We start from the raw sequence: 57,671 nt of genomic DNA, 5'->3' as shown, positions 1-57,671 counted from the left end.
AGCCAGTAATGCTTATTCCGTGTGGGACGTCATGTCGTCTTATACTGCCGGCGCAGGAGCGAATATACTTACGAACTGGTATTCAGGGACAAATCCGTCTTCTATGACCGAACAGGCCAGCGGGCAAAGCGATCCTCAAGGCATAACGACGACCTGCGGACAGGAAACTGTATGGATTCAATCGGCTGTTCAGGATTATATAAACGGTCCATTAATGAACTCCATGGCCGGTGCCCTCCAATTTGCTACCGTAAGCGAACTATCCAATGCAATAGGATCGATAAACCCCTATATTTACAATATGCAGCAGAGTTCTATGAATATGCTTTATCAGTCAATAGGCGCAAATATGTATTCCCCTGCTATTTTAAAGATGGCGCAGATATCCGGAGCTAATGCCGATTCATTGGCTGTGGCTACCGGAACGGCCGTTCAGAGCACGACGTCGGGGCTTATCGAAAGCGGTATACTTGCCGGTAAATACATGCCTATAGTATTCGGCCTTTTCGAGGCTCTTATGCTTGGCGTTTGCGTTATACTTCTTATTTTAGGTATAACGCATCTAGGCCACGGTTATATAAAGATGATGTTTCAGTTTTTAATAATGATAATGATATGGCCTTCTTTAGTGGTAATTTTTAATTATATATCCCAACTTATTATTCAGGCGCAATTTTCGGGATATTCCGGTTTGGGCTATTCTATAGGTTCTTCGGGAGCAATTTCGTCTTATCTGTCGGAATCTCTTGCGTGGATGGGTTATTTTTCATGGTCGGTTCCGATGGTAGCCTACGCGATAGCCTCGAATTCTTCTTACGCTATGGTGTCCATGGTTGGAGGTATGGAAAGTTCTATTACGAGGAATGCTTCTATTCCAGGAGCAAATGCTTTGTCTAAAGGAGATTTTGAAGCAGGTGTCGTAAAAGATAATATGATGACCGCTAACTCTTTTAATGCTACGCATCAGGCAAGCGTTGGAGTAGGAGCGACGGGAATTCAGAGCGCCCCGTATGTAACCGAAACAACCCAAAAAGGTATTAATGGAACTATAAGCGAACAGCGTGTCGATGGCCACGGCGTGTTTGCTACTATAACTCAGGGACAAAATACTGTAAGTTTGCAGCGGCAATCCGATGGGGATTGGGAGGTTACTAAATATAACGGTTCCTTGTCAGCGGTGGATAAAAAAGAATGGATAGAGGGTGTAAAAAAAGACCTATCGTCTGCGGATAAGCAGGAACTTTCGTTACATAAGACCGCCAGCAATTCCATTGAGACCCTCCAAAGTGCAATAAACCAATATAATGCGACGAGTAATGGCAGCGTTACAAGGGGCAAAAATAGAAACGCGATAGTTAGTAGCGGAGGAAATCAGACAAACAATCAAACTGTCGATGCAAAAAGTACCGCTGACGGCTCCGGCGGTATTGGATTAAATTTGTTTGGGCTTAAGCTGGGCGTGGGTTTTACCAACAGTAATTCTTTAATGAATTCGACCGGAAATGCCTACGGTTCGGGCGTGCAACATAAGATAGATAACCTTAAAAACGAACTTCATACATTAACTAATTCTCACAACTCATTAGTTGCTGAAGCTGCGAGCAAAGCCTTGACTGCCGTGGATAAATGGAGCGATTCCATATCTAAAATCAAAACCTATCGTCAGGACTTAAGCGAAGCGAAAACGGGGTCTTTTGCTGTGTCCGGTAGCGTAATGCCCAACGCCATAAATAATATGGTAACGAATAAAGGTAGTTTAAATAGTTTTGCATCGGCATTTGAAGTTGTTAATAATGAAGCTGCTTCAGTAAGCGGCATAGAGGGTTTTATCTCGCAACAGGGATCTTACGACGCGAAACTATCCGACTTTGGGAATATTAATACGAAAATCAGTAACGGAGCGGCAAGTTTAAGTAAACAAACGAACATACTTACGCCGACTAATTTTAGTAATGCGTATGCGGGCGCAACAAATCAAGGAAACGGTGAATTTTCTAATTTGAATTACGAATACAGCAAAAATTACAATCTTAATGCTTTATCTATATCCAGTCCTATAGCCGGACCAGGCTTCATATCTGCTCAAACGGCAAGCAGCGTTCCGCATGGCAACCCTCTCATTAATAATGCGTTAAGGGGATATTCGTTTGTGGCTAATACTGCGGATGGAATGGTTAATGGTGTTCTTTTTGGCGGCATTGGCGGCATTGGTAGCATTAATGGTAATGAAAATAATTATTTTGGATTGCACGGCGGCGACTTAGGATATGCTATTGGTAGTGGCGACTTAGGAAATTATTTAGGAACGCATAAATTTACAGGGTTAAGCGGAGGATTTCAACCTACTTCCGGACATTAAAATATAAAATTTGCTATATAATAAACAAGAATAAAATAACTAATTTGACAATTTAGATGTTTATTATATAATTAATTAAAAATACGAAAATGTTTGAATTTAAATGAGGAGGTAATTTCAATGGCTGTTATTTTGATTATAATAGTTGCTATTTTCATTCCTATAGTTTTATTGTTTATGCTCATAAATAAAATGGCTAAAGATAACGACCCCGCCGTTAAGCTTTTAAAACCTATAGAACCGGAAGAAGAGAAAGGTTCGTTTTTTTGGACTTGGATGTCTATAGAATCTCCGCTTCTGCTTTTATTCCCTTCAGTTAGAAAGTCGGTAAAAAATTATATTAATAAAGATTGAAACTGAAAATTATAAAAGAGCGATAGCATAAAAAAATAATATTATTTTTTTGCGGTTTTAGGTTTATTGTCTATCTCTCCTCGCATATCTTACGTTGCCGGCAATTCGACGTCTGATACTTTATGGACAGCTTTTATTTATGAATTGTTAAAATACTTTAGGCAAAAAATATATTATTAGCGTTTTATTTTTCGTTTCATTATTTTATAAGATAAAATAATAGGTTTGTGTATATTTTTAAGTTTTTATTAAAAATTTCCGATTGACTTTATAAAGAAACAATAATACAATTTAAAATATAAACAAATGTTTTATTTAATAAATTAGGGGGGGGCGGTTAAAATGACTACAGCTTCCGATGTTGCAAAATATTTTATTTTTAAGGCAAATCAAGTAGGTTCATTTCTAAGTAATCTTAAGCTTCAAAAGCTCGTTTATTATGCTCAGGCGTGGTATTTGGCTAATAATGATAAGCCTCTTTTTACGGAAAAATTTGAGGCTTGGGTTCATGGTCCTGTTCAGCCTGAATTATATAGAAAATTTAAGGATTTTAGATGGTCACCTATAAACATCGAAGTAAAAAAAGTTCCTGCCTCTATAACTAAAGATATAGCGGACTTTTTAGACGAGGTAGCCGAAGCATATTTTAAATACGATGGACTTGAACTTGAGATAATGACTCACAATGAGTTGCCATGGCAGGAAGCAAGAAAAGGAATTTCTCCATATGAGCCTTCTAATGAGATAATATCTGAAAAAACAATGCAAATCTTTTATTCTCGCCTTTTAAATATGTAAATCATGGTTTTAGTATTGAATGTCAATTAAGCCCTCCTCTATTCCCAAACAAAATGAACGTGTTAAAACGGCATCTCAAGAAGCCTTTTTAAAAGATAAAGAAATAATTTTCTCTTTTCGCTATTTGAATTTAAACCATAAGAAATTTAATTGTAATGGTAAAGGATTCTCTTATTTTAATTGTCTTATAGAAAGATTACGAGATGTTTCGCAAATAAGAGTTAATGATATCGGCGCTAAAGGGAAAACGTTAAGATGTCACCGTATAGATTGGAAAGAGACCACCGAAACTTGTTTCGGCATTCCAAATGAAGATAAAATTGTTAACGGTGGCGAATTTCAATTTGCTCTTTCCTCTAATGAGCATGGCAGAGTTCATGGATTCTTTATAGGAAATATTTTTTGCGTGGTATGGTTGGATCCCGACCACAAATTATATAAAAATAAAAAACGTTCTTCAGTGTAACTAAATAATCAATTTTATTCTTTGGCTTTTTAAAAAGTTCTTAATATCATATATATTAAGAACTTTTTAAATATCCTCCCGCCGGTTTTCAATCATATTCCCTGAAATAATTTGCTATATATGTGAAGGTATTTTGGCCGAGAAAAGCATTTTATACGGCTTTGCATTATTAATAAATTATGTATTGACACTTAGTTCCTTTTTTGTTGTAATAAGAACAAATAGGAAAACCTTTATGGAAAATGAGGCGTTAAAATCTATCATCGAAGTTTTTGGTCCGGATAACATTGAGGAAATCAAGGAGAATGAATTAATGAAAGCCGTTATAATAGATACGGAAACAACCGGTTTCGCCGAACCTCGTCCGGTCGAAATCGCGTGGCTCGGACTGAATGATGTCGAATCTTTGGGTATAGTCCATGAATTCGAGCATAGGTATAATCCTGGTAAGCCTATCGAATTCGGAGCCATGGCCGTGCATCATATTCTGGACGAAGACGTGGCCGACGAGCCTTCTTATAAAACTTTCGAACTTCCGCAGGAAACGGAATATATAATCGGACATAAAATAGACTACGATTGGGAAGCCATAGGCTGTCCGGAAGTAAAACGCATAGATACCCTTGCCCTTTCGAGGCGGATTTGGAAGGATGCCGGTTCTTATTCTCAGGCGGCGCTTATATATATGCTATCTCAGGACAAAAGAAAAGTCAGGGAAAGGTTGAAGTCAGCGCACTCCGCTTTGACCGACGTAAAAATCTGCCGGTTTATATTAAGTAAAATCGTGAATGTGCTCGGCGTGAAATCATGGAATGAGCTCTGGAAAATTTCGGAGGAATACAGGATTCCTGAAACCATGCCGTTTGGCAAACACAAAGGAACGCCCATAGGCGAGCTGCCGCCGGATTATATAGAATGGGCGCTGTTAAATTTAAAAGATATTGACCCTTATTTAAAAAAAGCTTTATTATTAGCGGTATAGCAATATGTCTTCCGAAGCTTCGGTTAAAATTAAAGGCGAAAAACATTCGGCGTGGTATTACAGGGAACTTTATCTCGATGAGGATATAATTTACGACGAGTTTTTCTGTCCTTATTGCGATGTTAGGCTTATTGCCAAGAACATTTATAGGGATAGAAACGAAGAACTTATAAAGCAGCCTTATTTTGCTTCATTTCCAGGGAAAGGACACGCTTTGGGTTGCGAATTCGAAGCGCTGGAAAAAGTCGACCAGGAAGAAACAGGGGGAGTTTTAACTGGTTCGCGCACAAATAAACCCTCCGCTGACGATCCTGAAATTTTTGCGGTCAGGACCGAGTCTTATTGGCAGAATAGGGCTGAAAGCGATTCGCGGCGCAAAATGCAACAGGCAGTTTCTAATGAAGCTCTACGGAGTGTCGTTCACAAGGGCAAATCGTCCGACTGCTATATTGACGGAGCAAGAAATTCGGCATCAAGGGTGTATTCTATGAGATCGTTTGCCGAATGCTATGCGTTATTTTACAAAAAAGCCTTTAAACTTCGCGACGAAAATAAGTGGAGTAAGGAGCAGTTTAACGAATACGTCAAAAAAGAGTTGTCCGCTAAAAATCTTGTGTTTTCAAAGGATAACGCTACAAACTATTATTACGGTTTTAAAAGTCTGTATAAAGAAGAATTTTTAGATTTTAAAAGAGAAAGGATATATCACGGAAAGGGTTATATAGAAAAACGCGGAAGTCTATATCAGGTAAACTCCAATAAGCGTATACTTCTTAAGAACGGGAGCACCGTTCCTTTTTACGTGCTTATAGAAATTGTAAATGTTGAGCATATGCCAAGGTCCCACAGGGATATCGTAGATTTTATGGAATCCGCGGCAAAAGACAGGAAGAATTATTACGATATAAAATGGTTCGCTCGGGGGATTCCGGCGGTAAAAGGCAGTTCTATAGTTTTATATTTAAAGAATTTGGATTTTCTGTTTTTAAAAAAATAAAAAAGGAGGGTTTTAAAAATGGAGTTTTTTGAAGAATTAAATAAGACTGTGTTCGTTCCGGCATTTTCATTAAGTAAAGATTCTAATTATCAAATAAATACTAATCAGTTTGGGGAGGATATAAATAAAGCTATAAATATTTTAAATATGGAAAAATATAGAATAGTGGGAATACAGTCCGTTATCTCCGGAAAAGGTATTAATAATGCCGGATTAGGGTATAGTTATACCGAAGGCGTATTGATTCTCGCTGAAAAATTTATAAAATAATATGCCTATTAAAACAAAAAGAATTTTTATATTGCCTGTTGCGGCAACTGTTTTAAGCATTTTAATTTTATACAGGTTTTTGCTTTTAGCATGCGGTAAAATTATAAATGCTCTATATAATGCAATCTTCGACCGTCATTTAGATTTTACCGGGGTAATTTTATATGATGCCAAATATCTGGGGTTGTTTGCGCTTTTAATACTTATGTCGTTGACCGACAGCTTGTTTGAAAAAATAAAAGTGCCTAATGCTATCTTTCTCATAGTTTTGGGTTTTATATTCGCTGCGGCCGGAGGCGAACGTCTTTTATCCGTCGTTGAATGGGCGCTTATAGGTTCCGGAATATTCGTGGTTGTCAATATAACCAGGCTGGGTTCCTATGCGATGGGCGACGTTTTATGCGCCGGGGCTATAGGTATTTTTGTCGGGGTATGGAATATGCTCGCAATTGCATTGTTTTCTATAATAATGGGCATAATAGCTATGCGTTTCGGTATTTACGGTGCAAGCATATTTAGAAAGACGGAAAAGTTGCAATTGCATATGGCATTCGTTCCCTTTTTACTGCTTTCGACTGCCGTATTGTTCTATTTTGGGAGGATGAAATTTTGAACGACCGCAAAAATATTATTATTGCAGTAATTATGTTAATGTTTGTATTCTTTTTATTTCCCGCGACTCTGCGGGCGGATGCAAATCAAAACACGGCGGATAAGGCAATAAAAAACGGCAGGGCTATATTTATTAAATCCGGATGCCTAAGGTGCCATTCTCTTATTAAAGACAAAAACATTCGCGGGATAGATTCGCTTTACGATTTCGGCAACAGGCATTTGACCATAAAAGAAACAATGAAAGTTATACGTTCTTGTAAGATGGATACGGTTTGTTCGGAGATTTTGACGAACGCTCAGGTAAAAGACGTGGCATATTATCTTAATTCGTTAGTGGAAGGAAAGTGAAAATGAACGACGTTATTATATACGAAGAGGTCAAAAAAGACGGCAAAATAACCCTAAGTAAGACTAATTTTAAAAAGCCGGACGAAACTATTAAGTTTCTATATGCTGATGAATTGGATAAGCTGCTATCTGGAATCGACAACGAATTTTATCAGCTGCTTTTTTTGTTTATTTATGAAACCGGCTCCAGGGTTTCGGAAACGCTTTCGGTTAAGTATGCCGACGTGGACGTAAAAGGTTCGAGGGTGAGGCTTCCTATTCTTAAACAAAGAAGAAAACTTTATAAAATGCTCCCTGTTTCATCGAAATTGCTTTCCATGATACTTGCCAGGCATATTGAATATAGTGGAGAATATATTTTTGCGAAAAAGGATATGCCCATAACTGCACGGGCGGCGGATAAAGCCTTTAAGAAATTTGTGATAAGAATATTAGGCGCCGGATACAAAGATAGGGCGCATATACATGTTTTGAGGCATACCAGGGCAATACATTTAGCGGATGACAACGTAAATTTCATGCATATCAAGAACTTTCTGGGACACGCCAACATAAACAGTACTTTGGTTTATTTGAAATTCAGCAATAAAGATATGGAAGAAGCTATCGGAAAGGTTAATTCGAAAAACAATCTAAGTATATATAAATAAATTTGCTCTATATTTAAAATGAATAACCCTAAAAGAAAACACCATTATATACCAATATTTTATTTAAAAGGTTTTACGGATACGTCAGGTAAGCTATGTGTTTATTCAAAGGATAAAACAGAAAGTTATAGTGAAGTTTTGACAGGAGTTTCGCCTGCTGCTATAGGATATGAAAAACACGGATATACCGTAAAATTGCCAGATGGTACTACAGATTCCGAAACAATAGAAAACATATTTGCGGAAAAAGAAAGTAATGCCGCCCTATTGTTGGAGAAAATTATTGGCGGACAAAAATTAGCCGATAACGAATTTTCAACTTTTGTTTCCGATTTTCTTGTAACGATGGCCATTAGGACACCAACAACAAGAAATATGATTAAGCCTATTGCAAATACAATTATTAAAGAAATTGCCTTAAAAGCAAAAGATAAAGAAATTTTTCGCGAGTATATAAATAATCGTCGCAAGAATGGTTATAATATAAGGTTTAGCGATGAAGAAATAGAAACGGAAAGGCAAAAATATATTAACATAGATGGGCGCTATGAGGTAGATAAACAGGAGTCTCTTATGTGGTTAATCTTAATGCAAGATAATTTTAATCAAGATTTTCAGAGAGCTTATTGGCGGGTTATTGGTCCTGTAGGAGAATATAAATTTTTAACGAGCGATTATCCGTTTATATATATTTACGAAAAAAGTAAGAATAAGAAAACTTACATAATGCCATTATCTAAAGATTACTGTATCTGGGGTTCTTCTAATTCCGATTTCATGAAAATGAATTTTAAAAAAAGAACAAATCAAATAGCTAAAAAATTCAATTATTATATTGTTAAATTTGCTGGTCGGCATATTTATTGCCATTTTAAGGCGCAAAGTATTTATGACCTTGTTAAAAAATATAAAGATTTTCGTCCTGAAATTAATGAATTAAAAGTAGAAGAATTGCTTAAGAAAAATCATGGTTAATATATTTGTTGTATATTTAGGAATTAAATGAAATTTAGATTCTTATAAGAATCTTATTAGAATCTAATAAGAGGTTAAAAATGAAAAATCTCGTTTCCATACATAAAAATAATTATTTCAACAAAAGGAAACCGTAGCCATGTATACGCTTAAACCTTTTATTTTGTTTAATCTGTTTTTAAGGCAGGCTCTATTTCTGGATAGTAAAGGGATTCTATTTAAATCAGGAAACACGACCCGCAGTATAAGTCTTACCCATATAACAAGGGTAGAACTGAAACATTTCTCGTTTTTCGATTCAGTGATTATTAGCACCCCTAACATATATATAACTCTTCGTTTTCTGAATAAAAAATCGGTTAACGGTTTTATTTTGGCTCTTGCCAAGGTTATAAAGAACTATTATGTGAAAAATCTGCAAAAATACGGTATGGACGATATAGAGCAAGATTTTAATGGATTGCTTTCTTCGGACAAATATGTTGCAAGATATGATATCAGGCAACTCGGGCTAAAATATGCAAAATTAAATGAGTATTGCGCTTCCCTTGCATCCGACGCCTGTTTTAATGTATTTAAAGACAAAGATTTGATACGCAGGATAAATCGCATTATGGATATTGCCGGTTGCGCAGATAATGTCCTAAAAGCCGTCAGCGAGAGAAACGAGCGCTTCATAGAAGAGGAAATTGTGCATTATGCGGATTTTTTCAGAACTTTCGGCGGGTATCCTTATTCCAAAGAACAACAGAGGGCTATAATTATCAATGAAGACAGAAATCTTCTTATAGCGGCCGCAGGCTCGGGAAAAACTTCCACTCTCGTCGGTAAGATAGGCTATATAATCCTTAAGGGCATCTGCGAACCTACCGATATTTTACCCCTTGTATTTAATAGTAGCGTCAGGGAAGAAATAAAGAATAAAATATCAGGAATAAATGCTATTAAAGGCGTATCCAGAAATGTCCATACGTTTCATTCATACGGCAAAAAAATGCTTGGTTCCGGAGTTAAAGTGGAAAGTAAAACCGACTACGTTATAGCCAAGATAATTGATGACCTTAAATCCAGAGATACCGGTTTTTTGAGAGATTATATCAATTTTGTAACAGTCTATGCCAAAGACGTTATAGATAAGTATTCCTATGAAGATTATAAAAAATATGCCGCGGAAGTAAAGCGCGACAGGAAGCTTTTTAGGGACAAGACGCATTTTAAGACTATCAAGGGCGAATGCGTCAGGTCGTATGAAGAGCTCTCGATAGCTAATTTTCTGTTTATAAACGGCATAAATTATGTTTACGAAAGACCGTACCCGTTCGACGTAATAAGCGAGGAAGGGGAATCCGTGTCTTATGTTCCGGACTTCTACTATCCGGATATAAATATCTATCATGAACATTTTGCCGTGGACGGTAACGGCAGGTCGGTATTCGGCGAAAAATATCTTAAAGATATGAATATTAAAAGAGACGTCCATAAACGCAATGGGACCGAACTTTTTGAAACCACGAGCGCCATGTTTAAAGCTGGAAAAGTATTTTTTCTTATTCGAAATTTCCTTGAGAGTAAAGGCCTTGTATTGAAATTAATGTCAGTTAAAGAGATAAATGCCGCAATAGCTAAATCGGAAGAATCCGGACGTTTTTCGGAGATAATACTGTCATTCCTTAAGAACTTTAAGGAAAAAGGCTTAAGTTATAAAGATATCGATAAAAAGATAGCCGGTATGCCTGTCGGATATAAAAGGGATAGAGATACCTTGTTTTTTAGCATTTTTAAATATGTATATGACCGTTATAAAAATTACTTGGAATCAAACAGTTTGATAGATTACCAGGATATGATAATAAAAGCCGTTCCATTAATAAACTGCGACAATTCAAAATATAAGTTTCTTTTGGTCGATGAATTTCAGGATGTTTCGCTGGGAAGGGCTAATATGATAAAAGCTCTGCTTGCATCAAATCCGGAAATGAAACTTTTTGCCGTAGGGGATGATTATCAGGCTATTAACGGCTTTGCCGGTTCCGATATCAAATATATGTACGAATTTGAAAAGGAATTTGCGTCAGGATCAGGTTCGTCCACCAACTATCTCACCAAAACTTACAGGTGCAGCAAAGGTATAATAGATGTGTCATCGCGGTTTATATCTAAAAACCCCAATCAAATAAGAAAGAACATCGTAGCTGGAAACGGTCATACCGAGGACTCTTTTATAGTAAAAAGTTATAACGATGAAAATCATCTTTTTGAAACAGTAGAGGGTGATATGGAAAATATTATTAAAACCGGCAATAAAGTGGTTTTCCTTGCTAACAGGTATCATCGCAAGTATGAAAGGAAAAAAGACAGCATATATGGAGATAGGGTGTCCGGAATAATTACGAAGTACAACGGTGCGGTTAAGGGCGAAACCATACATTATTACAAAGGACTTGAATCCGATTACGTTTTTCTTTTAATGGCGGATAAGGGCGTAATACCGTCTGAAATAGTGAATGATTCTATCTTGTCTCTTGTGGCATATGGAATTGAAGATTTTCCGTTTGCCGAAGAACGCAGGCTGTTTTATGTTGCGGTTACCCGGGCAAAGAAAGGGGTTTATTTATATTGCAAATCGAGCGGCCGGTCAGCGTTCGTAAATGAAATAATGGAAGATTTCAAAGATTCTAAGACTATCCGTTTCGCCGTTTAAATGACTTTTTAAATATTTTATTTAAGAAAAGGAACTTTACTTCTTTATTCGCATCGACGTTAAAATTGGCGGGCTCGGACGTGATTGCCCCAGTTCCTTTTAAATTTCTTACCGTAAGTACTCGTCTGCCGAATTTATCGTATAGTTCATTGTTTTTAAAAATATAATCAGGGATATATTTGCGTTCTTTGTGCGGCGGGCATACCGAAGTTATTCCTGATAGCTCCATATATTCCGTAGAAACTATCATCTCTGTATCTTCCGGAATTTCAGAATTAGGCGAACCTATTTTGAAATTATTATGCGGTTTATTCTTCATCCTTGTATATATGTTTTTAAGATAAAGCATTACGTCTTCCTCTTTGAATTCTGTCAGGAATACCGTTCTAAAACCATTAGACAGCAGTAGCGCGGCGTAGCACAAAAATTCTATATTGGAATTCAATATAATGTTGGCTTCCCCTTTTTTTAGGGGTATTATCTCCTTAAACACATATTCCCTTCTGTCTTTTAAGAACCTAAGCCCTAAGAGGTCTATGTTTTTAAGTTCTGTTTTTTTGGATGTCTCCGGCGGTATTTCTTGTTTTTGATTAGTTTCCTCTCTGCTATCGCTGCCTGTTATTTTTTCGATGAGCCTTTCGCATCCGTTTATTTCAAGATAGTCGCTCACGTCGCCGTGAGGCTCTAGTTCTGAAAAAGTTATTACCTTAATATTTTTAGCAACCGGCGTAAGTTCCGCCTTGATTTTTTCCGTTCGGTTCCGGCCTGCGTCGTCGTTATCTTCGAATATGAGGACGTTTTTGCCAAGAAAATATTTGTTAAATCTTTCGTCCCAGTGGAGCGCTCCGGCCGAATTAGTCGTCCATGCAGTATTTGGAATATGAACCGATTTATAGAGATTGTCCACGTCTTTTTCTCCCTCGCATATACCTATGGTGCTTATATCTTTTGCGGTTATCTCGTTAATTTTGTATAGGATTTGTTTGTTATCTCCGATGCCTATAATTCTTTTCGCTCCTTCAAAATGGTATACTATAAACCTTTTGCCCGTTCTTACACCGTTTTCCGAAAAAGACTCCCATTTTTCTTTTTCGAATACTATTTCGCCCTTTTCGTTGTCGTAGGTATATATCGCCGTCTTTTTTTCATTTTTTTTTGGCATTAAACGTCTTTTTTCTGTAGAGTTTGACCCTTCTTTTTTCTCGGTCTCGGTCAGCAATCTTTTATCCGCTTCATTAGCCCCCTGTATATATTCTTGTTTTAATCCTTCGCTTCTTTCTTTCTTTTGTATGTTTTTTTGCGGCCGTTCTTTAAATCCTGCAGGAGGGTCTATTCCATAATTTTTAGCTATCTCTACGGATTCAGGAAAATTAACGCTTTCCATTTTTTCTATAAGTTGAAAAATATTCCCGGAGGAGTTGCAGCCGTGGCAGCGCCATAATCCGTTTTCCGGATTAAGTTGAAATGAACGCGTTTTTTCATCGTGGAATGGACAAAGAGCAAAATAATTTTTACCTATTTTTTTAAATTCTAAATATTTTTCGGCTATGTCTATATATGCCATTATTGATATAACCCCTCAAGTCTTTTTTTAATATCTTTGTTTTTAACCGCGTTTAAAACTATGTCTGATATGTTCTTTTTTGCTATAAGCCCTTGATATATCTTGAGTTCGACAGTATCTTTGGCATACATAAACATTTCCCATGTCGGCTTTTTTTGGCTTGCTCCCATTATTCTGATTCTGGCCTGGTCGAATATTTCATAATCATAGATAGGGGCAAACCAAATTGTTCCTTCGGCGTTCGTAAATGTGAGTCCATACCCTATGGATTCAGGATTTGCTAAAAGAATTTGGTTTGAACCGTGGAGAAATCTTTCTAAATCGAGTTTCGAATGCGAATCTCCGTAAGCGAGACTTATGGTATATTCTTTAGACAGTTCCTGATATATATGTTCTATTTGGGCTTTATAATAGGCGTATAATATGACCTGGGCGTTTTTGCCTATCTCTTCTTCGAAAATCTCTTTGAGCGCTTCTACTTTACCGTTTGATTTGGATAGGGTATAGGTATTCTTATTTGCGTAAACGTATCCGGAAGCGGCTTGAAGAAGTTTCCCTGTTTTAGTTAAAATGTTTGATATGGTTATTTCGCCGGAGCTCATCATCAGCTTATTTTCATCTAATAATGTCTTATATGCAGAATAATGCTCCGGATCTAATTCGACTTCCCTGTAAAGAATTGTGTTGGGCATTAAGTCTATGCAGTCTCTAAGCTCAAATCTTATTGACCTGGAGACCACTTTTTCCTTTATTTTTCGGAATCCGTCCTTGGTTACGTACCATTTGTATTTTCCTTTTACCGCATGCTCTTTTAAAAATTCGTATTGATTTACTCCGAAGGTTTTGCCGCCGTCCATTATATAAAATTGAGCGAAATATTCTAAGGGCGTGTTTGGCGCCGGTATGCCTGATAATATATAAGTATATTTTGTCGGCAGGTATTTCCTTAAAACCATAAAACGTTTTGTTGCAGTATTTCTTATTTTAGCCGATTCATCTATTATTACAGCATCGAAATCAAATTTTATAGTGTCGAATAACTTAATCATTTCCCAATTTATTATAAAAACACCAGTTTCCGATAATATTTTCTTTTTTTTGATTAATTCAGGCATAAGCCATGGAAAATGTTCTGTTGCGTCTTGTTGCCATCCTAATGGTATAACTCTAGAAGGGGCTATTATTATTGCCTTTCTAATCTTACCGGCTTTAAATAAATAGTCGAGAACCATTAACACGGTAAGTGTTTTGCCTGTCCTCATATAATTAAAGACGCCCCATTGCTTGTTTTTAATACAAGTCTCGAATGTTGTGATTTGATGTTTCCACGGCTTAAATGAAGCAGGAGGGGTATATATTATTGGGATATTTTTATCCGATTCTTCCCAATTATAATTGCTTAAGGATGAATCTATGCAGCTATCGGGGAATACCTTCCTGACTCTATAAAAAGCGTCAAGGGTAAGTGGCGTTATCCATTTTTTCCGGGAAGGATCGTAGGCCGCTATTGGTAATTTTTCTTTAATAAAGTTAATAATGTCCTTATCGAATTTGAATAGTATTATCAGATATTTTCCGTCCGTCAAAAGTCTTACCATAAGCTATATAATTAACATTTTTAAGAAATTATGTCAATACAAGTTGACAATATCGCACAAAATGATATTATATAAATCTTAGTTATGGAAACTTTCACAATACATAAAAAAATTAAAAAACGAAAAGTTCCCGTTCGGATTTACATGGATAGGGAAAAAGTCGATAATTTGAGAAAACAGATTAAGAGTTTGGGTCTTGATATTACTATAGAAGATGTTATGATGGGCGGATTTAAAAAAAAGGTTGAGGCTACTACCTGTTTGAATGTGCAAATTAAAAGGGAATTGTTCGATAAATATAAGGCTATGGTTAACGATCTTGAAGGATATGAAATAAACGGCCGCGAACTAAACGCTTCCGTTGTCATCCACGTCGGTTTTGGAAAATTATAAGGTTCAGTATGACAGAAAAATCGGAAAAGGTTCTTATTAAAGTAAAGCTAACGCCGGAAGAATTAAAGATAATAGAAGCTGAACGTGAAGATGCCAGAAAGAACGGCGAGCGTTTTTCTATGAGGGCGGTTTTGGAGCAACGCTTTGAAAAAGGACTTAAAGAGATAGAAAAACAAATTAAATTGCTCAAAAAAGAAAAACTAAAGACAGCCGGCACGAGAAAAGAAAAATCTTCCGTTAAAAACAAGAATAAAAATGGCGCGTCAAAACGAAGGACAGGGGAAAAGTAAAAATATATCGATAAGGGTTTCACCGGATTTATTTAAGTCCTTACAGAAATCCAGAGCGGAGTTTAATTTGGATATTTCTGGAACCGTTAGGATTATTCTTGAAATTATGCCTACCGACTTGTTTAGGGAATATAAAGAGATAGGCGCGAAGCTTAAAAATAAAAACAAAAGAATAAAGAACTTAGAAACCGTAATTAAAGACTCCATAGCAGAAGCCGTTAGAGAAGGAAATGCTATTCTGAAACAACTCGAAAATAGTAAAAGTAAGTAGTGATTATCCCCCTCGTATTTACCCTGAAATCCAATAGAAAAATATCCTTATTTTGAAACCGTAAGCTTTAAAATAAGGCCTCAACTTTTTTAATAAATTAATACTTTTTTTATAATACGTATTGACATAATTTCTTAAAAGTGTTAAAAGTTAAAATAAGGTTTTGCTTTTATTTTTTTAATGTTTTTCTTTTTTAAAAGGAGGCTAATTTATGAAAATAATTTCCGTTCAGAATTCTAAGGGCGGGGTCGGGAAAACAACACTTGCAATCAATATTGCGGCGTGTCTTGCTCGTCAAAATAAGAAAGTTTGTTTCTATGATGCCGACTCTCAAAGGACGGCTTTTGATTGGTATTCAATTAAAAAGGATAGTAGTTTCAATGTCGTTCCTATTGACAATCCGAAGCTCCTTGAATCGCAGATTAACGAGCTGAGATTTGACTATTGTATTATAGATAACCCTCCTGCTATAAGCAGTTTTTTTATCACATCTATTAAGCTTGCAAACTATATAATAGTGCCGGTTAGCAGTTCGGCTTTTGATATGTGGGGACTAGTCAGTATGGTCGAAACTTTAAATATAATAAATGCTGATTTTGATGTCTTGTTTATTCACAATAAGTTTGTTCAAAATGCCAAAATGAATAAGGAAGTAAAAGATGCATTTGCGGAAATACGCCTTAATAAAAAATCGGAATTTTTTGATGTTTTTTTTAGGCAGAGTTATCCCAGAACGGCAATGGACGGCGAAACGGTTTTTAATTCTAACGACTCCAAAGCGCAAGCCGAAATAGAATTTATAGTTAATTATCTTCTAAGGCAGGGAGATTAAAATGGATTTCAAACGTCCTTCCGGGATAAAAACTATAGACATTCTTCAAAAACTTTCTGAAGAGGGTTCTTTTAGGGTTATTTCCGAAAAAATGCAAATAGATGTATCCTCGATATCCATTGAAAAGCAGGTAAGGGGAGAAGTTAAGAATATCGGCGAACTTGTATCGTCTATACGTGAAATAGGTCTTCTTCAGCCTATAATAGTTAAGAAAACTGATGACGGGTACAGGCTTATTTGCGGCGAAAGAAGGTTGCGGGCGCATATCGAGTTGGGAAAGAATTTTATAGACGCCGTAATACTCGATATTAATGACGAGGATATACCTCTAGTCCAGGTGACGGAAAATTTGCAGCGCGAAAAATTAACCAGGCTTGAACTTGCCAATACCTATTGTTTGCTGCAGGAAAATTACGCCTTGAGTGTTAGAAAAATAGCAGAGCGCGTAGGAAAAAATAAATCTCACGTTCAGTCTGTGTTAAGTTGGTATAAGTCTTACAGAAAGAATGCCGGCAAAATTAAAGACGAAAGTATGGCTAAAACCGTTGCTCTTGCGTCTTTGGATCAAAAAACAAAAGAAGAACTTGCGCCTTACGTCGATTCACTTTCTGCGAAAGAGATAAGTAGTATTCGAAAAGCAAAAGAAAATACTCCTAAAGATAGAGAAAGGATAAAAAGAATAGAAGATATTATAAGATTAATTAATAACTCTTTTAATAACAGCAATAATAAGACAAGAGGTATTATTCTTAGGTATGAAAATGCGAAGAAGAAAGGACACGGAGAACTTAATATAAACGGAAAAATAGAAGTTATAGAAGATATAATTTATGGGTTAAAGAAGAAATTTAATTTAAAATTTAATAAAACTGAGGAGGATTAATTATGCCATCTATTTTTGAAAAAATGGAAGAAAAAAACGAATCGATTTCTGCGGCAATTCCTGTAAATATTTATGGAAATATCGAGAAGGCGGCGGCTCTTTTTAAACAAAAGCCGTCCCAGATTATAAGAACCATACTGCTTAATTTTAATTTCAAATCTATCAAAGAAATCGTCGAAGATAAAAACAAGAACATATCGGTTCAGATTCCACAGATTTTACGCGACAAGATAAATTCCGCCGCCAAAGAGATGAATGTTTCGCCATCGCTCATAGTAAGGACGGCTATTGTAAAATATAATCTAAGTTTAATGCGCGATATAAAAGAGAAAGAACCTAATAAATCTGGAAATTCGGAAAAATAAATCGAAAGGTTTACGGAGGGATAATGGCTAGAGAAGGGATAATAAAAAAAGGGGGCAATGAGGAGAAAACATGGGCTTTTGCCAAGGATATGATGAGCGAAAAACGCTATGAGATATCCATTCCGAGAAAGGGGCATATGGTTGCATTCGGAATTACCGGCTCCGGAAAAACCGAAAGCGTTCTGCTGCCGTTTTGGGAGCAAACCAAGTCTATGACTACCATAGACGGCAAGGGCGATTCTCTTGCTAAAAGCGCCGCAAGAATATTAAATCCGGATGCTAACATCTATGATTTTGACAGCGAATTCAATATCCTTGATGGACTAAAAAAGAATGAAATAGTAGAACTTTTTAGGAACGCTTTTTATCCAAGGATAGTTTCTACGCAGGAAACTTTTTATCAGAATTTTGCCCTAACGGCTGTTACGTTTGTTCTGAATTTTATGGAAGACGTTACCTTCGAGAAGATTTTCATAAGTCTTTTCCGCGAAAATATAAAGAAGTTATACGACAATTATCATGACAACCTGTCGGAAGCAGAAGACCTTATATTTCAAGGCGTTATAAACAATGCGGACTATGCATCGTATATATCTTCATTAATGAATCAGTTACAACCTTTTGCGCTGAAAAAAAATCTTAACGTCAATAAAAATAACCTTAACTTAAAGGAAAACAACTGGTTTTCGTTTAGAAATATTGAAACGGAAAATACATTGGGAAGAACCGTAATAGAGTGTATCAGACTTAAAAAACCGCATCAGAGAGATTTTCAAATGACGCTTTGCATTGACGAGTTCAGCGACCTAGCCTACAGCTATTTTTCTAAATTTATAAAAGAAATAAGAGGCTTTGGCATACAAGCACTTTTGCTTACGCAGTCTTTAGCCGATGTCATAAGAACAGACGAAACTTTACTAAATATAATATTAGACAACACCGATTTGAAATTATTTTTTGCTCAGGATGGATTATATAACGAAAAAATAGCTCAGCTTTTCGGTCAAGAAATTAAGTCTATGAAATCGGAAGCTTTTACCGTCGCGGCAGGAGAAACTATAGTTTCTTCATCTGAACACAAAGATTACCTTGTTCAGCCTTCGGCCATATCGGAACTTAGGACAGGGAATGCTATTGCAAAGATAAAAATAGAAGGAAATTTAAAAAAATTTTTGATGTCATTTAATCATATTGATATAAATAAGGTGCTAAACGATGTATAGGGAGCACGTTTTAAAATCCATAGTTATTTTGTTAGTAATCACATTTAATATCGTTACGCCATACCTTTTTTTGTATTGGTTTTACGGTTCGCATTTTACTGCCGTTTTCGGCGATTATTTTAGTCATATATTTGTGTTTTTAGAGCAAGGTTATACCGGATATATTTTTATATCTCCACAGGTACATACCAGCGCGATGCTAGGTTTTTATTTTTATATAGTGTCCTGTTGTTTATTATTTTTTTTAAGTTTTTTATGGATAAAAAAAATATTTTTCGGATTAGATAGAGATGAAGTTAACGGCGGTTTTTACTCTCAATCTAAATGTCATGATATAGACCTCGACATACTTGATAATACGAAAAAAATAAAAATAAAATAATTATGAAAAATATCATTAAAACTCGTTCTACCGACAGAGATAATCTGCTTTTTGAATTCTTGTTGAGACATAAATTTATAGATTCGATAGGAGGCTCTATACTTTTTAATTCAAGCGAAAAAGTTTTCATGGAAAGAGCTCGCAAGTTAAAAAAAGATAGATTTGTCCAAATAGGATATCAGCGAACGGGCGATAAATCTTTATGTTTAGTCTCGTTGGATTTGAGCATAAAAAAGATGTATGGATTATCTCATTTAAGAATACTTCCGATTGAAAATTATTTTGAAGGTTCGCAGTTAAAACATGCCGTTGCGGTAAGAAAAATCTGCGCAATTTTAACTCAACTTGACGTTGAATATTTGGTTCATAACGAATTTACCAAAGATAAAAATTTAAAATGCGAACTTATTCCGGATGTTTATGTTGCGTCATCGCAAACCGGGTATGAAATTCAGATATCCAGAAAGCCCCAAGATATGTATAATAAGAAATTATATGCCCTACAAAATAGTAAAGATGTAATTAAAAAATTAATTTATTTAACTCCTTTTTCGGAGAATATCAGGGAAAAAATAAACGCAGCTGATGAGTTCAAAAAAGATAGATTTACTACCGTGATGATATTTACAGATACAAAAAATAAAGTCCAAGTTTTAGACTTGGACGAATACGTCAATAACTATTTGATTTAATTATTCTGCCTGATTTTTCTTTTTTTGACATCCTCATTTTAATCCTTGTGTCAAATGTAAAATTGCAGTGAAATATTCTTGCAACCCCTCTTTTTGGCTCGTGAGGGTAAAATTGTCGTTAAAGCCTTACGTGTCAAGAGTTTCCTTTTGCAAAAAATTCCGTGCCTATCTGTTATAATTTATTTGTTTATTATGTGCCGTATGGATAGTTTTGATTATTATCCCCTGCTTTCGCTTTTGTAGGGGGGGGGGTGTCTTTTTGGTTTGTCTTGCTATGATATTTTTTTTATCCAAGCGGTGATGCATAGGTATGAAACTATTTTTTTTATTTTTTTCTTTTCTGCCTTTATCGTTGTTGAACGTTTTATATTTTTCTTTCTTTCGTCTCCCGACAAATGACATTTGTTTGTTTGTCTTACGCTTCTTTTGGAATACCATTTATATCTTAACTTTGTTATTTTATTTTTACCTTAGTCTGCATATTTTTTTTTCGTTAATCCGATTTTATTTTTTTATTCTACTTATAAGTTAATCGCCCCCTTATTTATTCTTAATCAGTAACGGCTTGCGCCGCTTATTTTTCTTACACAAGAAAGACGGCGGGGCGGACGTCTTCGTTTAAGCATTTTTTATTTGAAAAGCCTTTTCGTCTTTATTGTTTTGCAGTGGAATACCCCGCCTGTCTTTCTTGAACCTCGCACGTGCTTTACTACTACTACCGGATTATCTATCTACTCGTACATTTACTACATGCTTATCCGGCTATACGTATTTATATTATCTTATCTGCTATAGAGTATCTTTATAGTTTTAGCCCATTGCTTCGCAACGGGCGCCCGTTTTTTTTCGTATCGTGCCCTATAGCAGAGTATCGGTAACTTAATCTGAGTGCATTTTTCGGACTTAATTTAAGTTAATCCAGCTTTTTTCTTTGGACAGGCTTTTAAGATTAACGTCCTTAAATCAATTTAGTGGGGCGCTGCGTCGCACGCTCCTTGCGCCCGTCTGTTAGGCAAAAATTTCACAGGCGGTTTTTAACGGAAAATTCGACAACGATAAAACTGTTATCGAATTTTCCTAAACCGCCTGACGGGGAATTCGACAGGTTTGCTCACAGGCTTCGGCGGATAGTTTTTTAACTTGGATAGTTATCTCATAACGTCCGTCCTGTGACCAACCTGTCGAATTCCCCTTGAAATTTTTTTACGGCGACGACGGCTCGGGACAAACCTATTCCGAAAACGGGCGCAAAATATTTTTGTATGGGGTTGTCCTCTGTGGGCTTCTTTTAATTGTGATTTTGCGCCCGTTTTCTCCCTTATGTCCCGAGCCCAGCAAGCTTTGAATAACTACTTATTAAGTAAAGTAAAAGCGAACTCTCTTCGAAACTTCGTTTCATTTAAAACGTGCCTGAGTGGGCGGAGTAAATAAAGCGAATTTTTTAAAGGATTGGAAATGTAGTGGAAGAACAACGATGTTGTAAGATTTAAAAGAGTTTTCGTCGGCTTCGTGCCGTTATTAAATTCTTTCGATAAAAATAGTTGTACGAATTTAATAACGGCACGAAGCCTCCTCAAACAGAAGCACTTGTAGAATTTGTAGTATGGAATTTTTCTTTTATTTTTTTTAGATTTTTTTGCTTTTTTATCGCCCCAGATTTGCTACGTAAAATTTATCCTGCGGACTCCGCTTCGCTACGCTTTTTGCTTAAGCAAGTCGTGCCAAAATATTTTTTTATTTGAGTAGAAAAAAAATATTTTAAATTTTTCAGTTCGCTCTTATATCTTGCATTCAAACAACAGATTGACGTTACTTTATCTCTAACGACGCAGAGAAAAATTTAAAATATTTTGTTTTCTAATCTCTTCAAATTTTGGCACGCCTTGCAAAGCAAAAAGTAAATTTTACTCCGCAAATGTCTCCGACGGTAAAAGGGCGATAAAAAAAAAGCAAAAAAAAGTTAAAAAAAAAATTATTAAAAATAAAAAAAAAATGAGGAGGTAGAGAAAATGGATAGGTTAATCGGAATAAGTTTAATAGCTTTAGATTTTAGTTTGGTAGTTTTTAACCTTTATCAGTTAGCACATTTAATTTAATTAAGTTTAATTTTAATGCCTGCATAGGCAGGCAAAGGAGAAGAAAATGAAAGAAGAAATTAATTACGAAGAAATTAATTACATTAGAGAAAAATATAAAGGATTTTATTTATATTTTGATCTAATGGATTGTGTTGAAAAAGTAAACTATCTTTTACTGCCAGAAGATGAATTAAGTTTTTTGTATGAGTGCAGGAAAAGATACGAAAATGAATGGTACAAGTTTTTTTAATTTAACCGGCGGGGCTAACAACCCCGCCATAAAGAAAGGAGAATAAAAAATGAAAGCGGAAATCTTAAAAGAGAATTTAGAAAGTTTTTTAAACATAGCAATCGAAGAAATTAATAACGATGTTATCAACCACGATTATTTATATGATACTTCTATAAAATCTTACATCCTTGAAAAATTAGTACAAAAAGCGGTCAATTATCCGCAATTTTTGAACCTGCAATTTTCAAACGAAAAAGACTTCAATATTTTTAACAAAAATCTTACGGGCGAAATATATCGCCTGTTCCTTACTTTAGCACGAGCGGCGAAAGCTTATAATCCATTAGCAAAAAATAAAATTGAGAAAAAACTTGAAAGGGCAATAATAAGCTTTTTAGATTTAAAGGGAGCTTCTACAGTATCTTTAAACCAGCCTGTAAATCAAGACGGGAAATATACGGAGTTAATGGATTTAATACCGTCTAAATCTTGGACGACATACGAAGAAAGCGGCGGATTATTTGAAGATGAAGACGACGACGAAACCGAAGAAGAGATAAAGATTAAAGCTAAATATAACAAAAGACAGCCGGAGCAAGCAGCCGGAACTTTACAAATGGAATTTGCATTTTAGCATTTTATTTAACTTTAAAAGCCCCTCTTTTGAGAGGCGGGGGCATTATGAAAACGGCAACTAAAGAAAAAATAGAAACGGCGGAAAGCATAGGGTTCTTTATGATTTTATTAACGGCTTTATTTTTTATTTAACAGGGGGCTTATTATGGACATATTAGAAAAAATTACAAAGACGAGCGGGAACGAATGCAACCGCTATATAAAAAAAGCATTGAAAGAAATTGACAACCCGAAACTAAAAGCCTTTTTAATAAAGAAAAACGAGGAAATAGAAGCCTGCAAAAAAGAGGATGTGCAGGCGCAAAAACGCCTTGAAACAAAAAGAACGGTGAGGGAGTTTTTAAGAATCCAAGAAATTAAAATATTTACTTGGGAAAGCCATTTCAAAAAAAATTAACTTTAAACTAAGGTGAGATTTTAAAATGGACATTTTAGAAAAACTAGTAAAAAAAGATAAACAGATAATTTTAACAATATCGAGAGGGCAAGGGCAAGACTTGGAACTCGATATATACACAAAAGGGGGTTTAACGATTACAAAGACAGATGAGATGATGTTGAAAAATATCAATGTCTTTGAAATGTTGGACAGGGAAGATTATATTTTAAATTAATTTTAAAAAAATATTTAATCCCCGCCGTTTTCCTACCCTGCGGGGATTAAACTTCGCTATATATAATAAAGGAGAGAATCGGGCGGCAGCGTCAGCGGGTCGCTCCCCTGACCGACGGTCAAGTTAAGTAGACCGGATAACCGATTCTCTCTTTATTAATTTTAAAGGAGAATAAATGAAAGCTAAAGTTTGCAAAAAATGCAAATTTAATAAAGAATGCGAGGGGCTACCCGAATATTTTTCCGGTTGCATCGACTTTGAAGAGCAAGACGAGGTAAGCGAGATTTTAAACCAATATGGAGCTTGCGACTGAGGATAAAAAGCCCCGTGCGGGTTTTTTTATTTTTTCGCAGGGGGAAGGGGAAGACCCCTCCCCCCTGCACCCCTCACCCTCTCTTTTTCCGCAGTATTCGCCTGCGTCGCTTATTTTATTTTTTTGGTTCTTTTCCAGAATTTTTTTGACTATTTTGATTTTATTTTTTTCTTTGATTTTATTTTTTTATTTTCGCAGGGGGGAGGGAAGGGGATGCCCTTTTTTTCCTTCGGCGGACTTTTACAAGTTCGACCGACACGTTTTCAAAAAAGCGTTTATTGGTAATAACGTTTTTAAACAGCAACGCCTGCGGAAAAAAACCCCTCCCCCTTCCCTCCCCCCTGCACCCCCCACCTATTCCCCAGCCCACCCGGAATCCACCTTATGAGCAGTACAAAGAATTGAAACGTCGCGTATTTATAGAAACCTTTTTTCTTTTCGTTCCTCGTTCGCCTTGCGGCTCTCTTCGGACGTTCTTTTCGTCCCTCGTTCGCCCTGCGGCTCTCTTCGGACGTTTCTTTAAAAACTAATAGTGGGGCGCTGCGTCGCACGCTCCTTGCGCCCGTCTGTTAGGCAAAAATTTCACAGGCGGTTTTTAACGGAGAATTTGACAGGCGGGGAGGCGGAGGCTTTAGGAGCGCAATATCAGATGACGGCGTTTTTAACTTCGATAAATATTTCGTCGTCCCCCGCCTATCAAATTTTCCTAAACCGCCTGACGGGGAATTCGACAGGTTTGCTCACAGGCTTCGGCGAATAGTTTTTTAACTTGGATAGTTATCTCATAACGTCCGTCCTGTGACCAACCTGTCGAATTCCCCTTGAAATTTTTTTACGGCGACGACGGCTCGGGACAAACCTATTCCGAAAACGGGCGCAAAATATTTTTGTATGGGGCTGTCCTCTGGGGGCTTCTTTTAATTGTGATTTTGCGCCCGTTTTCTCCCTTATGTCCCGAGCCCAGCAAGCTTTGAATAACTACTTATTAAAAGCATTGGAGTCTCCGCTACGCTCCGACAGAAGCAGGGGCGGGCGCAAAAAGCAAAGGCCGCCCGCCCCGTTGTAATTATTTATTAGAGCAGGGGCAAAACTTTTTGAAAAAAGTTTTTCCCCTGACCCCTTTTCAAAAACTTTTATTTTTGGGGGGGCTTTCTTTCGTTTTCTCACCGCAGAAATAAGAAAGAAAGCCCCCCAAACCCCCAAAGAAAGAAAAAGGCTCGGATTTGCACCCCAGCACGTTTTAATTTTGCAACTGCATAGACCGCCTTGCTTGCCCGATTGCATTATAGATTAAATTTTATGTTTATAGGCGGGCAAGCTCGGAGCGGCGGAGTTGCATTTGTGGAAAAATTATAAAAAGCCTGATTAAGAAATGAATTATCGGTAAATTTTAGCTATATGGAAAAATATTACAGGCGGGTGAATTTTAGCATAATTATAGTCGCAACTTCGCTATTTATATATAAGGAACAGTAAAGAGGATACGAATTATTAAGATATCAAAATAGACAGTAAAAAGGTAAACAACTTGACTTTTGCAACGGTTGCGCTGGTTCGGCGCAACATGTTAATCAGGTTAGGCTTTTTCAGGACAAGCTTCGGCGCAACGGTTTATCTTTAGTCCGCAAGGCTACAGGTTAGAAACAAAGCCTTTCGCCTTTGTTTTTATAGGCGGGCTCACGCTTTACGGAACTAAAGAACCACCTCTGCCGCCCCGCTTACTTAAGTGTCTATAGGGGCGGGATAGGCTTAAAAAAGCTAATCCCGCCCCTGCTGAACGAATACGCAGAATATTATATAAGGGATAGTAAAAAGAGAAACATAAACGGTGCTCAACGGTTCTTCCGTTTCGGGAGAATAAGAAAACCAGATTTATATATTTCAAATTGCGGTCATAGATGGCGGTATTCAGCGGCGAACTCGCCGATTAGCGTATAAGCGGGCTTAACGCTCTTCGTCCGCTTAATCCCGACATCCATACCTTTTTTAAGTATCCCGACGAGTTAAAAACTTCGATAATTCCGAAATTTCCGCAGGAATAAAAGCAGTATTTTCGCTATATATCAAAGCTAATTACATTTAAAGGGGGTTTTAGATGTATAAGGTTTTTGAAATTCCGAAAAAAAACGGGGGAACGAGGCATATCGAAGCTCCAGACCCGATAACTAAAAAGAGGCAGAGGGATTATCTGGAATATCTTTGTAAGGCTTATCCGGCGAGTCCTTATACGCACGGATTTACGCCGAACAAAAGCATAGTTACGAACGCCAAGCCGCATACGGATAAAAAATGGGTTTATTCCGTAGATATAAAAGACTTTTTTCCTTCGGTTACTCTTGAGAAAGTCAAGGCTTTAGGCTTTAAGCTCAAATGGGGTCTTTGTTTTTACGATTTTAAAGACGGAAAAGGCAAAAGGCTTCCTCAGGGAGCGCCGACGAGCCCCTATATAGCAAATTTATATTTAAAAAAATTCGATTATAAAACCGCCAAAAAATTAGCGGGGTTTAATATAGCATATACGAGATACGCAGACGATATAACTTTTTCGGGAAACGACTATAACGGCATGGAAAAGGCTTTGTCTTTCATAATCAAATTACTGAACAGATACGGGCTTGAAATAAATTATAAAAAAGTAAAGAAAATGCCTTTTTGGAAAAGGCAGTATGTATGCGGGCTTACGGTAAACAAAAAAGTCGCTTTGACGAGGGAAACGAAAAAGAAAGTCCGGGCGGAAAAACATCGGGGAGAGGTCTCTTATTTGCAGAATTTCGCAAATATGGTCGGAAAGCAGGCGGGAGTATAACTTCGCTAAATAAGCATAAGAGGTTAACCGTCCGCCGTGCGGACACGACAAAAGGGGTCAAAATGTTAAACGGTTTATTCGTAAAAAGTTTAAACATTGCAAAGGAAAAAACCAGAAATCTTTTAAAGCAAGGCGAAGAAAACGGATACAGGACGACGATAGGTTTGCCCGCGGATTTGGACAAATGGGACATTTTAAACCTTAAAAAATATTATAGGAATTTCACGGGACGGGAAATATCCGACAAAGAAATAATAGCAAACAGGCTTACCGACGGCGGAAAGTTTACGAGATTTATCGTAAAAAAAGCGAAAGAGGCGGGATATCCGTTTACGGCGGATTTCGAGTTATACGCATCCGGCGCATACGACAGAAAGACGGAATTTATTATATCCACTAATCCGGCTGATTTATTAAGCCCTTCGGATTTTTCGTCTTATAAATCCTGTTTTGCCGACGGGGGTTGTTATTCTCACGGCGTTCCGAAATGGGCATTAATGCCCGGAACGGCAATTTTATTTTCGCAGAACAAAGGAAAAAAGACGAGCAGGGCTTGGCTTTATTTTTACGGTAAAGACGGCAGAAAGGGTTTTATGGTTTTCAGGAATTACGGTTCGCATTTCGACGAAGAGGCGATGAGGCAGGAAATAGCTAAATTAATAGGCATAGAAAAATACAAAATTAAAGAATACGGGGGCGTAGGTTCTATGCACGGAACTTATATCGACCCTTTTACAGCGCTCAGGGAATTTACGGGAACGGCGGAAAATTTTAAAACTTCTACCGTAAAAGAGGCTTTCTTCGATGAGCTGGAAAATCAGTTATATATCTGTCCGCTTTGCGGAAAAAAAGGGGAGCCGATAAGTTATCGTATAGCCTGCTGCGGTTCGATGAAAGAGGCTTTAGCGGGTTACAGGAGGGTCGCATAATGATTAAAAAATTCCTTACGGCGTCTAAAAAAGAAATTTTTTATCAGTTCGGCAGGTCTTTCAAAAACGGGATTTACGGAAGAAGGGTGTATTTTTACTTAAAAGGAAAATATACGGACGTGCTTTTTAACGCCCACGTCGATACCGTGAAAAAAGACGGCTCTTTCGATTTAAGAAAGCACGGAGACTTGATTTACAATAGAAAAGGCGTACTCGGGGCGGACGACAGGGCGGGCGTCTGGATAGCGTATAACCTCGCAAAGGCGGGGGCGTCGGTATTGCTCACGGATTACGAAGAAACCACGAAAGAGGGCGTATGCGCTTTTTGCGAAGATTTTAAAGAGATAAACCATAAACTTTTCGTGGGTCTCGACAGGAGGGGCTTCAGAGAGTTCGTGAATTACGGATATGCAAACGACGGGATAAACTATATTTTTAAAAAGTTGGGGTATAAAGAAAAAACAGGCACTTATTCCGACGTCGCCATGCTTACCGAAAACTTTTCGAGATTTAACGTCAACCTTTCCGCAGGGTTCTATAACGAACATACCTCCGAAGAATATTTGAGTTTATCGAGCATGAATTTTACTCTGAACAGATGTTTAAAACTTATAAATTTCCAAATTCCCGATATAAGAATAGAAAATTATCCGGCGGATTTTCGGGAAGGATTTTTTGAATACTACGGCTATCCGATGGAAGAAGAGGATTATTTAAACAGGAAAGAATATCAAGAGGAATTAATAAAGCGGTTCGGTCTCGGCTTTTAAAAGTCCGCAAGTTCGCTATATAAATAAGACGGTATGAAGAACGAAGCATAATGGAATACGGCGGTCGTTCCGAATCGGGACGACGGGAAAATCAGGATAAGGACGGGTTCAGGTTTGCTCCACAGCTCGCGTCCTTTACGGAATTCCTAAAGAAAAAGCGGTCAGGCGGGCGTATAAGCAATTCCGACAAGGACGTGAGCCCGTTACGCACTTTAAGCGTCTTAATAAAACAGCAAATTAACTTTAAACGCCTTTAAAGGCAAAGGAAAGTGCAGATGATTTTTTCAAACACGGAATTGAATTTGCAAAAGAGACTGCTTCCGAACGGTTCGGAGGAGTTTTTCGTAAAGCTACAAGGGGAAAGCGATATTTCTATTCCCGTAAGCAAAGAAGCAGTTTACGTCGACGACGACGGCGAGGACAGTTTAAAGGGTCTCGCCAAATTAACGCTGTCGATATCTTCGGTGGGCAGGAGGATAATAACTTTATCGCCGTCCGGCAACGATAAGAATTTCGCAGTTCTTTCGTCGGAGAGCGATAAGTCCGGGGACGGCGATATTACAGTCTTGTCCGGCGGGAAAAAAATAATGTCGGAAGGGAACGTGTCCGTTATCGAGTGCGACGATACCGCCGAGTGCGTTATCGCCTTTAAAAAGAGCGGCTATAAGACTGGGTTATTTATCATTAAAGACGGTCAAAAAATCTATTTAAGAAACAGGGAAGTATTAGGCTATTACGAGAGCGCGGGCGAGGCGTTGCCGATATACATAACTCCCAACTTAAACGGGGGGTGCAATATAAGCCTTAATTAAAGTTCCGGCGGGGGCATCTCACGGGATGCATCCCCGCTTTATTTTTTCGTCGGCATATTGAAAGAGCTTAATTTATATAAAACAAAGGTGAAATTATGAAAATAAACGTTTATATATACAAAAACGATAACAGCATAGGCGTTGGAAAAGACAAGAGCGATATATTAATATCTTATGATTTTTTCGGACGCATGAGGATATATAACAGCTGCGGATTTGAATATATAGGGATATATCAAACAAAATTAACAAGCTGGAAAGAAATTTTAAAAGAGGCAAGAGATAAGTTTTTAGAAAAAGGGGGATTATCATGACGAACAAAGAAATCGAAAGAATACTGCAGGAGAATTATCTTTCGCGGGAATTTGAAATTGCAGAAATTAACGAACATTCATTGTGCCTGAATGTTTTTGATAACGAACATGCCGAAAAACTTAAATGTTTCGTAGTTATAGATATACAGAATCAATGTATATTTTCACTGTCCGGGTGGATGCCGTCCGTTTAAGTCCCTGCGCCGATTTATTAAAAAAAACAACTTCGCTATAGATATAAAGGGGGTGAACAAAATGAGATACCAAGTATATCAAAAAGCCGAAAACGGGAATTTTATTTTATTAGGCAGGGCGGTTGAAAACATCGAGGACGATGAGGTATATTTTGCATACGAAAACGGCGAAGCAAAAGCTTTCGAGACGAGGGAGTTTTACGATATTTTCGGTAAGCCGTTTTTCGTGCTTGTAAATGCCGAAAAATGCGCCGCAAGCCTATAAATACCGAAAAATAAAAAATTCGGAGGCAGTTATGACGATTACCAATCAGAAATTTGAAAGTATTAAAGAGTTAATAGAAAGCTACCTTTTCGACGATAGTTTTCAAAGCGATTTTATTTATTTTAGCGATAAGGCTATAAGAGAATATATCGAAACTAAAGTCGGCGAAAGCCTTTTACGGTCCGGAGATTTATTTTCCGGAAATTTCGAAAGGAAAGTTTTAAGAGAAATCAAAGAAAAATTCCTTAACCTCTTGGAAGCTTTAAATAAGGAAAACAAAAGGGCTTCAGATTTAACGGTTAATGCCGTAAACGCTCTAAGGGAATTTAAAAACAACGGGGTTTGCGAAATATCGGCCAATATGAGAAAAAATTTGTCCGAAGAGGAGTCAAGCGAGCTGATAGACTTTATTCCCGATTCCGACTTTTTCAAACTGGAGGCAGGCGAAGAATACGACGACGCCGGACTTTTCGGTAATTGTTTAGAAGGCAACGATAAGGTTTATATATCCAGCAGAAGAGCGTACAAAAAAAATGAAAAACGGATTAAACAGGAACCCGTTCAACCGCTTTTATTTTAAATAAATATAAATTTGCTATGTATTTGGAGGTGAAATTATGGATTTAAGCAAAATTAACGAAAGAATCGATTTTCTCGAAAGCATACCGTATTGCGGTGATAAAGACGCAGACGAGGACGTGGACGAGGCGCTGATGCAGGCGTATTTCGACCTTGCTCAAAATCTTTGCAGGTTGAACGTGTATTGACATAATTTCTTAAAAGTGTTAAAAAAAATAACAGACTTTCGCGGGACGGCACCCCCCGCCGTTTCCGCGAAAACAAATAAACAAGGAGAAAAAACGATGGAAAACGCCGCGAAAAATGAGCCGGAAAATATACCGGCCAAAACCAATCTCGATTTAATTAAAGATTTGTACGACAAAAGAAAGGGCGAGATAGCTAAAATCCTAAACGACATGCTGGCTCCGGACAAGCTGTTTATGGTCGCTATGACGCACATAAGGAGGAACCCGATACTCGCGCAGTGCGACAGGGACAGTTTCGTGAACGCAATTGTCGAGTCGGTACAATTAGGACTCGATTTAAATCCTGTCTACGGCTATGCTTATCTCGTGCCGAAGAGAAAAAACGGAAAGCTCTACGTCGAATTTCAGCCCGGATACAGAGGGCTTATAGAACTTGCGAACAGGTCGGGCAAGGTCGCCGATATTTTCGCACAGATAGTTTACAGCAACGAACATTGCGACATTAAATACGGTTTAGATCCCGATATCGACCATAAGCCCAAGTCTCCTTCCGAAAGAGGGGATATAGTCGGGGCATATGCGGTAGCAAGGCTTACTAACGGCGTAAAGAGATTCGAGTATTTATGGAAGGAGGAAATAGAAAAGATAAAAAAGAAGAGCGAATCCTTGAAGAGCGATAAACGCGAATATTCGCCATGGACCACTTCCGAAGAGGAGATGATTAAGAAGACCGCGGTGCGGCGTCTCGGCAAATGGGTTCCGTTGTCTCCGCAGATGATGAAAGCGTCGGTCGAAGACGAATGCCGCGAAGCAGGAATAGATATGGGAGACGTTATTCCCGCATATGCCGAACCGGCAGGTCAGGAATCCGCAGGTTCGAAAGTAACGCCTATACGTCCGCAGAACGGACTCCCCGAATCTGCCACTGTCACGGACGACGGCTGTTCGAAAGACGGGGATTTAAAAAAAGACGCGGCGGCGGGACAGAATGAACCGACGGCAGTTAATCCGGAACTTGCAAAGAAAAATTTCGAAACCGTCAAGTCTATGCTTGAAGAGTCTAAAACACTGGATGAACTTAAGGAAAACTGGACTTACTTTTATAAAGAGCTTAAATCTAAATTTTCGGAAAGAGAAATAGCCGATATGGAAGTAATCAAAAACAAGGTAAAAGATAAACTCTTCGACGCTCCGCCGGATACGGAATCCGAAAAGTGCGGACAGGCTCCAGCCGGACTGTTTAGCGATAACGGAAAAGAAGCGGACGATTCGGGACGCAAAGACGAAATCGAAGAAATAATCGCCAAATTCAACGCTGCAGGAACCGAAAAAGAAATTACCGGCATCTGGAAAGACTCCATGCACGTCATAACAAAGCTTAAAGAGGACGACCTGGACAGGATTATGAGGGAGAAGAAAAAAAATATCGCGAGGGTCAAAAAAAATGCATGAGCTCATATTCGACAAAGAAAACCATCTGTATTATTGGGAGGGGCGGCTCGTCCCGTCGGTCACGGAAATCCTTAAAAAGAGCGGCATTATAGATGACCGCTTTTTCAAGCCGGGTTCCGCCGAAAAGGGAACGCGCATACACGAGCTGTGCGAGCAGATAGCAAAAAGGGAAGAACCGGACGAGGAAAACGGATACACGAAAGCTTTCAGGAAATTTCTCGAAGATACGAAGATAGAGCCGGCCGAAGTGGAAACCAGCTACTATTCCGAACTGGATTTTGCCGGCACGATGGACATTATAGCGTTATTCCGGGGGGAGCTCGTCATTATAGACATAAAAACGGGAGCGTACCAGGAATGGTGGCCGCTGCAGCTGGCCGGATATTCCATGCTTATAGGCAATAACGATATCCGCAGGTTCAGCCTTGAGATAAAGAATACCGAAAAATACAAATTTACGGAGTACAAGAATCGGGAAGAAGACGCCGCAGGGTTTATGAGTGCGTTGGAAACTTATAATCAGCTTTACAGGGGCGGTTTTATCGCGGATTTTTGTTAATTATGCGGCGCCGGCAGGCGCGTGACTGACCCTTCACGCAATATAAGGAAGCTTAAATTCAAAAAATTTATAGAGGTTTAATCGTGAAAATATGTATATCTGGTCCGGCTTGTTCCGGAAAATCCCATTTTATCAATAAGATGAAAGATAAGTCCTTCGTGACGGGCTATCCGGAATTCTCCCGCAAGGTATGGTCTGATTTTCCGGAATACAGGACGCCGCTTAAGGCCTTCAGGAAGAAAATCTGCGAACTGCAGACCGATTTAGAATCCATACCGCTGATAGGACGGTACTCGTGCGGAATCCACGACAGGGGTATTATGGACAACCTGACGTTTTTATACATGCAGGACGAGGAGCTTTTCGAAAAGGAAATCAGAAGAATTGCAAGGCTGTATGATTCCGGCAATATAACGCCCTACGATTTAATAATATATTTCGACTTGGACATAACCAGAGGCATTACGCCTTTAATAAAAAAGGCGCTCGACGACCCCCTGCGGGGCGCGACTATAGACGTTAAAAATTACGCGAGCCACGTCGTCCAGTTCAGGAACGCTTTTATAGAAGTAAAAAACAGGTTTAACTATCTTAATACGGACGTTAAGTTTATAATCGCCAGGCCGACGGCCGCGGACATGGACAAAAGGAACGAACTGGCGGAACATTTTATCGTTAATTTTTTCGAAAGGAGCGAAAAAAATGCAAAATCGGGAATTAAAAGAATTTTTAGGCCGTTTTCCGGAAACGTTTAAAATTACCGTTAACGGCACGGATTTCGGCATTAAGGGCGATTTTTCCTTAGACGGCGCGGAACTGAGAGGCGTAATAAATTTAGTTTCCGCCGATGCGGCAGCGGTCAAAGAAGACATCGGTATAAAAACGTCTTCGCCGGGCAAGAAAATGCCTTCGAAATTTAAAAATTTACGGGACGGCATGCTGTCCGACATAATGACCGGGATGCCGAGGCAGGATTTCATGAAAAAGTACGGGGCTTCCTACAATACTTTTATCAGATACAGGGCAAAGGCCTGCGGATACCGGAACAAGACCGTAGCGGACGAAAAAGAAAAACATAACGCAAAAAAGGAACGGATAGACGGCCATAAATCGGAAGTAAAGCGCAACAGGGAAAATATAAAAAACGATATCCTGGCCGGAATGCCTAAAGAAAAGGTTATCGAAAAATACGGCATAGGCATAGCGACTTATAACCGCAGGAGAAGGGAAGCAGAAAGCGGGAATAAAGGCATTCCCGCAAACAATTCTTCCGAAGCGGGACCATCCGGCCATGCCGGCGCAAACGGAAGCGACTTAGTTAAGAGGATTTTTACGGAGGAAGAAAGAAAAAGCATAGCGAAAGAATTTTTGTCCCTTGCAGACAGGTCGGAAAAAGACGTAATAGAGATAGCCGGTAAATACGGAATAAAATATAAAACCATATATTACTGGGCGAAAAAATACGCCGGTGCCCTGAATATGCCTTATGTAAGAAATAGCGGCGGCCAAGGCTTTAAAAAAAGAATGCGCGAGCAGACGGAGCGGAAGGAAAAAATTATAGCGGCCGTAAATGCCGGAAAAAGCAGGGAAGAAGCCGAAAGCGAAATAGGAAGTATTTCGAAGCGGTCATGGTACAGATACGTAAGGGAAGCGAAAATCGCAAAAGGAGAAGCGGTAACGGAGTCTAACAGGCGGCCGGTCAGGCTGAACCGCGATAAAATCATGGCCGACATTAAGTCTGGAATGCCGGATAAGGAAATTATAAATAAATGGAGAATTTCAAGGACGACGCTTAAGCGCCATAAGTTCCGCGTTTACGGCAAAAGTTCGGGAAACGACGAAGGACGGATAACGCCGTGCGCCGCGGTTCCCGAAATATTCGGGGACGGGAGTATAGAAAAAATCGAAAAGGCAATGAAAGACCATGCCGGATTAAAAAGTTTTTCGGCGGAAACCGGAACTGGAAAAGGCGGGTCCAGCGCGGGACGGCACATGAGGTCGGTAATTAAGAATAGAGAGAGAATAATTAGCGAGCTGGTAAACGGAATGCCTAAAAAAGAATGCATGTTTAAATGGAAAATAAGCGAAAGGCTGTACGACGACCTTAAAAGCATCGCCGTCGCCAGAAGCGCGGAAGAACCGGAAAGAACCGCGCCGCTTCTTACGGTATCTAAAGTCAGGCTCGAAAGAAGCAGGTCTATAATAGAAGAACTCAACCGCGCTGAAGACAGGGTTTATAAGGAAACGGGCGATTATAATTTCATGCTCATAAAAAAAAATTCGAATCAAACGAGCTCCCTGAATCCTTAAGAGGTTTTGCCGGACGCACGGGAGAGGAAATATTGGACGTCCTGAGGAAAATGAGAGCCGGCGTTAAAAGGATAGAGGAAGAACTTCGAACAGGAACGGGATTTACGGCAGGGGCAAATATAGAACTGAAAAAAATATATAAAAACAAAATCAAATCAATCGAGGAGCTCATAAGTGGATATAAGCATACGCAGGATAGGAAACAGCCTTAGCTACTGCCAAAGCTGCGGCGACGGTTTAAAAGGGCACGGAAAATATATCGTCAAAGACGAAAATAAGACAATTAAGGTTTTATGTATTAAATGCTATAAAAAATACCGCAAAGAGAAACTGTATCCGAACTAAACCGTCATCGCTTAAAAAAAATGTTTTTAAGCAGACGGAATTTTAACTTCGCTATATAAATATAAGAAAAATAATTATGAAATATTTTAGAGGCAAAAACAGTCTTTAAAGCAAGTAAAATAAGGCGTCGTTAAGGTTTTTGTCCGTAATCGGGACACTTTCTATCGGGACGCCAGTAAACATAAGGATTTGAACCGTAAAAAAGAGGTAAAAAAATGGACTGGGATATCATAGAAAAATTATGTCTGTATCTGATTAACAGGGGCATTAAAAAACTCAAAAAAGAAATAGAATTTTTAAACGCCGACGGTTCGTTCGACGTTTACCTGACGGTTGAGGCGATATTTTACGAACCGGACGCCGTTCCCGACGAAAAGGCCGCGTTCTTTTTTAGGGAACTTAAGCTTCAGTTTGGGGAAAAATTTCCGGTTTTGTTTGAAAGAGCTGAGGCAGCTGCCGGAAATAAAAACAGTTTTCAAAAAGCGGCGTAATTTTAAAATATAAAATAAAAAATAACAAAGGAGGCTTAAAATGGGAACGGTAGTATCTTTAAAATGCGAAGAATCAATGCCCGCAGCAGAAGCTATAGAAATCGACGTCGCCTACGAAATCGAAACCAAACGGGATTACGACAAAGCAAGGCTCGATTTATACGAGCTAGGCAAAATAGAAAAGGAAATAGAGGCGTCGCACGAGCCGGCGGTAAAAGAAGCCGCCGCAAAACATAAAAATCTCGTCAAAATGAGGGACGCCGCAATAAAACCGTACGAGGACGGCATTCAGGAGCTTAAAGGCAGGATGCTTGATTTCGTGCTTCTTCATCCGGAAGTTACCGACGGCGTCCAAAAGAATACCAGAGTAAAGGTTACGGATATAATGGAGCTGATAAAAGCCGTGGCTGTGGGAGATGTTCCGGTCGAAGCGCTAATACCCAACGAGAAATTCATACTCGAAAAAGCCAGGGGATTAAAGGAGAATCTGGAATATCCCGGCATAGACGTTTACGAAGAAAAGTCGATTATAAACAGGCTGTGAGCTATAGAGGACATTAAAGAAGATAATTAAAATAACTTAAAAGGAGAAATCATGGGAAGCTTAAACAAAGTTCTATTGATAGGCAATCTTGGAAAAGATCCGGAGCTAAGGTATACGCCGGAAGGTTTAGCAATTTTAAAATTCAGTTTAGCTACAACGGAATATTTTAACGATAAATCCGGCAATAAAACGGAAAAAGCGATTTGGCACAACATTGTAGTTTTTGATAAGCTGGCAAGTACTATGTCGAATTATCTTAATAAAGGTAAGCAAATTTTCGTAGAAGGCAGGATTAATAACCGCTCTTACGACGACGCCGAGGGCAATAAGAAATACATCTCTGAAATAATAGCAAACAATATTGTTTTGATAGGCAGAAAAGAAGATTCGCAGGGCGGACAAGACGATTATTATGATGAAAAACCGCCTCAGGCGCAAACACAAAGACAAATGTCAGGAACAGCACAGAGGACGCAAACGCAAAGCGGACAAAAATATCAAGCGCCGCAGCCAAGCACTGGCGATGAGGATGACATCCCTTTTGATAATAGCCCTGTTTAGAGAAAAAGCAGGGCTACCCCGTCCGTAAGGGCGGGGATTCTATGTAAAAAATATCAAAAGATTAGAATGTTTTATTTATTGAAGGAAGAGATAGAAATTTGATAGAATAAAAATAGTTTCTTATAAAAATATAAAAAAACAATAAAAATTATATATTTATATTATGTATAAAGCTTGAAAATTCAAGTAGCCATTTCCATTAGCAGTGTCAAGATTATTATTAATATAGTTTCAGCAAAACTAACGGAGGTGGTAATTATGTTAATTGTTTTAAAATTTATTTCATTCATTCAGAGTTGCAGATTAGCGTTCGTGTGGAGGTTCTCCTGGGGAGATAAATTTGCAATTTTGGAATTATCATCAATTTTATGGCTACTTGAAAATTCGAGACGAACGTTCGGAGGTTCGATTCCTCCCCTCCACACCATTATAAATTTTAAATAATTTTTATCTGGTATATGAATCCCAAATATAATCCGAAAATATTACAAAAAGAAGTAGAAAGATTATATAACCTCGCAACTTTCACTATAATTGTGTCTGCACTTGTTTTTTTTATTATTGGAGCAATAATAACGCTTTTCTTAAAATTGTATTATATTTTTTATAAATTGCCCCAACCGCATTATTTATCTGTTGTTATATATATAATTTCGATTTTAATCGGATTAGGTATAGGTTTTGAAAGAAGTTTCAGGTTGAGATTAGAAGCACAAAAAATAATATGCATTATGAGCATAAAAAATGATACGGAATTAATATTAAATTTTTTAACTGACACGGATAAAGACAAAAAAGATGAATTGACAGGATATAATCGCGATGATAAATTCGTTTTGGAAAGCGGCATTAAAGAAATAAATAAGGAAATAGATAACATATAATTAATCATTTTGTCCGGTTACCGGACAAAATAAAACCTTAAATTTCATGGATAAAAATTCCTTAATCGATAAAATAACATCTTCTATTAAATCCCAGCTATCGGAAAACGGGCTTTTATATAACAAAATTTTCGTTTTCATTGCGGACAAATTCTATAACAGCATAAGATATAAGACTTATTTTTCTAATTTAAACGGAGCTTTCAGGGAACTTACGGAAGTTATAGAAAACGGATACAATATAGACGATTACGAAACCGTTGCCGATTTTATAAACGACTATCCGGGCTACGCGGGTTTATCGAGAATAGACGAGGTAGAAAACTTAAACGAATCGCTTAAATTTAAAATCGACAACGATATAAGTAGTATCGTTAATTTAGATATAGCGGGCTTAAATCTCGACGACTACGATTTTACGTGTTTAAGGCAGGCGGTTTACGATAGATTAAAAGAAGAAGGACTTACGAGCGAAAATATTATAGAAAAAATCGTAAAGCCGGCGCCGTTTAGAGAAACTATTCTTAAATACGAACGCAGTGCGGACAGAATAGAAGAAAAAAGAGAATTGTCGAAGCGGGAAGCCGAAGAAATAGAAATTCAAGAAGATTTGATAGCGCAGGCTATATACGAAGATTTTGAAGAATTGAAGGGTAGAAAAGAAAAATACGGAAAAGACGATGTAGATGAACTCCGAAACGCCTTAAGCAATTTGTTAGAAAAATTCGGAAGAGACAAGGTTAAAATTTTCATAAGGTCGATATATTTCAGGAAAAGCGTTGACAGGTCGATATTGGAAGTTCTTTTTCCGGAGAACTTCGCTATAAAAATATAGTAAAATATTTATATAGGAGGCTAAAAATGTTTGAATCTTATAAACTCAAAAAAGCAAAGGCTAAACTTGAACTTGAATCAGTAAATAAACAACTTCGAGATATTGAGATACAAAAGGAGAAAGAACGATGGGAGCAGATGCCTCAGTGGGAAAAGAATATTGAAACAGAGATTTTAAGAGATAAATTAGGATTATCAAACGGGAAAGAACATAGTCCAAAATATTCGGCAATAATGGCGGGCATTTGGACTATAGTCATTGAAGGGACGATATTTGCCTTTCTTTATTTAGTTTTTGTTTGGTCTGCACCACCACCTGAGCCTGTATATTATCCGGGTAAACATTCATATGCAGTGACAGCGCTTAATTCTCTGTTGAATAGCAACGGATTTTTTATATACGGAATAATCGGGCTTTTGTTAAGCTCATTATATGTGTATATAGAGTTGTACGATATTTATAGGCGTGGATATGGGCATTAGTCGCATCTACCATTGGCTAAAACAGGTGAGTTCCACGGTGTCAATCACCCCAAAACCGCATTAGACTTAGACGGCGTTATATTCGACTACGAGAAAACTTTCCGGAAGAAAGCCGCAGAACTTGGTCTAAATATTTCAATAAAGCGTCCTGAAATTTACAATATGGCCGAAAGATACGAGATTACGGCGGAGCAGGTATCCTTAATCAATGCAAGAATTGACTTTTCCGATATGGAAGTTTTTGACGAGGTTATAAACTTAAAGCATCATATTAAGGATATCAAATGCTTTATAACGGCAAGCCCGAAAGAAGCTTTGCATTTAAGAAAATTAAACGTATCTACAGTATTCGGTAAAGACATTCCCGTATATCATGCCGACACGAAAGAAAAACATAGAATTATTTCCGAGCTTGGAATAAGATATTTCATAGACGATTATAATTTGGCAATTCACCATATAGAATTAAACTGTCCTGAGTGCAACGCTTATTGGCTCAATAGAGGTTATGGGGATTTTAGTTTGCCGGAGCCGGAGAATAAGATAAATAGTTTGACGGAATTTTTTAAGAATATTAAAAAAATATCATGAATATTCAAAAAGTAATAGAAAAATATGTTAAGTAAGTTTTGAAAATGAATAAATGGCTTGTTACAATATTAATCTTAATATTTGGTGTGATTCCTATAGGGATTGTATCATGTATTCTTGCTTATAATCTTATATCTGTATTGCATAATCTAGGAAATTCAAATTATGTTGATATTTTATTTAGCGGTTTTGCCGCATTTGGAACGATTATCTTAGCAACGGCAACCTTTATTTCATTGTTTATAACTCAAATTAAAGATGATAAAAAGAAAAAAGAAATATTAAATCAGTTGAACATAGCACATTTAGCGGATATTAAAGAAAATTGTCTTAAGCCCATGTTAGGGTTAATTAATGATTATTATAATAATTACTGTATGTTTGAAATATCGGAAGAATCTAAATTTAACGACGTCTGGCTTCAAAATGAATTGGATTATCCGACACATTTTTGGGATGAGAAACTTGTTTACGGCGGCATTAATTACAATGCTATTGTTAATAATAAATTATATAATGATCTTGAGTATCATAAAATAACTAAAGGCATAGTCCATGAATTTCATAATTTTTTAGAATTAATTATATCAAATTGTATGCAATATAAAGAAAGTCTTAAAGAACTATTTATAAAAATAAAAAATTATGAAGAATTTAAACAACTTGTATTAAGAATCGAGCAAAAGGATAAAGCTAAAAATACGATTTTATCAAATGATACAAAATACGATTATATAAGGTTGATTATTATTATATCTTTAGGTTATCCAGATATAGAATATGTTTACCAAAATTATTTTAAGATGGCATACAATATCAGAGAATATGAAAATATAAAAAACATAGGTAATTTTTATAAAGAAAGTAATGAAGTGAAAAAAATTTTATTATTAAAAAATGAAGTGAAAAGTAATTATGAACCGTTACGTAAAAAAATAATGCACATATTGAATTATGAAGATTTACTTGATGAATGTGATTATTTAAAAATAAAACACAAAATAATATTCGCTGAATAAACATTGTCGTGATTTATATTAAAAATTCTAAATTATGAGTTCATTTAAAGACATTGCGTTTCAAATATTGAAAGAAGCCGGCAAACCTTTGCATAGCAATGAAATTACACAAATAGCCCTTAAGAAGGGTTGGCTTAAAACTGCAGGTAAAACGCCAGAAGCTACAATGAACGCGCAACTTATCGTCGACGTAAATTCTAAGAAAGAAAAATCCCGCTTTATTAAAACCGCTCCTTCAGTTTTCTGGTTAAATGAAAAACTTAAAGATTTAAGCATTAAAGAGACAAAGAAGTCCGAAAATATCTATAAAATTTCAAAAGACGTTTCGACAAAACAAAAAGGCGATATAGCCGAAGCCAGAATTGCGGAACTTATAATGCTCTATGGAGATACTACATTGTCATGCTATAAACCTATTTCCGACGATGAAGGTATAGATTTAATAGTCAAAGAAAAAGGCAGTTTAAAGACGATGTATATTCAAATTAAAAGCCGTTTCGGCGATAATCCCGATAAGATTTTTACGGCTAACGTTAAAACTTCTTCTATTTCGGATAATTATTCAATGGCGGTTATTTTTTGCTTTTTCGATACTGAAGAAGGCGACTTATGGGATTATATCTGGTTTGTTCCTGCTCCGGATTTTATTAAATTAGCCAATAAACTTGACGGCGGAAAATCTCTCGGATTTGTTGCCGGACGAAAGAAAAAAAGAGTCTAATAAGTGGGATAACTATTTAATAGACAAAAGAAGCCTTGCTAATCAAATAATAGCTCAAATGAAAAGAGTTTGATGAATAAAATTATAATAAAAATATTTATATTTGCATTTATTTTGTTTTCTGCAAATAAGGTTTTTGCTTTAGGGATTTTTAATATCCCTTACAACCAGTCCGACTCTAACTTTAATAAACTCGCAATGCGGGTGTATAATTCCGACAGTCCTTATACTTATACCAGTGGAGCTTATACCTATAACGCCATACCTATAACGACGACTATGTCAGGTTGCAAGCTGATAAGCATAATAAGACGCACGCAGGGCTTTCCGAAACCGGCATACTGGGCAATAGAAAATTATAAGATATGCAACGGAAATATTGCAGAGGTTAAAAATACCAATATGGCGGGGAGGGATAATTTGCCAAAAGGAATTAAACCTGTTATAAATAATACTATCCAAGAAGCAAGGCAATACGGCAAAGCGACCGCTAATTATTACGGATACAGGATAATAGCAAAGACGGGAGCTTACGTCGGGACGGTATTCGTTTATGTGCTTAACGGGATAAAGTTAGAAGCGATATACGAAGACAGACGTTTATAAAGCCAAAGGCTTTATGGTTGCCGAAGTGGGTTTTGAATTTAAAATAAAATTAATTTTAAAATGCAAAAAAAGAGGATTTTATGAATCTATCTCTTCTAATTCTGGAATATATAAGAGCAATTCTTTCGTGGCCATTAATAACTATCGGCACCGTTATTATTTTTAGAAAAAATATCAGTGTTTTTTTAAATAAAATAACGGAACTGAAATTTGGAGATATTGGAATTTCAGCTAAAACTTACTCCGAAAGTTTGGAGATGCCGGAAACATTATCTGATAAAAAAGAAAAAAAAGATGGATTTTCTGATATATTAGATAAGAAACAGGTTGAAATTATACCTGAAAAACTCGATGAAAATAAAATGGCCGAAATACAGTCCAATTTAAATCTTGCTAAACATTTCATATTCAATGAAATTTATTTTAATTACACTGAAATAATAAGTTATATTGATAAGTTGCTTGGTATGTGGCCATTTTTTAAGAAACAACGAGATTTAATGGCTATGTCTCTTGAACAAAAAGTCAATTTGCTTGTAAGTAATAATAAACTTGACTCAAATGCAGGAAGGGATGTTTTTAATTCATATTCTTATTGGTTTAACAATAAAGATAGAATTAATTTGATAGAAAACAATGATGAATTATTAGGAAATTACACTACGACAAAGCGATTAATAATATATTTAAAGTCCTTAACTTAATAAGAATAGAGAATTTACTATAAATTAGCCTATAGATATAATAAATTAAAAACTATGAATAAAATTCTAAACATCATTAAAGATTCTAATTACAGTTTCTCATTATTTGAGAAATCCTATATAGAGGAACTTGAAAAGAAAATAACAATAAAAGACGGTAAGCCTTATGTAACTTGCCTAATACGCGATAAAGAAATCGTTTTAAAGCCCGAAGAAGTTGTCCGTCAACTTTATTTAATGAAACTTATTAGAGAATACGGCTATCCTAAAAATAGAATAGTACTTGAACATCCAATACATTTTGGCAGGGAAGTAAAATCAGCCGATATTGTTATTTTTGATAAAGACCGTCCGACCGTTGAATATATCATTGTAGAAATAAAGAAACCAAAACTTCAAGACGGAAAAAATCAGCTCCGTTCATATACCAACGCGACCGGAGCGCCTATTGCCGTCTGGACAAACGGTGGCGAGATTTCGCGTTATAACCGTAAAGACCCAAATTATTTTAATGACATTACCGATATTCCAAAAGCAGACCAAACGCTTGAGGATATTCTAAAAGAAAGATTCACTCTTAAAGATTTGATTATCAAAGACAAAATTCCCAATGAAGGAAAATCCCTTAAGTTTATTATTCAGGAAATGGAAGACGAAGTCTTGGCAAATGCCGGCGTGGATGTTTTTGAAGAAGTCTTTAAACTTATTTTTACAAAACTATATGACGAATTACAAAGTAAAAAAGATAAAATGCGCATTGAGTTTTATCTTGAAGATCGCTTAAGCGAAGAAGACCTCGGAGATTATAATAAAGTAAAAGAAATTTTAAAAGAATACGATGATACTAATTCGAGAGTGCTTGAATTTAGAAATACAGGCCAATCCGAATCGGAACTGAAAAAGAAAATTCAAAAGCTATTTGACGAAGCTAAGCTTAAATGGCCAGGTGTTTTTGACGAGACGAGCCAAATTCAGCTTTCCCCGTCTCATCTGTCTATCTGTATTTCCAGCTTGCAGGACATCAAACTTTTTAATTCTAATTTACAGATTATTGACGAAGCCTTTGAATATTTAGTCAGTAAATCGGCAAAAGGGGAAAAAGGGCAATATTTTACGCCCCGCCATGTCATAGATATGTGCGTTAAAATGCTTAATCCTAAACCTGGCGAATATATGGTGGATACCGCCGCTGGTTCTTGCGGGTTTCCAGTGCATACTATATTTCACATAACTGGTCATCTTTTTAAAAATGCCGATATTCCTGAAGAAGAGAAAGAAAATGTATTGAAAATTTTTGGGATAGACTTTGACGAAAAGGTAGTTAGGGTAGCCCGAACCTTAAATCTAATAGCGGGAGACGGAAATACTAACGTTTTACATTTAAACGACCTTGACTATGAACGATGGAACGAAACCGTCAAGATTAGGGAATGGTACGATATATATGGAGCAGGGCTTAAAAGGCTTGAAAAGTTGCGAAAAGATACATCTTCATATAAAGAATTTAATTTCGACATTCTTATGGCTAATCCGCCTTTTGCAGGGGATATTAAAGAATCCCGAATAATTCATAAATACGAACTCGGATATAACGAAAAAAATAAACCAAAATCAAAAGTCGGCAGAGATATCTTATTTATTGAAAGAAACATTAACTTCTTAAAACCCGGCGGGAGAATGGCGGTAGTTTTACCTCAGGGTCGTTTTAACAATACATCGGATAAGCAGATTCGCGAGTATATAGCCGAAAAATGCCGCATTTTGGCGGTAGTTGGATTGCATGTAAACACTTTTAAACCGCATACGGGAACAAAAACAAGTGTTTTATTTGTTCAAAAATAGAACGACGACCCTAAAGCCGGTCCTCTCTGCCCGAAAGTAGAAGACTACCCGATTTTCTTTGCTGTTTCGGAAAAATCTGGTAAAGACAATTCAGGGGAATATGTTTTTATAAAGAACGGCAACGGTCAGCCGAAATTAGATAAAAACGGACATCTTATTATAGACCACGACCTACACAATCATAACGGCGAATTGCCGGACGGCGTTGCAGAAAAGTTTATAGAATGGGCAATATCGGAGAATTTATCCTTTTGGGAAAACTAGTTAATAATATTAATAGAAATTTTTATTTTAATAAATTGAAAATGTTAAAAAATAATATTAAAAAAAAGCTATCGAATATTAGCTATGTATTTTACTCGATTACACCAATATTAAAAATTGTATTTAAATTAATATATTTTTTAATTTTTATAAGTCTGCCAATTTTTTTATTATATTATTGGAATTTTAAATATGTAAGTAAAATTATTTATTTTTTAAAAATATCTTGGTGGCCATTAGTTACTGTATTTGTAATCCTATTGTTTAAGGATAACATTGGTAAACTAATAGATGAATTAAACGAGTTATATATTTTTGGAAACAAGGCTAAACGAGATAAACAACCACCGAACCAAGAAATATTATATAATAAAGTGGATATAAAAAAAATTGAAGAAGTTTATGAGCAATCCAAAGAAGATATTATAAAGAATTTTAGCGATAATGTAAATACATTAAAAGAACAATTAGCCAATAAGGAAATTGAGCTTGATTTTGAGCGAATTTACAATGTTATTTATGGCAGCCAAATATTCATCTTAGATTATTTAAATGTTTCAAATGCTATAATTAGCTTTGATCAAATAAATAGATATTATAGAGAGACACAAAACAAACAACATCCTTTTTTAAATAATATTGACATTTCACAATATTTATCTTTTTTAACCAGTTCACAATTATTAGAATTAGCAGATTTAAATAATTATAGAATAACCAAAAAGGGAAAAGACTTTATAAAATATATCAAAGAAAGACAATATAATCTAAATAAACCATTTTAATATATGCAATGCTCAATTATTACATTTAAAGAACTTTTAATTGATAATGATATATTTAGATTTGATGCTGATTATTTTCGTCCTAAATCTTATACTCTTTATAAAAACATAAAAAACAAAAGATATACAAGGATTAAGAATAGTTTTAGAGTTACGAAATTAGCTGGTTTTGAGTACACAAAATATTTTACCTTTCAAAATATGAACTCAGATAGTTTTTATACAGTCTTGACAAGCAAAAACATTCAAAATGAAGATTTAATATTAAATGATTTTTTAAAGATTGATAAAAAAATATCTGATGAATTTTTGGGTAGATCAAAATTACAAAAAAATGATATTGTCTTATCTTATACAGGCGAATATAGACGATCTTTAGTTTTAGAAGAAGACAACTTGCAACTTGGTCCAAATATCTGTCTTCTTCGGGCAAAAAATAATAATATTAATCCATTTTATTTATCCACTTTTTTAAACTCTGAAGCTGGCCAACTTTTACTTGAGCGTGAAAAAACCCTTTCAGCTCAACCTACGGTTGCCATGTCAAGAATAAGAGAAATACCAGTGCCGTTATTCAGTGAAAATTTTCAAAATTTAGTTAAAAAAATTATTGTTGTTACAAAATTAAATAGAAAAGAATCAAATGAATTTTATTCTCAAGCCGAGCAACTTCTTCTTTCCGAACTTGAACTTTTAAACTGGAAGCCAAAACAAGAACTTGCTTTTATAAAAAATTTTTCCGCCACACAACAAGCAGAGCGGTTCGATGCAGAGTATTTTCAACCAAAATATGAGGAAATTATGGAATCGGTCAGGAAATATAAAGACGGTTTTGATGAGTTGGGAAATTTAGTGCAAATAAAAAAGAGCATAGAGCCGGGAAGCGAAGCATATCAAGAAAATGGAATTCCGTTTGTCCGCGTGAGCAATCTTTCGAAATTTGAACTTTCTGATAATAATCAACAATTTATTTCAGAAAAATTATACGATGAATTGAAAATTTATCAACCTAAAAAAGACGAAATATTATTATCTAAAGACGCGACCCCCGGCATAGCTTATTATTTAAACGAAGAACCAAAGCAGATGATTGTTTCCGGCGGCATTTTGAGATTAAAAATATTAAGTCAAAAAATTTTACCGGAATATTTAACACTTGCTTTAAATTCTGTTATCGTGCAGAAGCAAATTGAACGCGATGTAGGCGGTTCCGTTATAAACCATTGGAGACCTGATCAAGTGAAATTAACAATAATTCCGATATTAGAAAATGCTAAACAAAAAGAAATTAAAGAACTCATTGAACAATCGTTTTTTTATAGAAAACAGTCTAAATCGTTGCTTGAAATTGCTAAACGAGGGGTTGAGATTGCAATCGAAAAAAACGAGGAAGAAGCGGAAAAGTGGATAAATTATAATTTGACAGAATTAAAAAAACTTAAAAATATTTAAACACAGAGCATCGGAATGAAACTAAAAGGATTTAAAATTTTAAATTACAAATCTATTAAAGACAGCGGATATTGCGATATTTCTTCCGACATAACCATTCTTGCAGGTAAAAACGAATCTGGCAAAAGCGTAATACTTGAAGCGTTAAGTTGCTTTAATATTAACGCAAATATACCCGATGACGCTCGCCCTATAGGAGACGTTTACGTGGGTCTGATTGGAGAAGAAAAACTGTAATAGCGTGTCTGTTTGAAATAGATGATTCGACAATAAAGAAAATTTCAAATAATATAGAATTAAATAAAAAATTTATATCGTATTTAAAAAAAATCCAATTGAAGTTTTTAAACATGGTGATGGTTCTTATAGCTTGAACAAAAGAACATTATTTGTAATAATTTATAATAACGCATTTTTATAGAATTGATTTGCAAATATTTTACCAATCTATCAATAATATATTGACTAAAGATGAATAGTATTATATAAAAAAATAATAAGGATTAACTGTGAGATAATTGCCCAGTTAAAAACGAAAAAGCCGTCCAGTTAGAACGGAATACGCAATGGAGGTTAAAAAGCAATGAAAATAGGTTTTATAGGATTAGGCATAATGGGAAATTTTATGGCATTAAATTTATTAAAAAACGGCGTTATGCTAAATGTTTATAACAGAACTAAAGAAAAAGCTGAGGAGCATATAAAAAAAGGGGCAATATTTTTAGATTCGCCAAAGGAAGTCGCAAAAAAAAGCGACATTATAATGCTTATGCTATCTGACTCGAAGGCCGTCTCTAATATAACAGACGGCAACGACGGATTACTGGAAGGTTTAGACGGCGAAAAAATAATAATAAATATGAGCACCATAGAACCTGATTATTCAGCTATGCTTTATAAAAAAATCAAGATAAAATCTCCGTCGTCTCTTTTTTTGGAAGCTCCGGTCATCGGAAGCAAAATTCCCGCTAAAGAAGGGACTCTTATAATTTTAGCCGCCGGAGATAAAAAGGCTTATGACCTTTCAACCGCTTATTTTAATATGATTGGTAAGAAGGTTATTTATCTCGGCGACGTTCCCAAGGCGTCATACTTAAAAATTATTAATAATCAGATTATGGGAATTACAATGGGCGCTTTAGCCGAAGGATTAAGTTTATCTAAAAAAATAGGATTAGACGAAAATACAGTTTATGATATCGTGAATTCCGGAGCATTTGCAAATCCGATGTTTCAGCTTAAAGGGAAAAATATTATAGATAATAATTATGAAACTAATTTTCCATATAAACATATGCAAAAGGATTTAGATTTTGCGGTTAAACTTTCAGGAGAATTTAAAGCATTTTCTCCTTTAACGTCCGCAATAAACAACTCCTATATTTTAGGATACGATAAATTTAAAGATGAAGATATGTGCGCTATATATAAAACTTTAAATTGTGAGTAATTCATTAGTTGATTTAAGATGTCTAAAAATTAACTATTTCAAACCTACAGGAAAAGTCTTTATTTATCTGGTAGGCACGGGCGGTCTCGAACCGCCGACCCCTACCGTGTCAAAGAAAAACATTAAAATTAACGAGATGGGCTTTCTACCTTCACTTATAGATTTATTAACGCTTTGACGGCTTTATATATATTGCGATATTTTCCATATATTCTATACATTCGGATATTTTGTGTGACAGTCGTGTGACAGTTTTTTTTAAAAATTTTATAAATTTTTTTAAAAAAGGCTTTAAAAAAAATAAAAAATAATTAAGCGGAGGTTAAGGGCTTATGTTTAATCATATTAATTTTATCTTCATATACGATATACTTATTTTAGCTATAGTTTTTATAGGTTCATTTTTTATAGGCAGGTTTATCGGCAACTTAGTTAAATTTGTCTTAAAAAATCTAAAAGATAATTTATTTATAAATTTAAAAAATATGCAAGACAGTATAAGACGGTTAGACAAGCCTTGAAATCCTATATATTTTTGTCTTGCCGCAGTCTTATTGTTTTGTTTAATTAGGCTACGTCCATTAATCTATCCTTAGTCAATATTAATCTTGACAAGTTTACTCAATAAAACGGATGTACCAAATATTGCAACGAATAAAACAGCGATAATTCCGCCGATAAACGAAAAAGACAAGTTATTTATTAATCCGAAAATACCGGCTTTGTTTCCCACCTGCACCGACACAACCTGAATCCATTCTATCGTTCCAACAATAAAGGCTAAAAAAATAGATAAAGCAGTCATAGTTATATTATACCTCAGTTTTCTTAGCGGATTAATAAGAGCCCAGTTATACGCGAACGCCATTAATACCCCGTCTGTTGTATCTATTAATATCATTGTCGTCGAAAAAAGCACAGGAAGTATCATAATATCTATTAATGGGTGACCTGCGGCAGCCAATGTGCCGCCAAGTCCAAGTATTACAGCCTCGGTGCCTGTGTCAAAACCCAAGCCGAATAAAAATCCGACAAAATACATTCTGTAAGTATTTTTTATTATATTAAACAGTTTTCTAAAATACCTGTTCATAAAACCTCTTTTAGCAAGCTCATCCTCGAATTCATCTTTGCAAGTTTTATAATTTTTTGCAAGTTTTATAATACCGAAAAGAATCACCAAGTTCATAAATCCCAATAAATACAAAAAACCAGCCGAAAATCCAGTACCTAAAATACCTAACATATTGGTATAGTGAACAGGCATAATTTTATCCACTTCTTTTCCTGTCAACGCTATCAAAAAAACCATTATCATAACCGATGTGGAATGTCCTAAAGAAAAGAAAAATCCAGTCGTTACCGGTTTTTTGCCCTCATTCATTAATTTGCGGGTGGCGTTATCTATAGCTGAAATATGGTCGGCATCAAAACCGTGTTTTGCGCCCAGAACTATGGCCAAAGCTCCCAAACCCAGAAACATCGGATTTGTGTTAAGCCTGATAAATAAAATACCCACGGAAAAAACAAATAATAATACGATAAAAGAATAAAGCAGTATTACTTTAAATTTGATATCTTTTAGCATTTAGACCTCCCTCCGTGTAGCCAATTTATTGTCGATATTAAAAAAGGCGTCTCCGGCAATAATGCTTTCGGCATAGGTAACGCTAAATAACCGTACTATTAACTTAGTCGGGTATTTCGCGTCCATGTTCTTGCCGCAACGAACGCATTGCAAGTTCGCGGCCGTGTTCCATATAGCCGTGCACTGCGGGCGGGGATAAAAATAGCTTTTTAACCGTTCCTCCGCACGCAGGACACTTAGGTTCACATTCGTGAATCGAATGCAGTGCTTCAAATTGCATACAACATTGCGTACATTTATAGTCGTAAGTGGGCATTTAAACACACCATTAAATTAATGTATTATTATTAAATATTTAGAATATAGACGTTGATATTCTCGCAAAATAAGCATTGCATTCGATATTCAATGATTATAAAAGTTAATAGCTTATTTCCATCGCGCCGGTTGTTTAGATTTGACATTTAACGAGGCTGATGTAACATCAGGAATCAAAGTACGCTTTTCGGCTGCGACTCCAGGCATTGGTGCCCTTAGGCGGCGTGTCTCGACCTCCCATATCCAACCGCTTATTGTAACATCTTTAGGTATAAGCGGATGATTTCTAAAGGTTTCTATTGTCTTCATGCATGTTTCATCTACATCATCCATCATTCCGATCCATTTCGCAAAAGCTCCTTTTTCTAATTTCAACTCAGGCAACGTCGGATCAAGCATAATATTATCCGTATCAATACCTTTTTCCCGAAAAAATTTTTCCAGATCGTTAGCATTAGCAGATAACATTCCACATTGAGTATGCTCTACGATGACTATTTCTTTAGTGCCGAAAAAATTACATGTCAACATAGCCGAGCGAATTGCATCGTCTGTCGCAATTCCTCCCGCATTTCGGAAACAATGTGCGTCACCCCCGCCTGCAGGCTTATCCGTAAGAATCCCAAGCGCTTCATCGACTGGCAAACGTTCATCCATGCAAGCAAGCACCCACAAACTTCGGTTGTTATGTCCCTCTGGTCCGTACAGGCGGCGTTTTGCCCAGTAATCGTATTCTTTAACTCTGTTAGCTAAATCTTCTTTAAGTGTTGACATTTTAATGCCTCCTTGATTTTAGGTTAAATTAATAATTTAAAGTTTGAGAAAATCTTAATTAAGCTTTTCTCTTATGATATAAAATAATGCATACATTGTGCCAAAGTATTTATTCCTTAAAACTATTAACATTAAGCATGTATATAAATAGTACAAATGAACATATAATTCCCATCATAAGTAAATTTATGTTTTATTTATCAAATAAAATGATGATTTATATAAAGTGAATATAATGTTCGTATAGGAAAAATAATTTCATATTTCGTTTCGTCATTTGATGGTTCCTGTATAATAATATATAATCTAACAAATAATGAACTTTATTCGAGGAAATTTTTCGGAAAAATTTAATTTTAGAAATGATATAATTAGAAAAATATATAGAAAATTTTAAAAGTATCTTTATTAATATTAATTAAAAAATATTTTATGGTCGAAAAAATATATACCAATTTAAATCCATTGTCTTTTTTGCAGACGTTTATCAGCTTAGGTTTATCCTCGCGGGAATATAGTAAACTTGATACGACCAGGAAGGTAGAGCAATTAGGCCTTGACGCAGCATGTTGTTTTGAAACCGCATATAGACAAGAGTTTAATTTGACCGGAATCCTCGATTGCGATAAATGCGCAGAAATGATAATTGAAATCAAAAATAAAATCGGCGGTAATTTTTCCAGAACTTCAAGTTTGCCTGAAACAATCAGGGTTATAAATACCCGTTGCCCTTTCGGTGATGCGGTTAAACAAACCCCTGAATTATGTAAAATGACTTCAAGCGTATTCGGGGGAATAGTGGCAAGAAATTTTGGCTACGCAAAAGTCGTCTTAAATAGAAGAATAGCGGCAGGAGATTCAACCTGCGACATACAAATATTTATGAACCGTTCGGACGGCATAAATTATATCGGTGATGAATATGACTGGCAGATTAACAACAATGGTAAAAATCAGGATTTTCAAAACAAAAATAAAATAATTGAAAACGGCTGGTGTGTTTTGGAGGATATAGACGAAAAGAGAATAGTTCCAGATATAATCGCAAATTCACACCAAATGAAAGACATTTTGAAAATGGCAAAAAAGGTCGCAAGCAGTTCATCCACGGTTTTAATTGTTGGCGAAACCGGTGTAGGTAAAGAAATTGTGGCAAAAGTAATACACTCGCTCAGTCCCCGCTGGAAAAAACCTTTTACGGGAGTAAATTGCGGGGCGATACCGGAAAATTTGGTGGAAAGCACCCTGTTTGGTCACGAGAGAGGTGCTTTTACCGGCGCGTATGAGGTGCATCATGGATACTTCGAACGTACCGAAGGCGGCACGCTTTTTCTCGACGAAATAGATTCGCTCCCTCTATCAACGCAAGTAAAGTTATTAAGAGTGCTTCAGGAAAAAGAATTTGAAAGAGTTGGCGGAAAACATTCAATATCATGCGATGTGCGCATTATATCGGCCACAAATGCAAATCTGGAAAAGCTCGTATTAATTGACAAGTTCAGGCGAGATTTTTATTACAGGATTAATGTAATCAGTTTTCATATACCACCTCTGCGTCAGAGACAAGAAGATATTTTGCCTTTATCGGAATATATTCTCGGCAAGTTGGAAATAAAATATGGAGTAAAAGCCGCTCTATCTCATGAAGCAATTAATCAATTATATGCCTATAATTGGCCTGGAAACGTTAGAGAACTGGAAAATATATTAGAACGGTCGCTACTCTTATCTAATGATGATAAAATATCTAACTTATCTATATCCACCATGACAGCTGAAGATAAACCAACTATAAACGACTATGCGAATTTAAAATTACGGACGATAAAAAAGCAAGCCTCCAGTGCTGCTGAGTTATCCGTTCTTGAAAAAACACTTACAGAGTTCAATGGAAATATTTCTAAAGTAGCAAAATCCCTCGGCATTAGTACAAGGGCAATTTATAAAAAATTAAATATGCTAAAAATCGACCCTGAGGGTTTCAGGCATAAGATTTAATAAGTTTTTTATAAAAATATAGAATAATATTAATGCCTTTCTATGATTTTTTTAAGAGACTTATAAATGAAGATAAGAGCTGTATTTATAAATATTTCTTGAATATTAAAATGTATTACATATGAATTTAAAAACAGAAATAATACCAAAAAGATTTTTAATTTTACAGGTTTTAATTTTTATTCTTGGATTTGGATTCTTATTTATTTGTGTACTGTTAAATCTTCCGGCATCAAATGATACAGCTCTTTTAGGGCTTAAAGCGATTATATTTATGATCCTTTTTGTGGTCAATACATCGTCAAACTCTTTGTACAGCAGCGAGTTTTATTATGTAAATAAATGCGGGTGCGATAATAAAAATTTAACAAATGCTGATGATGCATATAATTCGGAAGATATAAAAAATATACAGACCGGTTCGGCTCAAAAACTTTTATATTTTAATCTTTGGATATTGAACAGCAGTTTCTTTTTGATATTTTCAATTCTAATAAATATTATTCAAAGCGTAGGAAAATTGTCGGACAATAGCATATTAAAAATACTATCCTTTTATTCTTTCTTGATTTTTTTGATAGCAATGATAGCAAATTATATAATATTCAACTGTTCTTTTTATAAGTCGCTCAAGAAAATTGTTCAAGGAAACTGATGGATATTTAACAGTTTCTATCGACAAATTTGAGAAGGAATTGATTGTATATTTTATCAAAAAGATGGTATTGAACGACAAGCTTCTTTTGTCGCAAATTGGGATGTCTATTTTAATGAAATAGCCGATAATTATACGACCGAAGATATTTCATTGGAAGATTTGTTTAGATTGTGGGCAGAAAAAGTTATAAAAAAATATCCAAATGGATTAATACCTATTACATAGGGGTTGGTTGGTTCAGGAATATTTGAATATATATCGTTTCAACTCAATGATAAAGTTAAAAAAGGAGGGTATAATTTTTTAACTTATTTTTCTTATCCTTTGCGTAAATGTAAGTTCCAAAAGTTATTGATACTTTACAAAAGATAATGAAACCTTACAAAATTTTTTGTCAAGTTATTTTTATTATATTATGGTATAGTTTCATTAAATTTTGTAATTTATATTTTTAAAAAATATGATAAAATCAAAAAAATAATTTTAAATAGTATCAATAACTTATGGAATCTACAGCCAGAAAAGCGAGGGATGCAAAAATCGAAAAAGAAAATGCGAAAGCAGAACGTGATTTTGAAAATAAAATTAAAAATTCCTAAAAAAATTTCAGATGAGAAATACCTTTTAAACCTATGCAAAATAAAGCATTAATGGCAGAATTGTCCGTAATCGGGACAAAAAATCAGCAAGACTATATGCTTACTGACATTATGCCTGATTACTAAGTCTAAATTTAAGTTTTACATCCGCAATAAAAAATCATATATTTAAGAATATAGCGGTTTTTAATATAATTAACTTATTTTATTCTATTGTAAGGTGTAAAAGTTATTAAAGCTTTACGGAATATAATAAAATATTGTAAATACATTATTATAACTATAACTAGTTAGATTTATTCTGGGGAGCAACATGTCGGAAGAAGAATGCGAAAAAAGATGGCGAAAAATTATTTTTGAACCTTTCGCAAATTTTTTAAATAATCTTGTAGTATTTAGTATCGTAGGATATGTTGGTCTTTACGCAGTAATTCATCCTGGATTATTTCGCAGGCCGTTTATAGACTTTTATTGCGGATCTGCGCTTATCGGGATTTCTATATTGATGATTGTTTGGAATATTGGTATTCTGGTAAGCACTATAAGAAATTATATCGAACGTTATTTTAATAAAAAGCTTCCAATTTGGATGTTGCTTATATTTTCTTTTTTGCTTTTATGGCCTTTGCTGTCTTTTATAGTTTTTATCCCTTATTTTTTCAATCTTTCAATTAAATAACTGTGATTTTGAAGCATTTAAATAATTTATATCACTTTTTTTATAATACGTATTGACATAATTTCTTAAAAGTGTTAAAAGTTAAAATATGAAAAATATTTTATTTTTTTTAACATTTTTATTTTTTTTGCCGGTTCTGTCTTCAAGAGCGTATTCTTACGTTCTCGGCAATGCCGGCTCTAACGTAAAAATAGTCGAATACTCCGACTACGAGTGTCCCTGGTGCCGCAAGTTCGAACTAAAAACCTTTCCTTATATATATAAAAATTTCGTCAAAAAAGGATATATAGAGTGGGATTTCAGGGATTATCCTTTAATCGCCCTGCACCCTCTCTCGTTCAAGGCCGCCGAATACGCCGGATGTTCCGGAAACGAGTATCTCCTCGTAAGGTTTAAGCTGTTCGAATATCAAAAAAAATGGGACAGTTCCGGCGATTTCTCTTTTTTAAATAAATACGTTGGGCATTATAGGTATTCGAAGATAAAATCTTGTGCCGAAAACGGACTCGACAAATCCTACATCGAATCCGAAATAAAAAAAGGAGAGGAACTCGGCATTCACGCTACTCCGAGTTTCGCCGTATATAAAAACGGACGTCTCTTTAAAGTCGTAAACGGCTACAGAGGATCCGGTTACTGGTATAACACTTTAACTTTTTTGCTTGAAAGATAGGAGGCATAATAGGTATGGAATCTATAAAAAACATGGCTGCCAGCGAGAATGCTTTTATCGTGAAATATTTTTACAAATCAGAAGCATTTATAGTCTGCGATAACTGCAATAAACGTCTGTCGGGAGAACTCAGCTTTAATCTGTTTTTTTTGACGGAAAATAGCGTTCCATATCTTAGCCGGATTTTTTGCAGGCGCTGCGCCGACGTGCTGTATCACGAAACCGTCAGGCTGTCTTATATGGAAGCAAAAATCAACGTAAAAAAAATAATAATAGCAAGGGAGAGATATTAATATATGATTCGTATAACGCATTTAGCCGGCGGGGTTTTGGTTTCCGCCGCTTATATCGATTTAGCCAATATTCCTTACGATAAAACCCTTCCTTTTTATTTTTTTGCGGGACTTGCCGGTTCCGTTCTTCCAGACATCGACCTTATTATGGGACGCAGGACTGATACGAGCGTAATGCTGAAGCACAGAGGTATTACGCACACGTTTCTTTTTGTAGTTTTGTGCATTATAGGAATTAAACTAGCCGAACTTTATTCGGGAGGCGGGTTTTTAGTTTCGCCGGGAATGATATTTGTTTTTGTCCTATGCGTCCTGTCGCACTTTGCGCTGGATACGTTAAATTACGAAGGAATACTCCTTTTATGGCCGTTGTCAGGCAGGCGGTTCGCCTTACGTCTCATAAAAGCCGGAAGCTTCGCTGAATTCGTTTTGGTGCTTCTGCCGCTTTCTATTCTTGCCGCTTTATTAATCTATAAATTAAATTTTTTCGGAGGGTTGCATGGCTTACGATTCATGGAAATACGAAGGTTCTAATGAGGATATATATTCTGCGGTTCCTAACGGCCGCGGTTCGCAGCCGCCGCTTATAAGGGAAAAGAAAAAACCCGTCGTCACTTTGATAGACGTGCTTTCCGAAGTGCAGAAATGGCGCGTAGCCGAAAGCAAAGGCATTCCGCTCGACCCGGACAGGATCCCGTACAGGGATAAAATAAAATATATGAGCGTCGGCATGAAACACGGCGCCATAGAACTATTTTTCACCCTGTTTATGTTTCCGGTAATAGCTATTTTCTTACCTACTTATATTCATTATTTCAGAGGTCATTCCGTAGGACTCGGATTTGAAACTTTGCTCGTAGGCATTTCGCTTTTGCCCCTTGCCGGCTACTTAATTTTATGCCTCGTGCTCGCAAGCATGTGGAGCGGCAGAATGACAGGGGGGATTATAATGTCGCTTCTGCTCGGCCGCATATCCATCATTCTGATGGTCGGACTTTTCGGGTCCATGCTCTTTTATTTTTTTTATGAACTGTCGGGCTTCGTGTCGCTCGGACATTATTTTGTATCGGTATTTTATCTGCCTCATATTTTTCCGAGGATGCCTAAATTAAGAGCCTATTATTCGCTGTTTTTTTATAAGATGATACGTCCGGAGCTTCTTGCTATTTCGATAAAACTTGCTTTCATATTTGTTTTATCGGGGCTCATTCCGATATTTACGGTCGGGTGCAAGGCATGGTTTGTAAAACAGATTAAAAATAAAAGCGAAAACGGAGGAAAATAGTCAACCACCCGTCGTTAAAATGGCAGGCTTGCAAAAGCCGGTTGTGTATTAGCCCCCTAATTGACTGGAATAAAATAAGACACTATAATTAAAGTCAATGGGGGGTAAAAAATGGGATTAAATTTAAGAAGAAAATTTTCGGATGACGATAAGATTAAAATCCTGCAGGAA

General features: G+C 36.2%; 65 protein-coding genes and 2 pseudogenes (1 of these 67 running past the window's edge). 62 read left to right on the top strand and 5 right to left on the bottom strand.

What is annotated here, in order from left to right; all coding sequences use genetic code 11:
- The 12 genes from EVJ48_03000 to EVJ48_02945 form a co-directional block, all read left to right on the top strand.
- A protein-coding gene (locus tag EVJ48_03000; protein RZV39905.1) for a conjugal transfer protein TraG crosses the window boundary here: on the top strand, window positions 1-2,359 show its 3' portion. 602 nt of this gene lie to the left of the window's left edge; 2,359 of the gene's 2,961 nt are visible here — the last part of the coding sequence; its start codon lies beyond the left edge, outside the window; its stop codon occupies window positions 2,357-2,359.
- A 120-nt stretch (window positions 2,360-2,479) separates the two neighbouring features.
- Window positions 2,480-2,713 carry a hypothetical protein gene (locus EVJ48_02995; protein RZV39904.1) on the top strand — a complete coding sequence of 78 codons (234 nt, stop codon included), beginning with the start codon at window positions 2,480-2,482 and terminating at the stop codon, window positions 2,711-2,713.
- A gap of 342 nt (window positions 2,714-3,055) precedes the next feature.
- Window positions 3,056-3,511: a DUF4065 domain-containing protein gene (locus EVJ48_02990; protein ID RZV39903.1), complete on the top strand. Its 456-nt coding sequence runs from the start codon at window positions 3,056-3,058 to the stop codon at window positions 3,509-3,511.
- 229 nt (window positions 3,512-3,740) lie between these two features.
- Window positions 3,741-3,977, top strand: coding sequence for a hypothetical protein (locus EVJ48_02985; GenBank protein RZV39959.1), 237 nt, complete (start codon window positions 3,741-3,743; stop codon window positions 3,975-3,977).
- A 313-nt stretch (window positions 3,978-4,290) separates the two neighbouring features.
- Window positions 4,291-4,959 carry a 3'-5' exonuclease gene (locus tag EVJ48_02980; protein RZV39958.1) on the top strand — a complete coding sequence of 223 codons (669 nt, stop codon included), beginning with the start codon at window positions 4,291-4,293 and terminating at the stop codon, window positions 4,957-4,959.
- A 4-nt stretch (window positions 4,960-4,963) separates the two neighbouring features.
- Window positions 4,964-5,956 (top strand): hypothetical protein, encoded by a 993-nt coding sequence (locus EVJ48_02975; protein RZV39902.1) that lies wholly within the window; start codon window positions 4,964-4,966, stop codon window positions 5,954-5,956.
- Window positions 5,957-5,974: 18 nt separating this feature from the next.
- Window positions 5,975-6,226 (top strand): hypothetical protein, encoded by a 252-nt coding sequence (locus EVJ48_02970; GenBank protein ID RZV39901.1) that lies wholly within the window; start codon window positions 5,975-5,977, stop codon window positions 6,224-6,226.
- A gap of 1 nt (window position 6,227) precedes the next feature.
- Complete coding sequence (locus EVJ48_02965; GenBank protein ID RZV39900.1) at window positions 6,228-6,839, top strand: hypothetical protein; 612 nt, start codon at window positions 6,228-6,230, stop codon at window positions 6,837-6,839.
- A complete protein-coding gene (locus EVJ48_02960) occupies window positions 6,836-7,189 on the top strand; it encodes a hypothetical protein (GenBank protein RZV39899.1) in 354 nt (117 codons plus the stop codon). The genes EVJ48_02965 and EVJ48_02960 overlap by 4 nt, the downstream gene beginning before the upstream one ends.
- A gap of 2 nt (window positions 7,190-7,191) precedes the next feature.
- A complete protein-coding gene (locus EVJ48_02955; protein RZV39898.1) occupies window positions 7,192-7,839 on the top strand; it encodes a hypothetical protein in 648 nt (215 codons plus the stop codon).
- Window positions 7,840-7,857: 18 nt separating this feature from the next.
- The gene (locus EVJ48_02950; protein RZV39897.1) at window positions 7,858-8,814 is read left to right on the top strand and encodes a DUF4238 domain-containing protein; all 957 of its coding nucleotides are present in this window, start codon (window positions 7,858-7,860) and stop codon (window positions 8,812-8,814) included.
- Between the two features lie 139 nt (window positions 8,815-8,953).
- Complete coding sequence (locus EVJ48_02945; protein RZV39896.1) at window positions 8,954-11,515, top strand: hypothetical protein; 2,562 nt, start codon at window positions 8,954-8,956, stop codon at window positions 11,513-11,515.
- On the opposite strand, the gene EVJ48_02940 is transcribed toward EVJ48_02945, so the two are convergent.
- Window positions 11,496-13,079 carry a hypothetical protein gene (locus tag EVJ48_02940; protein RZV39895.1) on the bottom strand — a complete coding sequence of 528 codons (1,584 nt, stop codon included), beginning with the start codon at window positions 13,077-13,079 and terminating at the stop codon, window positions 11,496-11,498. The two genes, EVJ48_02945 and EVJ48_02940, sit on opposite strands and share 20 nt — an antisense overlap.
- Window positions 13,079-14,677 carry a DEAD/DEAH box helicase gene (locus EVJ48_02935; protein ID RZV39894.1) on the bottom strand — a complete coding sequence of 533 codons (1,599 nt, stop codon included), beginning with the start codon at window positions 14,675-14,677 and terminating at the stop codon, window positions 13,079-13,081. The genes EVJ48_02940 and EVJ48_02935 overlap by 1 nt, the downstream gene beginning before the upstream one ends.
- Window positions 14,678-14,821: 144 nt before the next feature.
- Between EVJ48_02935 and EVJ48_02930 the strand changes: the two genes are divergently transcribed.
- From EVJ48_02930 to EVJ48_02720, 43 genes and pseudogenes are all read left to right on the top strand, one after another.
- Entirely contained in the window at window positions 14,822-15,070 is a 249-nt protein-coding gene (locus EVJ48_02930; protein ID RZV39893.1) for a hypothetical protein, read from the top strand.
- 8 nt (window positions 15,071-15,078) lie between these two features.
- On the top strand, window positions 15,079-15,360 hold the full coding sequence (locus tag EVJ48_02925; protein RZV39892.1) for a hypothetical protein: 282 nt from the start codon (window positions 15,079-15,081) through the stop codon (window positions 15,358-15,360).
- Window positions 15,326-15,631 (top strand): hypothetical protein, encoded by a 306-nt coding sequence (locus EVJ48_02920; protein RZV39891.1) that lies wholly within the window; start codon window positions 15,326-15,328, stop codon window positions 15,629-15,631. Before EVJ48_02925 ends, EVJ48_02920 begins: the two co-directional genes overlap by 35 nt.
- 211 nt (window positions 15,632-15,842) lie before the next feature.
- The gene (locus EVJ48_02915; protein ID RZV39890.1) at window positions 15,843-16,463 is read left to right on the top strand and encodes a hypothetical protein; all 621 of its coding nucleotides are present in this window, start codon (window positions 15,843-15,845) and stop codon (window positions 16,461-16,463) included.
- Window position 16,464: 1 nt separating this feature from the next.
- The gene (locus tag EVJ48_02910) at window positions 16,465-17,346 is read left to right on the top strand and encodes a ParB/RepB/Spo0J family partition protein (GenBank protein ID RZV39889.1); all 882 of its coding nucleotides are present in this window, start codon (window positions 16,465-16,467) and stop codon (window positions 17,344-17,346) included.
- Window positions 17,347-17,348: 2 nt separating this feature from the next.
- Entirely contained in the window at window positions 17,349-17,711 is a 363-nt protein-coding gene (locus EVJ48_02905; GenBank protein RZV39888.1) for a hypothetical protein, read from the top strand.
- Window positions 17,712-17,734: 23 nt separating this feature from the next.
- Window positions 17,735-18,934, top strand: coding sequence for a type IV secretory system conjugative DNA transfer family protein (locus EVJ48_02900; protein RZV39887.1), 1,200 nt, complete (start codon window positions 17,735-17,737; stop codon window positions 18,932-18,934).
- Window positions 18,927-19,316, top strand: coding sequence for a hypothetical protein (locus tag EVJ48_02895; GenBank protein RZV39886.1), 390 nt, complete (start codon window positions 18,927-18,929; stop codon window positions 19,314-19,316). Before EVJ48_02900 ends, EVJ48_02895 begins: the two co-directional genes overlap by 8 nt.
- Window positions 19,317-19,318: 2 nt before the next feature.
- Window positions 19,319-20,008 (top strand): hypothetical protein, encoded by a 690-nt coding sequence (locus EVJ48_02890; protein RZV39885.1) that lies wholly within the window; start codon window positions 19,319-19,321, stop codon window positions 20,006-20,008.
- Between the two features lie 2,142 nt (window positions 20,009-22,150).
- Entirely contained in the window at window positions 22,151-22,336 is a 186-nt protein-coding gene (locus EVJ48_02885) for a hypothetical protein (protein ID RZV39884.1), read from the top strand.
- 49 nt (window positions 22,337-22,385) lie between these two features.
- Window positions 22,386-22,952 (top strand): hypothetical protein, encoded by a 567-nt coding sequence (locus tag EVJ48_02880; protein RZV39883.1) that lies wholly within the window; start codon window positions 22,386-22,388, stop codon window positions 22,950-22,952.
- A gap of 147 nt (window positions 22,953-23,099) precedes the next feature.
- Complete coding sequence (locus EVJ48_02875) at window positions 23,100-23,351, top strand: hypothetical protein (GenBank protein RZV39882.1); 252 nt, start codon at window positions 23,100-23,102, stop codon at window positions 23,349-23,351.
- 25 nt (window positions 23,352-23,376) lie between these two features.
- Window positions 23,377-23,568, top strand: a complete 192-nt coding sequence (locus tag EVJ48_02870; protein RZV39881.1) for a hypothetical protein — start codon at window positions 23,377-23,379, stop codon at window positions 23,566-23,568.
- A gap of 2,408 nt (window positions 23,569-25,976) precedes the next feature.
- Window positions 25,977-26,687, top strand: a complete 711-nt coding sequence (locus tag EVJ48_02865; protein ID RZV39880.1) for an RNA-directed DNA polymerase — start codon at window positions 25,977-25,979, stop codon at window positions 26,685-26,687.
- Window positions 26,688-26,749: 62 nt separating this feature from the next.
- Entirely contained in the window at window positions 26,750-27,616 is an 867-nt protein-coding gene (locus EVJ48_02860; protein RZV39879.1) for a hypothetical protein, read from the top strand.
- Window positions 27,616-28,386, top strand: coding sequence for a hypothetical protein (locus tag EVJ48_02855; GenBank protein RZV39878.1), 771 nt, complete (start codon window positions 27,616-27,618; stop codon window positions 28,384-28,386). The genes EVJ48_02860 and EVJ48_02855 overlap by 1 nt, the downstream gene beginning before the upstream one ends.
- Window positions 28,387-28,661: 275 nt before the next feature.
- Entirely contained in the window at window positions 28,662-29,198 is a 537-nt protein-coding gene (locus EVJ48_02850) for a hypothetical protein (GenBank protein ID RZV39877.1), read from the top strand.
- Between the two features lie 95 nt (window positions 29,199-29,293).
- Complete coding sequence (locus tag EVJ48_02845; protein RZV39876.1) at window positions 29,294-29,512, top strand: hypothetical protein; 219 nt, start codon at window positions 29,294-29,296, stop codon at window positions 29,510-29,512.
- A complete protein-coding gene (locus EVJ48_02840; GenBank protein ID RZV39875.1) occupies window positions 29,509-29,706 on the top strand; it encodes a hypothetical protein in 198 nt (65 codons plus the stop codon). Before EVJ48_02845 ends, EVJ48_02840 begins: the two co-directional genes overlap by 4 nt.
- 61 nt (window positions 29,707-29,767) lie before the next feature.
- A complete protein-coding gene (locus EVJ48_02835) occupies window positions 29,768-29,971 on the top strand; it encodes a hypothetical protein (protein RZV39874.1) in 204 nt (67 codons plus the stop codon).
- A 31-nt stretch (window positions 29,972-30,002) separates the two neighbouring features.
- Entirely contained in the window at window positions 30,003-30,551 is a 549-nt protein-coding gene (locus EVJ48_02830) for a hypothetical protein (protein RZV39873.1), read from the top strand.
- A 283-nt stretch (window positions 30,552-30,834) separates the two neighbouring features.
- The gene (locus EVJ48_02825; protein RZV39872.1) at window positions 30,835-32,190 is read left to right on the top strand and encodes a hypothetical protein; all 1,356 of its coding nucleotides are present in this window, start codon (window positions 30,835-30,837) and stop codon (window positions 32,188-32,190) included.
- Window positions 32,183-32,749: a hypothetical protein gene (locus tag EVJ48_02820; GenBank protein RZV39871.1), complete on the top strand. Its 567-nt coding sequence runs from the start codon at window positions 32,183-32,185 to the stop codon at window positions 32,747-32,749. Before EVJ48_02825 ends, EVJ48_02820 begins: the two co-directional genes overlap by 8 nt.
- 56 nt (window positions 32,750-32,805) lie before the next feature.
- Window positions 32,806-33,504, top strand: a complete 699-nt coding sequence (locus EVJ48_02815; GenBank protein ID RZV39870.1) for a hypothetical protein — start codon at window positions 32,806-32,808, stop codon at window positions 33,502-33,504.
- On the top strand, window positions 33,452-35,059 hold the full coding sequence (locus tag EVJ48_02810) for a hypothetical protein (protein ID RZV39869.1): 1,608 nt from the start codon (window positions 33,452-33,454) through the stop codon (window positions 35,057-35,059). The genes EVJ48_02815 and EVJ48_02810 overlap by 53 nt, the downstream gene beginning before the upstream one ends.
- Before the next feature lie 32 nt (window positions 35,060-35,091).
- Entirely contained in the window at window positions 35,092-35,271 is a 180-nt protein-coding gene (locus tag EVJ48_02805) for a hypothetical protein (GenBank protein ID RZV39868.1), read from the top strand.
- Window positions 35,272-35,619: 348 nt separating this feature from the next.
- Complete coding sequence (locus EVJ48_02800; protein RZV39867.1) at window positions 35,620-35,895, top strand: hypothetical protein; 276 nt, start codon at window positions 35,620-35,622, stop codon at window positions 35,893-35,895.
- Between the two features lie 40 nt (window positions 35,896-35,935).
- Complete coding sequence (locus EVJ48_02795; protein ID RZV39866.1) at window positions 35,936-36,439, top strand: hypothetical protein; 504 nt, start codon at window positions 35,936-35,938, stop codon at window positions 36,437-36,439.
- A gap of 51 nt (window positions 36,440-36,490) precedes the next feature.
- Window positions 36,491-37,000, top strand: a complete 510-nt coding sequence (ssb, locus tag EVJ48_02790) for a single-stranded DNA-binding protein (protein ID RZV39865.1) — start codon at window positions 36,491-36,493, stop codon at window positions 36,998-37,000.
- Window positions 37,001-37,930: 930 nt separating this feature from the next.
- A complete protein-coding gene (locus EVJ48_02785) occupies window positions 37,931-38,719 on the top strand; it encodes a hypothetical protein (GenBank protein ID RZV39864.1) in 789 nt (262 codons plus the stop codon).
- A gap of 26 nt (window positions 38,720-38,745) precedes the next feature.
- Window positions 38,746-39,201: a hypothetical protein gene (locus EVJ48_02780; GenBank protein RZV39863.1), complete on the top strand. Its 456-nt coding sequence runs from the start codon at window positions 38,746-38,748 to the stop codon at window positions 39,199-39,201.
- A gap of 12 nt (window positions 39,202-39,213) precedes the next feature.
- Complete coding sequence (locus tag EVJ48_02775; GenBank protein ID RZV39862.1) at window positions 39,214-39,792, top strand: hypothetical protein; 579 nt, start codon at window positions 39,214-39,216, stop codon at window positions 39,790-39,792.
- Between the two features lie 44 nt (window positions 39,793-39,836).
- A complete protein-coding gene (locus EVJ48_02770) occupies window positions 39,837-40,811 on the top strand; it encodes a hypothetical protein (protein RZV39861.1) in 975 nt (324 codons plus the stop codon).
- A gap of 34 nt (window positions 40,812-40,845) precedes the next feature.
- A pseudogene (locus EVJ48_02765) lies at window positions 40,846-41,605 on the top strand (hypothetical protein).
- Entirely contained in the window at window positions 41,605-42,138 is a 534-nt protein-coding gene (locus EVJ48_02760; GenBank protein RZV39860.1) for a hypothetical protein, read from the top strand. Before EVJ48_02765 ends, EVJ48_02760 begins: the two are co-directional and overlap by 1 nt.
- Window positions 42,139-42,218: 80 nt before the next feature.
- Window positions 42,219-42,842, top strand: coding sequence for a hypothetical protein (locus EVJ48_02755; protein ID RZV39859.1), 624 nt, complete (start codon window positions 42,219-42,221; stop codon window positions 42,840-42,842).
- Between the two features lie 54 nt (window positions 42,843-42,896).
- A pseudogene (locus tag EVJ48_02750) lies at window positions 42,897-44,948 on the top strand (SAM-dependent methyltransferase).
- Window positions 44,936-45,733, top strand: coding sequence for a hypothetical protein (locus tag EVJ48_02745; GenBank protein RZV39858.1), 798 nt, complete (start codon window positions 44,936-44,938; stop codon window positions 45,731-45,733). The pseudogene EVJ48_02750 and the gene EVJ48_02745 overlap by 13 nt, the downstream one beginning before the upstream one ends.
- Before the next feature lie 3 nt (window positions 45,734-45,736).
- Window positions 45,737-47,185, top strand: a complete 1,449-nt coding sequence (locus tag EVJ48_02740; GenBank protein RZV39857.1) for a restriction endonuclease subunit S — start codon at window positions 45,737-45,739, stop codon at window positions 47,183-47,185.
- A gap of 15 nt (window positions 47,186-47,200) precedes the next feature.
- A complete protein-coding gene (locus tag EVJ48_02735; GenBank protein ID RZV39856.1) occupies window positions 47,201-47,422 on the top strand; it encodes a hypothetical protein in 222 nt (73 codons plus the stop codon).
- Window positions 47,423-47,768: 346 nt separating this feature from the next.
- The gene (locus EVJ48_02730; protein ID RZV39855.1) at window positions 47,769-48,635 is read left to right on the top strand and encodes an NAD(P)-dependent oxidoreductase; all 867 of its coding nucleotides are present in this window, start codon (window positions 47,769-47,771) and stop codon (window positions 48,633-48,635) included.
- Window positions 48,628-48,813, top strand: coding sequence for a hypothetical protein (locus EVJ48_02725; GenBank protein RZV39854.1), 186 nt, complete (start codon window positions 48,628-48,630; stop codon window positions 48,811-48,813). Before EVJ48_02730 ends, EVJ48_02725 begins: the two co-directional genes overlap by 8 nt.
- 154 nt (window positions 48,814-48,967) lie before the next feature.
- Window positions 48,968-49,156: a hypothetical protein gene (locus EVJ48_02720; protein ID RZV39853.1), complete on the top strand. Its 189-nt coding sequence runs from the start codon at window positions 48,968-48,970 to the stop codon at window positions 49,154-49,156.
- Window positions 49,157-49,227: 71 nt separating this feature from the next.
- Here the strand turns inward: EVJ48_02720 and EVJ48_02715 are convergent, their stop codons facing one another.
- The 3 genes from EVJ48_02715 to EVJ48_02705 all read right to left on the bottom strand — a co-directional run bounded on the left by EVJ48_02715 (window position 49,228) and on the right by EVJ48_02705 (window position 51,315).
- Window positions 49,228-50,223, bottom strand: a complete 996-nt coding sequence (locus EVJ48_02715) for a HoxN/HupN/NixA family nickel/cobalt transporter (GenBank protein ID RZV39852.1) — start codon at window positions 50,221-50,223, stop codon at window positions 49,228-49,230.
- Between the two features lie 103 nt (window positions 50,224-50,326).
- Window positions 50,327-50,539, bottom strand: coding sequence for a zinc ribbon domain-containing protein (locus tag EVJ48_02710; GenBank protein RZV39851.1), 213 nt, complete (start codon window positions 50,537-50,539; stop codon window positions 50,327-50,329).
- A gap of 113 nt (window positions 50,540-50,652) precedes the next feature.
- Window positions 50,653-51,315 (bottom strand): carbonic anhydrase, encoded by a 663-nt coding sequence (locus EVJ48_02705; GenBank protein RZV39850.1) that lies wholly within the window; start codon window positions 51,313-51,315, stop codon window positions 50,653-50,655.
- 432 nt (window positions 51,316-51,747) lie between these two features.
- Here EVJ48_02705 and EVJ48_02700 point away from each other — a divergent pair, with 432 nt between their 5' ends.
- From EVJ48_02700 to EVJ48_02670, 7 genes are all read left to right on the top strand, one after another.
- Window positions 51,748-53,313 (top strand): sigma-54-dependent Fis family transcriptional regulator, encoded by a 1,566-nt coding sequence (locus EVJ48_02700; protein ID RZV39849.1) that lies wholly within the window; start codon window positions 51,748-51,750, stop codon window positions 53,311-53,313.
- A gap of 121 nt (window positions 53,314-53,434) precedes the next feature.
- The gene (locus EVJ48_02695) at window positions 53,435-53,968 is read left to right on the top strand and encodes a hypothetical protein (GenBank protein RZV39848.1); all 534 of its coding nucleotides are present in this window, start codon (window positions 53,435-53,437) and stop codon (window positions 53,966-53,968) included.
- A gap of 915 nt (window positions 53,969-54,883) precedes the next feature.
- Window positions 54,884-55,249 carry a hypothetical protein gene (locus EVJ48_02690; GenBank protein RZV39847.1) on the top strand — a complete coding sequence of 122 codons (366 nt, stop codon included), beginning with the start codon at window positions 54,884-54,886 and terminating at the stop codon, window positions 55,247-55,249.
- A gap of 88 nt (window positions 55,250-55,337) precedes the next feature.
- The gene (locus tag EVJ48_02685) at window positions 55,338-55,922 is read left to right on the top strand and encodes a DsbA family protein (protein ID RZV39846.1); all 585 of its coding nucleotides are present in this window, start codon (window positions 55,338-55,340) and stop codon (window positions 55,920-55,922) included.
- 14 nt (window positions 55,923-55,936) lie between these two features.
- The gene (locus tag EVJ48_02680) at window positions 55,937-56,215 is read left to right on the top strand and encodes a hypothetical protein (protein RZV39845.1); all 279 of its coding nucleotides are present in this window, start codon (window positions 55,937-55,939) and stop codon (window positions 56,213-56,215) included.
- Between the two features lie 3 nt (window positions 56,216-56,218).
- On the top strand, window positions 56,219-56,749 hold the full coding sequence (locus tag EVJ48_02675; GenBank protein ID RZV39844.1) for a metal-dependent hydrolase: 531 nt from the start codon (window positions 56,219-56,221) through the stop codon (window positions 56,747-56,749).
- On the top strand, window positions 56,715-57,500 hold the full coding sequence (locus tag EVJ48_02670) for a hypothetical protein (protein RZV39843.1): 786 nt from the start codon (window positions 56,715-56,717) through the stop codon (window positions 57,498-57,500). The genes EVJ48_02675 and EVJ48_02670 overlap by 35 nt, the downstream gene beginning before the upstream one ends.
- Window positions 57,501-57,671: the final 171 nt, after the last annotated feature.

Origin of the sequence: Candidatus Acidulodesulfobacterium acidiphilum (genome assembly GCA_008534395.1) — a bacterium.
Taxonomy (GTDB): Bacteria; SZUA-79; SZUA-79; order Acidulodesulfobacterales; family Acidulodesulfobacteraceae; genus Acidulodesulfobacterium_A; species Acidulodesulfobacterium_A acidiphilum.
Note: the sequence above shows the minus strand (reverse complement) of the source record. Positions and strands in the feature narration are given on the sequence as shown.

What these genes read in the sequence shown, in the direction of transcription:
- EVJ48_02995 (RZV39904.1), top strand. Translation starts at nt 2,480, where the DNA reads ATGGCTGTTATTTTGATTATAATAGTTGCTATTTTCATTCCTATAGTT.
- EVJ48_02990 (RZV39903.1), top strand. Translation starts at nt 3,056, where the DNA reads ATGACTACAGCTTCCGATGTTGCAAAATATTTTATTTTTAAGGCAAAT.
- EVJ48_02980 (RZV39958.1), top strand. Translation starts at nt 4,291, where the DNA reads ATGAAAGCCGTTATAATAGATACGGAAACAACCGGTTTCGCCGAACCT.
- EVJ48_02975 (RZV39902.1), top strand. Translation starts at nt 4,964, where the DNA reads ATGTCTTCCGAAGCTTCGGTTAAAATTAAAGGCGAAAAACATTCGGCG.
- EVJ48_02970 (RZV39901.1), top strand. Translation starts at nt 5,975, where the DNA reads ATGGAGTTTTTTGAAGAATTAAATAAGACTGTGTTCGTTCCGGCATTT.
- EVJ48_02965 (RZV39900.1), top strand. Translation starts at nt 6,228, where the DNA reads ATGCCTATTAAAACAAAAAGAATTTTTATATTGCCTGTTGCGGCAACT.
- EVJ48_02955 (RZV39898.1), top strand. Translation starts at nt 7,192, where the DNA reads ATGAACGACGTTATTATATACGAAGAGGTCAAAAAAGACGGCAAAATA.
- EVJ48_02950 (RZV39897.1), top strand. Translation starts at nt 7,858, where the DNA reads ATGAATAACCCTAAAAGAAAACACCATTATATACCAATATTTTATTTA.
- EVJ48_02945 (RZV39896.1), top strand. Translation starts at nt 8,954, where the DNA reads ATGTATACGCTTAAACCTTTTATTTTGTTTAATCTGTTTTTAAGGCAG.
- EVJ48_02940 (RZV39895.1), bottom strand. Translation starts at nt 13,079, where the DNA reads ATGGCATATATAGACATAGCCGAAAAATATTTAGAATTTAAAAAAATA.
- EVJ48_02935 (RZV39894.1), bottom strand. Translation starts at nt 14,677, where the DNA reads ATGGTAAGACTTTTGACGGACGGAAAATATCTGATAATACTATTCAAA.
- EVJ48_02930 (RZV39893.1), top strand. Translation starts at nt 14,822, where the DNA reads ATGGATAGGGAAAAAGTCGATAATTTGAGAAAACAGATTAAGAGTTTG.
- EVJ48_02925 (RZV39892.1), top strand. Translation starts at nt 15,079, where the DNA reads ATGACAGAAAAATCGGAAAAGGTTCTTATTAAAGTAAAGCTAACGCCG.
- EVJ48_02920 (RZV39891.1), top strand. Translation starts at nt 15,326, where the DNA reads ATGGCGCGTCAAAACGAAGGACAGGGGAAAAGTAAAAATATATCGATA.
- EVJ48_02915 (RZV39890.1), top strand. Translation starts at nt 15,843, where the DNA reads ATGAAAATAATTTCCGTTCAGAATTCTAAGGGCGGGGTCGGGAAAACA.
- EVJ48_02910 (RZV39889.1), top strand. Translation starts at nt 16,465, where the DNA reads ATGGATTTCAAACGTCCTTCCGGGATAAAAACTATAGACATTCTTCAA.
- EVJ48_02905 (RZV39888.1), top strand. Translation starts at nt 17,349, where the DNA reads ATGCCATCTATTTTTGAAAAAATGGAAGAAAAAAACGAATCGATTTCT.
- EVJ48_02900 (RZV39887.1), top strand. Translation starts at nt 17,735, where the DNA reads ATGGCTAGAGAAGGGATAATAAAAAAAGGGGGCAATGAGGAGAAAACA.
- EVJ48_02895 (RZV39886.1), top strand. Translation starts at nt 18,927, where the DNA reads ATGTATAGGGAGCACGTTTTAAAATCCATAGTTATTTTGTTAGTAATC.
- EVJ48_02890 (RZV39885.1), top strand. Translation starts at nt 19,319, where the DNA reads ATGAAAAATATCATTAAAACTCGTTCTACCGACAGAGATAATCTGCTT.
- EVJ48_02885 (RZV39884.1), top strand. Translation starts at nt 22,151, where the DNA reads ATGAAAGAAGAAATTAATTACGAAGAAATTAATTACATTAGAGAAAAA.
- EVJ48_02880 (RZV39883.1), top strand. Translation starts at nt 22,386, where the DNA reads ATGAAAGCGGAAATCTTAAAAGAGAATTTAGAAAGTTTTTTAAACATA.
- EVJ48_02875 (RZV39882.1), top strand. Translation starts at nt 23,100, where the DNA reads ATGGACATATTAGAAAAAATTACAAAGACGAGCGGGAACGAATGCAAC.
- EVJ48_02870 (RZV39881.1), top strand. Translation starts at nt 23,377, where the DNA reads ATGGACATTTTAGAAAAACTAGTAAAAAAAGATAAACAGATAATTTTA.
- EVJ48_02865 (RZV39880.1), top strand. Translation starts at nt 25,977, where the DNA reads ATGTATAAGGTTTTTGAAATTCCGAAAAAAAACGGGGGAACGAGGCAT.
- EVJ48_02860 (RZV39879.1), top strand. Translation starts at nt 26,750, where the DNA reads ATGTTAAACGGTTTATTCGTAAAAAGTTTAAACATTGCAAAGGAAAAA.
- EVJ48_02855 (RZV39878.1), top strand. Translation starts at nt 27,616, where the DNA reads ATGATTAAAAAATTCCTTACGGCGTCTAAAAAAGAAATTTTTTATCAG.
- EVJ48_02850 (RZV39877.1), top strand. Translation starts at nt 28,662, where the DNA reads ATGATTTTTTCAAACACGGAATTGAATTTGCAAAAGAGACTGCTTCCG.
- EVJ48_02845 (RZV39876.1), top strand. Translation starts at nt 29,294, where the DNA reads ATGAAAATAAACGTTTATATATACAAAAACGATAACAGCATAGGCGTT.
- EVJ48_02840 (RZV39875.1), top strand. Translation starts at nt 29,509, where the DNA reads ATGACGAACAAAGAAATCGAAAGAATACTGCAGGAGAATTATCTTTCG.
- EVJ48_02835 (RZV39874.1), top strand. Translation starts at nt 29,768, where the DNA reads ATGAGATACCAAGTATATCAAAAAGCCGAAAACGGGAATTTTATTTTA.
- EVJ48_02830 (RZV39873.1), top strand. Translation starts at nt 30,003, where the DNA reads ATGACGATTACCAATCAGAAATTTGAAAGTATTAAAGAGTTAATAGAA.
- EVJ48_02825 (RZV39872.1), top strand. Translation starts at nt 30,835, where the DNA reads ATGGAAAACGCCGCGAAAAATGAGCCGGAAAATATACCGGCCAAAACC.
- EVJ48_02820 (RZV39871.1), top strand. Translation starts at nt 32,183, where the DNA reads ATGCATGAGCTCATATTCGACAAAGAAAACCATCTGTATTATTGGGAG.
- EVJ48_02810 (RZV39869.1), top strand. Translation starts at nt 33,452, where the DNA reads ATGCAAAATCGGGAATTAAAAGAATTTTTAGGCCGTTTTCCGGAAACG.
- EVJ48_02800 (RZV39867.1), top strand. Translation starts at nt 35,620, where the DNA reads ATGGACTGGGATATCATAGAAAAATTATGTCTGTATCTGATTAACAGG.
- EVJ48_02795 (RZV39866.1), top strand. Translation starts at nt 35,936, where the DNA reads ATGGGAACGGTAGTATCTTTAAAATGCGAAGAATCAATGCCCGCAGCA.
- ssb (RZV39865.1), top strand. Translation starts at nt 36,491, where the DNA reads ATGGGAAGCTTAAACAAAGTTCTATTGATAGGCAATCTTGGAAAAGAT.
- EVJ48_02785 (RZV39864.1), top strand. Translation starts at nt 37,931, where the DNA reads ATGGATAAAAATTCCTTAATCGATAAAATAACATCTTCTATTAAATCC.
- EVJ48_02780 (RZV39863.1), top strand. Translation starts at nt 38,746, where the DNA reads ATGTTTGAATCTTATAAACTCAAAAAAGCAAAGGCTAAACTTGAACTT.
- EVJ48_02770 (RZV39861.1), top strand. Translation starts at nt 39,837, where the DNA reads ATGAATAAATGGCTTGTTACAATATTAATCTTAATATTTGGTGTGATT.
- EVJ48_02760 (RZV39860.1), top strand. Translation starts at nt 41,605, where the DNA reads ATGAATAAAATTATAATAAAAATATTTATATTTGCATTTATTTTGTTT.
- EVJ48_02755 (RZV39859.1), top strand. Translation starts at nt 42,219, where the DNA reads ATGAATCTATCTCTTCTAATTCTGGAATATATAAGAGCAATTCTTTCG.
- EVJ48_02740 (RZV39857.1), top strand. Translation starts at nt 45,737, where the DNA reads ATGCAATGCTCAATTATTACATTTAAAGAACTTTTAATTGATAATGAT.
- EVJ48_02735 (RZV39856.1), top strand. Translation starts at nt 47,201, where the DNA reads ATGAAACTAAAAGGATTTAAAATTTTAAATTACAAATCTATTAAAGAC.
- EVJ48_02730 (RZV39855.1), top strand. Translation starts at nt 47,769, where the DNA reads ATGAAAATAGGTTTTATAGGATTAGGCATAATGGGAAATTTTATGGCA.
- EVJ48_02720 (RZV39853.1), top strand. Translation starts at nt 48,968, where the DNA reads ATGTTTAATCATATTAATTTTATCTTCATATACGATATACTTATTTTA.
- EVJ48_02715 (RZV39852.1), bottom strand. Translation starts at nt 50,223, where the DNA reads ATGCTAAAAGATATCAAATTTAAAGTAATACTGCTTTATTCTTTTATC.
- EVJ48_02710 (RZV39851.1), bottom strand. Translation starts at nt 50,539, where the DNA reads ATGCCCACTTACGACTATAAATGTACGCAATGTTGTATGCAATTTGAA.
- EVJ48_02705 (RZV39850.1), bottom strand. Translation starts at nt 51,315, where the DNA reads ATGTCAACACTTAAAGAAGATTTAGCTAACAGAGTTAAAGAATACGAT.
- EVJ48_02700 (RZV39849.1), top strand. Translation starts at nt 51,748, where the DNA reads ATGGTCGAAAAAATATATACCAATTTAAATCCATTGTCTTTTTTGCAG.
- EVJ48_02695 (RZV39848.1), top strand. Translation starts at nt 53,435, where the DNA reads ATGAATTTAAAAACAGAAATAATACCAAAAAGATTTTTAATTTTACAG.
- EVJ48_02690 (RZV39847.1), top strand. Translation starts at nt 54,884, where the DNA reads ATGTCGGAAGAAGAATGCGAAAAAAGATGGCGAAAAATTATTTTTGAA.
- EVJ48_02685 (RZV39846.1), top strand. Translation starts at nt 55,338, where the DNA reads ATGAAAAATATTTTATTTTTTTTAACATTTTTATTTTTTTTGCCGGTT.
- EVJ48_02680 (RZV39845.1), top strand. Translation starts at nt 55,937, where the DNA reads ATGGAATCTATAAAAAACATGGCTGCCAGCGAGAATGCTTTTATCGTG.
- EVJ48_02675 (RZV39844.1), top strand. Translation starts at nt 56,219, where the DNA reads ATGATTCGTATAACGCATTTAGCCGGCGGGGTTTTGGTTTCCGCCGCT.
- EVJ48_02670 (RZV39843.1), top strand. Translation starts at nt 56,715, where the DNA reads ATGGCTTACGATTCATGGAAATACGAAGGTTCTAATGAGGATATATAT.